Below are 53,188 nucleotides of genomic sequence, written 5' to 3' on the forward strand. Positions count from 1 at the left end.
GCCCGGTCGGATAACAGCGCTCGCGTGGGGCCGTAAGGATGCACGAAAGCGAACACCTTGGTGGAGGCGTGTATTGCGAAGGCACGGCTTGCGGGCTTGTGGTTGAGCTCATGAAGCGGCCATCCGTTGCCCACCGCCGCTCCAAAGTCGCCCGGATGTTCCGAGAGGGACACGGCCGCGCCGCCATCGCCCAAGCCCTGGGCGTTCCGTCGCCCGTGGTGAGCGCCGACCTCGCTCACCTGGGGTTGCGTCAAAAGCCCCGGCGCCCACTGGCTGACCAACACGCCCTGGTGGTGGGCCTTCTGGAGCAGGGGAGCAACGGCCCTGCAATTGCCAAGCGCCTCGGCGTGACCCGACAGGCAGTCCACGCTTACCTGCAGGCCCATGGCCTGCTCCCAACCCAGAGGAGGATCCCATGACCGTTATTCTGGTGGTCGTGCTGTTTGAGCTCGCCATGTTTGCGATCACCTTCGGAATCGCGTGGCTGTGCGCCTCCAAAGCCCGCAGCGCACGCAGGGGCTGGGAGGCGTTTCAGGTCGGCCGAGAAGACGCCCCATCCGTGGCTGCGTTGCTGTGGCGGTTGGCCCTGTTCTACGCGTGCTTGGCATTGCTGGCCTACCAACTTCAGCACCTAGTGGCCGTGGTCTGGTTGGATCCTTCCAACCCATACCTGTCATCTTCGCTGGCTCTTGTCGTCTATTCGATCACGTGCGGGATGCTTCACGGCAGCGGACTGGCACGGAGGCGAGCATGAATACCAGCCACGGGCGGTTACGCCAAGACCCCGTCGACGCCCGCCCTCGCCACGACAGGCTGTTCCAGGGCGAAGGCACGGGCGAAGAGGTTCACCAAGCGCGCGACCCGTTGCTTCAGGCGCTTTACACCGAATCGCTCCATGCCCGCGGGGACGTGGACGCCATTGATCGCATGCTGGATGCCCACCGGGAGGCGTTTGGGGAGCCCGAGCAAGTCGCCTATGCCCGTCAACAAGACGAACGCCATGATCGGGCGTTGCCTTTGCCGAGCGGTGGCTTGCCGTTGAAGCCGTCCATGGGGCGCTACCTTGAGGAGCATCGGTCGTGGAACCCTCCGACCGCCAAAGAGGCCGCCATCGCACGTTCCAGAGGTCCCACCATGGTGCTCGAAGGGAGGGCATGGCGTGCTGCAGACGACGTTGTCGAGGTTTCCCTGGAGGCGCCCAAGGACGCCCCATGGCAGCGGATGCGCTGAGTTAAGGACGGCGGACTTTGTGTCCCAAGTAGCGGCAAAGCACCCCTGACAAGCCCACGATCAGTTCGGCCTCTTCCAACGACGGATCACCGCCCTCCTTAAGGTGGCGCCCGTTGTTAGACGCGAATCCATAGACTTTGGAAACTGCTTCTCCAAGAGGCGAGGGGAACAGGCTGGGGTTGTTTTTCACCAACGCCCCCAGCGTCTCCTTGTCACCACCCGTTAAATCCTTTGCCAAGCATTCCAACGCAGCCATTCCGTGTTGAATGGCGCCGGTGAGCTCGGGGTTGGGGCGACGAGACAGGTCGCGCAAAGCCTCGTGCAGTTCATTTGCCGTCGTGTTTTTCCCAGCGCTTCGCAACTCGCTGGTGCCCTTCCTGATAGCAATTTCAAACGCTTCTGAACCGCGAAACTCAATGCGGTTGCCCAACAGCTGCCAACCGATTCCGTTCTTCCGAAAGACCTTGTTGATTCCGTCCGAGAAGACGTCCGAAGGTGCTTTGGGCTGCCCATAGGCAGGTGGGCGACCTTGAAGGGACGCTGCTATGCTTTCGATGACGTCATACACCTCAAACCATTCGCACTCTTCCAGGTGATGCTGCACCTCCGCGATCACGTTGGGTTCGCTCCAGTTGCCCCGGGTGTCTGGTGCCACGCCAAGCGCACCGCAGACTTCCTTGCGCAGGGTTTCGTATCCAATCCCCGCTTTGCCAGCGATGGCAACAACGGCTCCGCGCAACACCTCGGGCGCATCTTCACGAATGGTGATGTCTGCATCGGGCGAGCTGTAGTTGTGGCGTTCTGAGAACGTGCTCATGTGCTTTCCTTGCTGTATGTAGGGTCCAAAGTAGGCGCGGGCGTTGCCGTCTACTTGCCGGTTGGGAACAGTTTTGCGTAGCGAAGGGCGGGCTCGTCCGAATGGTTGTCCACGATTGGCTCAGGTTCGCCGCCCAGAACCTCTTGGGCCACGTTCTGCGAAGCGGGGTTGTTCACGCTCACCACCGCTTCGATGTAGAAGGGCGGATGCCCGCGAAAGCCGTTTTGGAGCTCTGCAATGCCCGTCGCAAGGATGGCTTTGGCGCGCCCCTGGTTTCGATAACGCTCGGGAACCGCGTAGCCAACCGCTAGGTTCGCATGGCCTTCAAAGGTTCCATTGGGAACGAAATTGGCAAAAGCCGTGACGGTCTTCCCGTCCATCTGAACGTAAGGGAATCGCGGCTTGCCTTGGAGGTGATCCACGTGCAGGTAGACCGTTGGATCGATGCGGCCCCGCTCCAGCCGAAGGCCGCCCGCAGCCAGGGCTTCTTGGAAAGAGATTAGGGCTTGATTGGGATCGGCCATGTTGGACATAGGGGCCTTCGTGAGAGGACAGGTCGTCCCATCGTCGCTGTTCCGACCGAAGCTCTCAAGTTCCCGATGGCTGGCCCACTTGGGAGCAAAGGCCAGTGCCGGAAGCCGCCGCCGGCCGCTGCGCGCCGGCATCTGAAAAAGCATCCGCATGGATGGCAAGCACCAACGCCTTCGGCGCGATAAGTGATGTTAGGAAAAACTGCGGCCTAGCTCCGCAGTTTTTACTTTTAGTCAAAGTTTTGTCCGCTACAGACGTGGACAAATTTTCAGCGCGATCTACCTTGGATTCAGGGGTAGGCACTGCCGCCGACCAAGACAAGAGGTGGCAAATGAGCGGAACCTTCACAGTCCACGAAACCAAGATGATCGCGTTGGGATTGAATCCCGGCTTGTTTGAAGATTATGCAGCGGTCTCGTTGGAGCCCGTCAGCTTTGAAGAAGAGGACAGCCTGGGCTGGGCGACCACTTGGAGTGCGGTTCATGCCGTCGAGCTCCACAACGGCGGGAAGGTCTACGTTAACGGCCGATCCTTCCACGTCACCCAAGCCAAGTCCGGTTACAAACACTTGCTCAAGTGCTGGCGAGAAGAGCAGGGGCGGCGAGCGGAACTGGCTAATGATGGGTGACGTCACCCCTCGAATGAACGGTCATTGGGGAGACGGCGAGCTCGGAAAGAGTGAGAGGGCGACCGTGCTTCACGGCATCCATTTCATCAGTCCCTCGGTGGGTTGCCCGCTATTCAACACGGTGTGGCTTCCCACGCTGGCCGACTTGCGGGCGCTGCTCACTGACGCCGAGCTCTGCAAGGCAGCCGAAACCGAGGTGGGCGCGTTCATTGACACGCGCGTTGATCCGTTGCCTCCTGAGATCGATGAGGTCATTTACAAGCCATCGATAAGGCAGATTTCCAGCCTGCCGGATAACTATGGGATCGGCGTGGGCGTTTTTGTGACTGACGCTTTTGCGTTTGTCCTCCAGCGCATGATTAAGGAGGCAATGGCTCAGCACCGGGCGCGTGAGCTGGATCGGGTATGGGAACAGTCAGCCACCGCAGGTGGCAAACGACCCAGGCTCTGACCGCTGGCTCAATGGCCCCCTTGCGCGTTTTCAGATTCGAGGTATCGGTAAGGGGATGGCCCTTTTGGGGGCTACTCATCCCCACTCAATCCCTCTCAAGGAGACGATACCCATGACACGCAAGACCTTCCTTCGCGCCCTTCTGCCCATCGCCTTGGCTTCGCTGGCAGTGCCCGCGTTCGCCGCCGACACCACCGCGGATCTGACGATTCAGGGCACCTTGACCAACACCTGCCAGCTGTCCGTGACCTCCATCGAAGGGATGGACTGGTCGGGCATCTCTGAAGCTGCCGCCCGCACCTCCGGGCTGAGCATCGTGTGCAACGCGGGCACGACTTACTCCATTTCGCCGGGCCAGGGGCAGAACTTCGGCCTGCTGTCCGGGTATGAGACCTACCGGGCTGTGACCAACGGCGCCGGAGCTTACATCCCCTACGGCTTCTTCAAGGACCCGCAGGGAAGCCAAGTATGGGGGGATGACGCCGACGCGTTCACCGGCGTTGGCGACGGCACTGTCCAAAGTTACAACTACGCGGTGCGCTTCTTGGCCCTCAAGCAGGCCGTGGGCGGCAACTACACCGACACGGTCACCGTCACCGCCACTTACAACTGATCCCCTCGGTTGTCCCGAAGCCCCCGGCTTGCCCCCGGGGGCTTTTTTGTTGTCGAAAAGGTGAGTAGGTATGGGTTGACGGAATTGCATTCCGATCTAGCTTGAATGGAGACCCCCAAAGGAGATCCCATGACCCATTCCCAACGTTTTTTGGCCGTGGCCGCCGCGTCCTTGCTGTCCTTTTCGGCGTCCGCCGGTTCCATCTCCGTGGGCCCCACCACCCTGATGGCCGATACCTCGGCCAAGCACGTCGCCGTGACGCTGCACAACAGCGGGGACGCCTCGGTGCGTTACCAGGTGAAAGCGGTGGGGTGGGATCAGGCCACGGGGCAGAAAGTGTTTTCACCCACCACGGAGATCGTGGGGGCGCCGACCTTCGTGGACGTCCCGCCCCAATCCAAGCGCACCGCCCGGTTGATGAGGGTGGGCGCGCTGGGCGAGCGGCGCTACTACCGCGTGCTGCTGATGCAGCTCAAAGACCCCAACGCCCAAGGCGTCCAGTTGTTGGTCAACCAGGACTTGCCCGTGGCCTTTGAAGCCACCAACGCACCCATCCCCCAGGTGACCGTCCAAGCGGTGGCCAAGGGCTACCGTCTGACCAACCACGGCCAAACCGCGGCCCGCGTTTCGTCCATCGGCCCGGCCGGTGGGAAGCCGTGGCGCGACGGTGCATTGGGTTGGACGCTACCGGGGGCCTCGATGACTTACGAGACCCAGCCTGGCCAGCGTGCCGAAGTGCTTTCGATCACCGTCAACGGCCAGTCCGTCACCGTCCCCGTGGGGCGGTGATCCATGCGTGGCCGGGCCCTGGCCTTGGTGTTGCTGGCTGCTTCGTCGGCCAGCGCAGCGGTGCCCGACGGCGTGGCACCCGCGCTCCTGGTGCCGGTTATCGGCGGCAAGGCCAAGGCGGATCCGCTCACGTTCTGGCAGCAAGGCGGTCAGTGGTTCGCCGACCCGGTCACCTGGCGCGAGGTCGGGCTCCAACTTCCCGCCGGTCAAACGGAGCCGATGAGCGCCCAGGCGCTGGGCGTGGGGTTTGCCGTGGACGAGGCCACCGCCACGGTCGCCCTGGATCTGCCGGGCGATCGGCTCAAGGCCCAACGCGTGGCCCGTGATCGCACCGAGCGCGGGCCCATCGCGCCGCCCGCTCCCGGAATGCTGGTGAACTACAGCGTGGCCGGCATGGTGTCCGAGCAACAGCAGGCGCTCTCGTTGGGCCACGAGGTCCGCAAGGCGGGGCGCTGGGGCGTTGTCAGCACCAGCGGGCAGGTCAACACCGACGCGTCCGGCACCGGCTACGTTCGCGGCGTGACGCGCTGGCAGAAAGACGATCCCAACCGCTTGGTGACCTACCAGGCCGGCGATGTGTTCGCTGGTCCGTGGTCCTCGCCGGTCAACTTGGGCGGGGTGCGCGTGGCCAAGGACCCGCGGGCTTTGGACCCGCTGACGCCCACGTATCCGGTCCCGGTGCTCGGCGGCGTGGCGCTCGATCCGGCGACGGTCGAAGTCCTGGCCAACCGCGCCCGCGTGCTGCAAGGCCGGGTGGGGAAAGGGCCGTTCACCGCCGATGGCGGCGCCTTGGGCACCGGAGCACAGCAAACCCAAGTGGTCGTGCGAGACCCTTACGGCCGCGAAACGGTGGTGAGCGATCAGCGCTTCTACGTCGCCCCCACGTTGCTCCGCAAAGGGCTCACCACCTGGGAGGTCGCGGCAGGCCGGGTGCGCCAAGGAGAGAGCGATTACGGGACGTTGGGCGCGACCGGGTCGGCGGCTTGGGGCCTCAACGACCGGTGGACCCTGCGCAGCACCGCCCAAACCTCAACGGATGGGAAGGCCAACGTGGCTTTGGGGGCCACCACGGTGCTTGGCACCTACGGCACGTTCGATCTGGAATTGGGCACTTCCACGCAAGGCGGCCAACGGCAGGCCGTGGCCTACGACTACCGCGGCCCGAGGTTTGGCGTGCGCCTGGAGCACCAGCGCCAACAGGACTACTGGCGCCTGCGCGCCCCCAGTGCGGTGGAGGTGGAGCAGCGCACCCGAGGTTCGGTGTTCTGGCGGCCCACGCCCCAGTGGTCCCTTCGGGCCAGCTATTCGGACGTGCGCACGCCACGCTTTCGCACCGCTTACGCCGACGCCGGGCTGACTTGGCGTGGCAACGGGCACACCGTGGCCGTCTCCGCCTTGCGGGACCTTGAGCTCAAGGAAACCCGGGTGGAGGTGGGCTACAGCTACGATTTCGGTCGGGGCAAGGGCGTGAGCGTTCGGGCCCGGCAAGCCCCGGATGCCACCGCCTGGGCCGTCCAAGGACGCGCCCGCCCCACGGTGTTGGGAACCCCGGTCGGCTTGTCCGCTTCGGTGGACGAGGGAGCGGCTGGCCAGACGGCCAGGGCCAACGCCAACTGGACCACCCGGGCAGGGTGGGCCCAGATCAACGCCGAGCACGGGCCCAGCGGCACCTGGGCTTCCGGTTCGATGGCCGGTGCCGTTCACCTGGACCGCCAGGGCGTGACGTTCCTAGGTCCGGCCGAATCCTTCGCCGTGGTGGACGTGCCCGGCCAAGCCGGGGTGCCGGTGAGGGTGGGCGGCAGATTGGTAGGGAAGACCAACGCCCAGGGCCGCCTGGTGGTGGGCGAGGTGACCCCAATGGTGCCCACCGAGGTCCGCGTAGACGATCGGGCGCTGCCACTGGGCACCCAGTTGGCCGAGATCGAGCAAACCGCCACCGCTGGCCGCCAAGCCGGCATGCACCTCACCTTCCCAGTCCTGACCGAGACCGCACGAACCTTCCGCCTCACTGGCCCGGCCATCGAAGCGGGCACGGTGGCCAAGACGGCGACCGAGACCACCCAGGTGGGTTACGACGGGGTGCTCTACCTGGAGCAGCCGCGACCCGGCCTGACGGTGGACGTGGAAGGGGTCTGCAAGGCCCAGCTGCCCGCGGACCTTGGGGCTGCGCAAACGGTGGCCGAGGTGGCTTGCCGCTGATGGGGAGGGCCTTTGGAAACAAAGGCTTGCTACGTCGCAGGTGCCGCGAAAGTGGCCCTCTACCATGGGGCTGAACGATACTTGGGACCTGCCTTTTGAGAGTTGCCGGATGTCATTGCTTCAACGTTACGTGGACTGCTCCCATCCTCCCTTCCGCCGTGCCTGTCACGGCGGGGCTTCGTCGTGGATCTTGGCCGTATGAACGCGGTGGAAATCGAAGAGGCCATCTACGAGCTGGCCCAGGCTCCCTTTGATTCTGCAGAGTTCCCCTTCCAGTTCTTGGCGGCGTTTGGCAACAACGAGGTCACCCTCAAGCGCCTGAGAAAAGTCGGGTCCGGCGGGACGAATCTTTCCGACGTTCCAGGGGCCATTCTTCAACGCAACCACATCCACTTGGCAGTGTGCGAACGAGGAAAGGTGCGTGAGACGTTCGAAGCGTTGAAGGCCAGCGCCAAGAACTCGACGTATCGGATCAAGCTCGTCCTTGCCACCGACGGTGAATCCCTTGAGGCGGAGTATCTGGCCACAGGGGAGCCTTTGGCATGCCCCTATGCCGAGCTGGCCGAGCACTTTGGCTATTTCCTGCCCTTCGCTGGCATCACCACCGTTCAGGAGATCAAGGAAAACCCGATCGATGTCCGGGCGACGGGCCGTCTGAACAAGCTTTACGTGGAGCTGCTGACCCACAACCCGGACTGGGACACCGACGAGCGGCGATCGGACATGAATCACTTCATGGCCCGACTGATCTTCTGCTTCTTCGCCGAGGACACGGACATTTTCCACGGAGATAGCTTGTTCACGCGCACCGTGGACCGGATGTCGGCTCCTGACGGATCGAACACGGACGCCGTGCTCGGAACGCTGTTCACGGCGATGAACTTGAAATCCGATGATCGTCCCAGCGCGGGCCTTCACGGTTGGGCGCTGGCATTTCCCTATGTCAATGGCGGGTTGTTCTCAGGCAGCACAGAAGTTCCGCGGTTCACCCGGGCTGCACGCTCGTATCTGCTCCGGATCGGTGAACTGAACTGGCGCCAGATCAACCCAGACATCTTTGGGTCCATGATTCAGGCGGTGGCCGACAAGGAGGAGCGCGGATCGTTGGGCATGCACTACACCAGCGTGCCGAACATTCTGAAGGTGCTGAACCCGCTCTTCTTGGATGACCTGAGATCGCATCTGGAATCCGCGGAGGACAACAAGGCCAAGCTGCTCAACCTGCGCAAGCGGATGGCGCACATCCGTGTGTTCGATCCGGCGTGCGGGTCCGGCAATTTCCTGGTTATCGCCTACAAGGAAATGCGCAAGATTGAGGCGGAGATCAACCGGCGGCGCGGCGAGGAGGATCGGAAGTCCGACATCCCGATCAACAATTTCCGTGGCATTGAACTCAACGACTTCCCCGCCGAGATTGCCCGGCTGGCGCTCATCATCGCCGAGTTTCAGTGCGACGTGCTTTACCGCGGGCAGCAGCAGGCGTTGGCTACCGTCCTTCCGCTCGACAGCAAGAACTGGATCACCTGCGGCAACGCCTTGCGCATCGATTGGCTCTCCGTTTGCCCGCCGACAGGAACCGAGGTCAACCTCCAGGGCGACGACTTGTTCACTGCTCCCGCCGATCAGTCCGAAATCGACTTTGAAAACGAGGGGGGAGAAACCTACATTTGCGGAAATCCACCGTATGTGGGAGATAAGTTCCAGACAGACTCTCAAAAGGCTGATTTGAAATCTGTGCTAGGGCCTAGGAGCAAACACAAAGCAATGGACTACATTGCCGGATGGTTCTGGAAGGCATCTCAATATATCGAAAGGGGCGGGGCATTTGCGTTCGTATCAACGAATTCAATTTGCCAGGGGGTTCAGGTTCCCATCATTTGGCCTCAAATTTTTGCTAGGGGTCAGGAAATATTTTTCGCCCATAAGGACTTTTATTGGTCCAATAATGCAAGCAACAACGCGAACGTAATTTGTGTGGTTGTTGGGGTTTCGAGTGGGCGGGTTGGTGACAAATGCATTTACAGGGATTCTCAGCGGCAGGTCGTTGGGAATATCAATGCTTATTTGGTGAATGGCCCAAATGTCATCGTGGAAAAGCACTCGCAGTCTATTTCAGGCCTGCCTGAGATGGTTGCGGGAAATATTCCTCGGGATCTTGGTAACTTCATGCTTAGTTCTAATGAAAAGGAAGAGTTGCTCCAAGGTCATCCGGAGGCTGCGGTTCTCGTAAGGAAAATTCTTGGCTCCATGGAGTTCATCAATGGGATTGAGCGTTATTGCCTTTGGATCGATGACGATAAGGCGGCTTTGGCGAACTCGATCCCATTCATCAAGAAACGGTTGGACGCGATTGCTGCCTATAGAGAGGGTGGTAGCGAGCGGGGCAAATTAGGGGTTGATACGCCACATCGCTTTGAGCGCACGATCACGGCTAAGGCCACTTCGATAATTGTTCCGCGCGTTTCATCGGAAAAGCGGCCGCACATTCCGGTTGGCCTGCTGGGTAATGATGTTGTGATATCCGACGCTGCCCAAGCTATCTATGATGCGCCGCTGTATGTGTTGTCGCTGATTTGTTCTCGAATGCATCTTGCTTGGGTGTCGTTGACTGCGGGGCGAATGAAATCAGATCTTCGCTACTCATCGGGCGTCTGCTACAACAGCTTTCCTGTTCCGCTGTTAACGGATCAGAATCGAATAGATCTAATGACCTGTGCCCAAGAGATTTTGCTGGCGAGAGAGGCGCACTATCCATCCACCATCGCGGATTTGTATGTCGCTGATCAAATGCCGGAGGATCTGCGCCAAGCTCATGAACGGAACGATGATGTGATCGATCGAATCTACATCGGTCGCAGATTCCGAAACGACACTGAGCGGCTGGAAAAGTTGTTCGATCTCTACACCAAGATGACGGCCAGGCCGGCCAAGCCCAAGAAGGGGGGAAGGGCGAAATGACCATGGAAACCAATCCGACCAATCGGCACACCGTGCCGTCCGTCTCCATCACGGCCGCTCGCACCGGTGAGTCGAACAAGGTCAATGCGCTGGGCATGCGGCCCATGCAGGAACGAGCTTACGCCTCGCGGGGTGAGCAGTTTTTGCTCATCAAGTCGCCTCCGGCCTCGGGCAAGTCACGAGCCCTGATGTTCATTGCGTTGGACAAGCTGGAGAACCAAGGGCTCAAGCAGGCCCTCATCGTGGTGCCCGAACGTTCGATCGGGGGCAGCTTTGCCGACGAAGAGCTGAGCAAGCACGGGTTCTGGAGCGATTGGGTGGTTCGGCCACAGTGGAATTTGTGCAACGCACCGGGCGAAGACAACGGGAAGGTCGCCAAGTCCAAGATCAAGGCCGTTGGCGAGTTTTTGTCCAGCGATGATCGGGTGCTGGTGTGCACCCATGCGACCTTCCGCTTCGCGGTGGACGAGTTCGGTATCGAGGCCTTCGACAACCGTTTGATCGCCATCGATGAGTTCCATCACGTCAGCAGCAACCCGGACAACAAGCTGGGCAGTCAGCTGGGTCAGCTCATCGCGCATGGACAGGTCCACGTGGTGGCGATGACCGGTTCCTACTTCCGTGGAGACACCGTGGCGGTGCTCTCGCCCTCGGACGAGGCACGCTTTGAAACGGTGACCTACACCTACTACGAACAGCTCAACGGCTACACCTACCTCAAGTCCCTGGACATCGGCTATTTCTTCTACACGGGCCGCTACCTGGACGCGATCATGAAGGTGCTGGATCCTGGCCTGAAAACCATCGTCCACATCCCCAACGTCAATGCCCGGGAGAGCCTCAAGGACAAGCACCGCGAGGTCGAGGAAATCATGTCCCGCTTAGGCACTTGGAAGGGATTGGACCCGGCCACGGGGTTCCATCAGGTCGAGCTGGCCGACGGACGCGTGCTTAAGGTTGCCGACCTGGTGGACGACACCGACGCTGCACAGCGCACCAAGGTCCTGTCGGCGCTGAAGGATCCGGCGCACAAGGACGACCGAGACCACGTCGACATCATCATTGCCTTAGGGATGGCCAAGGAAGGGTTCGACTGGATTTGGTGCGAACACGCGCTGACCATCGGCTACCGCAGCAGTTTGACCGAAATCGTTCAGATCATCGGCCGCGCCACCCGCGATGCACCCGGCAAGGAGCGTTCCCGCTTCACCAACCTCATCGCCGAACCCGCTGCCGACGAGGCCGCGGTCGTGGACGCCGTCAACGACACCCTGAAGGCCATCGCGGCCAGCTTGCTCATGGAGCAGGTCCTGGCCCCGCGGTTCGAGTTCACGCCCAAGAACGCCGGCAAGATGGACGGCTTTGACTACGGCGAGGACGGCTACCAAGAGGACGGTCCCAACGTGGGTGTCAATCCGACCACCGGCCAAGTTCACGTGGAGATTGGGGGGCTGGCCATGCCGACCTCGCCCGAAGCGGCACGGATCTGCCGCGAGGATTTGAACGAGGTGATCACCACCTTCATTCAAGACAAGACGGCGGTGGAACGTGGGCTGTTCGACAAGGAAAACACCCTGCCCGAAGACCTGACCCAGGTTCAGCTCGGCAAGATCGTGCGTGACCGATACCCTGACCTGACCGCGGAAGATCAAGAGGCTATCCGTCAGCACGCCATCGCCGCGCTCAACGTGACCCAACAGGCCAAGCAGCGGCTGGCAGAAGACGATGCCCAAGGGGAGCAGGGCAACACCTCGCTCATCGACGGGGTGCGAAAGTTCGTCAACGTGCGGGACTTGAACATTGACCTCATCGACCGGATCAACCCGTTCGATGCCGCCTACGCGGTGTTGGCCAAGGCCATGGATGAGAAGATTCTCCGTCAGGTCCAGGCCAGCATTTCAGCCAAGCGCGTGGCCATTCCTTACGACGAGGCCAAGGCGTTGGCCCTGCGAGCCCGCGCGTTCAAGGCAGAAAAGCAGCGCGCCCCCGACATCAACTCGCCAGACCCGTGGGAGCGAAAAATGGCCGAAGGCGTGGTGGCCTTGGCCAAGCACGTCCAGCAACGCAAGGCGGCCGAGGCCCGAGGTAGCGATCATGGCTGATTGGGACCAAGACGAGGCCTTGTTGGCCGAACTGGGGCAAGATCTGGCCCCGATCAAGGCCGCTGCGCGAACGCCCCAGGAAGAACGGCTGATCGCCGGTTTCGAAGAAATCCTCCGGTTCGTGGACGAGCATGGGCGTTCTCCGCAGCATGGAGAGGAACGCGACATCTTTGAACGCCTGTTCGCCGTGCGCCTGGACCGCCTGCGGTCGCTTGCCGATGCGCATCCGTTGCTCATGCCCTTGGATACGCACGGACTGCTCCAAGAAGCCCCCACCCTTGCTGCCACCGGGCGAGGTGAATCGGTAGACGATGACGCCCTGCTGGCCGACTTGGGTGTGAGCGAAGGAGGATCCGAGGACGACATCACCCAGTTGCGTCACGTTCGGTCCTATGAAGAACGCAAGGCGTTGGAAGACATTGCCAGCCGCACGCCTTGCGCAGACTTTGAACGCTTTGTGCCGCTCTTTGAGCGCGTGGAAGGGGATCTCAAGTCGGGGCTCCGGAAAACCTTGCGGTTTGGCCGCGACGCCAGCGTGGAGAAGGGCAACTTCTTCATTCTCGGCGGGCAGATGGCTTACGTCGCCGAGGTGGGCGAGCCGGTGCGCACACCCAATGGAGAATCCAACGCCAGGCTGCGGGTGATCTATTCCAACGGCACCGAGAGCGATTTGCTCGAGCGCTCCTTGCAGCGGGCGCTCTACAAGGACGATACCGGCCGACGCATCACCGACGATGATCATGGCCCTTTGTTTGGAGACACCCTAGAGCCCAATGACATCGTCAATGGGACCATTTACGTCCTGCGTAGCCTGTCCAACAATTCCTACGTGGTCGAGCACCGCGAGCTGATTCACAAGATCGGCATTACCGGCGGCAGGGTCGAGGCCCGCGTCGGCAACGCCGAGAAGGATCCCACATACATGCTGGCCAAGGTCGAGGTGGTGGCGACCTACAAGCTGTCCAACCTCAATCGTGCACGCCTGGAGAACCTGTTCCACCGAATTTTCCAAGACGTGAGGTTGGATCTGACGATCGAGGATCGTTTCGGCAACCCCGTGAAACCTCGCGAGTGGTTCTTGGTTCCTCTTCCTGTGATTGACGAGGCCGTCAAGCGCATCCAAGACGGGAGCATCACCGACTACGTCTACGACCCTGCCCAAGCGATGCTGGTTCGCCGGAGCTGATAGTGCTGACGAGCCCTCTCGATGATCAGGTGTTGGAGCGGTGCTTGGGCGCCGCTTACGTGCTGCTCCAAGAGAGCGGGCACACCGACGCGGCAGATCTTCTTCGCACCGCGACCGCAGTGATCCAGCACGATACCTCTGACAACTGGAACGGGGGAACGAACTACTGGAACGTCCTGCTGGAGGTGCCAGCGCCGGAGTTTGCGCGCTTGCGGCCCAAGCTCAAGGACGTTTGCGAACAGATCACCGAGGCATTGACGGAAGCCATTCCCCCGAATGGCCACGACTTGTTCGCCGCCCGGTTGATTCCCATCGTGGGCCAGAACGAAGACTGGCGCTCCTCCTCTCCAGTTGTCATTCCCCGTGCCGTTCGTCGGAACATTTTTGATGGGCTCCGATTGGAGCAGGTGAACGTGTTCGGCGCGTTGGACGACACCGAGTTTCTAAGCCGCATCTACGAGCTGCGGCGGTTGCCATCCACCGATTCGCGCTACAAGGACGCCGCGGGGGACATCTACCAGCACCGGGTCAACAATTTTGACTGGGACGATTACTGGATCTTCGACGACGACCGATTTCCGTTGCTGGATGGTCCGGCCGATACCTTCCTACGGTTCCTGGCGGAAATGGTCCACCCGGTGGTGAGGCCTGACCGGGAGGAGGCCGCCACCATCGTTGAGCACCTCAACGACCAATTGCGGCAAGCGGGTTGGCACTTGGTCGAAGTCGAGCGGATCGCAGGAAGGGCCCGGTATGAACCCCGCCCATTGACCTCCAATGGTCACCGATCCTTTGAGAGGGGAAGGTCTGCCGCCGATTCCTTGGACGCGGGCGCCATCGCCAAGCAGATACAGCGCATGGAATACGCGGTCGAGAAAGATCCCGAGCTGGCCATCGGCAGCGCGAAGGAGCTGGTGGAATCGTGCTGCAAGACCATCCTGGGCAAGATGGGGGTGGAGATAGGCAAGAGCGATGACATGAACGACCTGGCTAAGAAACTGGCCAAGAGCTTGGACCTGGTGCCCGAAGGGATCGATGACCAAGCCAAGGGTGCCGAGTGCATCAAGCGCATCCTGAGCAACCTGAACCAAATCGCCGGTAACTTGGCCAACCTTCGCAGCCTCTACGGCACCGGCCATGGCAAGGACGGCAAGCACCGTGGGCTTCAGCCCCGGCATGCGCGCTTGGCGGTGGCGTCTGCCGTGGCGTTTGTGGACTTCGTCACCGAGACCTACCGGGACCGCACGCAAGCACGGCCGCCCAAATCGGAGGTGGATAAGTGACACCTCGATCGGCAAGGAAGCCGAAGTCGGCGCAGCCTTCGGGTAAGAAGGGTCCTGTTGGGCGTTCCCCCAAAAAGCGGGTGTCTAAGAAGGGGCAGCCCAACGGGCCGATTGTTCTGACCCCAGCGCAAGAGAGGTTCTTGGAAACGATCATCGTCGAGGGAATGACACGCATGGGGTGGTCGCGTGCCTATGCGGAGCGCCGTGCGCGCATTTTTCTCCGCAAGGCCAATTCACCTTCGAAACTGCGCATGGTGGCTGCCAAGCTTGGCATGCTCGACGAAGCGCCGCCTGCACCGAAACCGAGGCCGCTTGAGAAGAAAGTGACGGGGAAGACAGAGCTTCCCAAGAATCGGTTCAAGCCCTCGACCAAAATGACCAAGGCTGAGATAGCCAAGCTACCGTCCATTGATGCCAGGCCAGCGCCCAAGACAGCGCTGCAGCGTCTAGAGCGTGCGCTGGGTCCGGACGATGGGAGGCGGCGGCGAGGTGGCAGCCCCGTGGTGCAAGGTGGCAGTCCGGGGCTGGGGAGGCGCCGATGAACGCTACTTTCAACCAAATTCTCATCGTGGATTCCCTCCCGGAAGGCCAACTCAACACCGCAGCCCGCCTGTTCGCGGATGCCCAAGACTGGGCGCGGGTGATCGGCGACGTTCCTCACATCGCCAGCGTTCGTGTTCCTTCCAGCGGGGCTTTTCTCGATCTGTTGGCCCAGCTTGCTCAGCAAGCATCCAGGGAGCCCTACGTGCCGTTGCTTCACATCGAGTGCCACGGTGGAGAGGACGGGCTGGAGTTCGCTGACGGGTCTTGGTTGACGTGGGATGACATGAAGCCGGCGTTCGTAAACCTCAACGTGGCCACGCGCTTGAACCTCATCACGGTGGTGGCCGCATGCCATGGGGGCGCCATCGCCAATTTTGTTCGTGCTGAGCATCGGGCGCCGTTCTGGGCATTCTTGGCCCCCAAACGGCAGATATCGGCTGGGGATCTGGAGACGGCGCTGTCTGCGTTCTATCAAGCCCTGCTGATGACCCGGTCCTCGGAGCGGGCCATGAGTGCCCTTCGGGCAACGCAAGCTGGCCACGAGTTCTGGCAGTTGAGCGTGCAGACCATCTACCGATTGATCGTGGAAGGCTACGCGGAACACCACCTGACGGACGAGGCCGTGGGACAGCAGGCTGAACGTCTCCAGGCCCGCGCTGCGGAACATGGCGCTGTTTGGACGCACGCGCAAATCGAGGCCATGATCCGTGACCCAGGAATCTTTGAAGGGTTCCGCCGGGAGTTCTTCATGATCGACCTGTATCCGGAACACGAAGAGCGTTTCCCGCCCGTCGCGCTCTAGTCATCCCCTCGATTCTCCAGTGCCTACGTCCGTCCCCCGGAGGCGTCATATCCCTTCACGGGGCCAATCCCGATCTGAGCGTTCCATGGTTCAGCAGGTGAAGCAGGCACTCGGCCACGTCCAGTGCGGCGGCGGCCCACTCGTCATCATCGCCCAAATGCGGCTCTTCCTTGCCCCCGTGGAAGAGGTTGTTGCGCACCCGGCGTGCCGCTTCGACCAAAGCACCGGCATTGGATTGCTGAAGGGGCAGGCGCTGGAAGACAGTGCGGTTGAGACCGTTGACCACCGCCACCTCCTGGACCATCGGGCGATCACGTGGAGGTGTGAGGATTTGCTCGTGCGTGCTGTCCGACACCCGATCGAAGAAGAGTGAATCGTCCAGCCGTGACACCGCCTCATCCACCGCGGGCCAGTTCACCTGGGCCATTCGGTAAGGACCGGCGCGAAGAAAGCCTGGATCGTTCTTGAGGCGAAACTCCAGCTGCGCGAACGCCCGCAGCAGGTCGAACGCGAGGGGATCAGAGACGGGCATGGGCGCCTTCAAGGTCCGTGAAGGACGTGGGCTTTTGAATCTGTCGGCCAGAGGCCGCAGATTCTGAGTTTAGCCGTCCCGAAGCACTGGACACCGCGCCGCTCTCTGTTTGCATGGGGGGGAAGGAATACAAACGTATTCCATGGGAGACGGGTATGGGATTCGAAGGAAGCGGGCTTCTTTCTCGAAAGGGCGTTCTCCTCTACACCCTAACGGCCCCTATCTGGTTTTCTCGAAATTGGGTTGTGGGCAAGGTCCGGCGATGGCGGGACGACTTGCGGACGCCACCGATCATTAGGTTGCTTGAAAGCTGGGAACGCGAACCTGCTCTGGATGCCTTGAGGCATTTGATCGCAGAAGGCGCCGACGTGAACGCTCGGCGCGAGGAAGATCAGGAGACTCCGCTGCTCATGGCTGCCAGGCGTGGATGGGTCGAGGCCTGCCGCGTGCTGTGTGCAGCGGGGGCTGATCCGAATTCTCAACGGCACGATGGGTGGGTGGCTCTCTACTCGGCTGATCTCTACAGACATGTTCCATTGCTCACTGTGTTGCTCGAAGCTGGGGCGGACCCGGATGCCTTGGCAAGCACTGGGTCGCCAGAGATCAGAAATGGCATCGACGAATGGAAAGCGAAGCGGGCCGCCGCACATTTGAAAGTATCCCTCCCTGGCACTGATGAGCCCGTTCGGACGAGCAAGCCGCGGCTATGAGGCTGATCTCATGAACCTGCAACTCACATGCATCTGCCGGGAGGACGTGTGTCGTGCAACCCCAGCATTTTTTCGCTTTAGTCAGTAAAGCCCTCTGGACAGGATGTCCCTTTCTGCTTGCATGGATCTGAAGGGATACAAATGTATTCCATGGGGGCTGACATGAATTTCGTGGCAAGTATCAAAAAGGGTGTGCGGGGATGGTTAAAGGATTTGCGTGACCCGCCAAATCTATTTCAAGAGCCGATCTGGAAGGTTCGCGTGGAGTTCCTTGTATTGACGCTGCTGTCTCCAATCCTGATCCCCCGCTATGTCATTGAGAAACGCATGGGTAAATGGAGGAGACATCGCCGGATGCCACCCATCTTTCAGCTATTCGACCGCGAAGGAGGGTTCCAGCTGAGGGAGCTTGAGCAGTTGATTGCAGATGGCGCTGATGTGAACGCTCGGGAGCGAAAAGATGGAAAAACGCCACATATTTTTGCTGTTATGCAGGACAGTCCATGGGAAGAAAATGGGCGAAGGTGGCTCGAGGTTTGTCGCGTGCTGCTCGAAGCTGGCGCAGATCCGGACGCGGAATACGACTGTGGCGAGATAAGGCGGTCACCTATCTATTTCGCCTATCTGGCGGGCAACGTGGAGCTGCTCGACCTGTTGTTGCAGGCAGGGGCCAATCCGCGTTCGAAGGCTTGGTTGCAGCTTGTCAATGCAGAGCCACGTCCCGATGCGTGGCTCGAACAGCAACGTCCGGAAACACGCGATCGCCTATGCAGATGGGAAACGGAACAAGAGGCCCTGCGTTTGGATGCGACTCTCCCTGGCGCAACGAAAGCCGTTCCGAATAGTAGGGCACGGCTGTGAGGGTGATCCCATGAACCTGCAACTCACCTGCATCTGCCGGGAGGACGTGTTCGCCGATGGGTTTTCCTTCGCAGAACTGCTGGACGCGCCCTTGGCCGCGTTGCGCTGGGGTGGTGCGTGGTTGACCCAGTTGAAGCCCGGTGGGCCGGTGACCGAGGACGCCATGCGGCGCTTTGCTATGGGCCAGGAGCTCGATGGGCAACAGCGGTTGTGGGAAGGCGAAGACCACCACACCTGTGCGGCGGGCTACCGAGTCTCGTTGCGCCTGCCCAAAGGGTTCGCGGCGTTACTGGACACCGACGGCGAGGAGAGGGCACGGCTACAGGCTGCCCACCGCCATGCGGTTGACCATGCGCTGTCGTCCCTGCCGTTCCAGCGTGATCACCGGGTGCTCTTCGTTGCATCCGATTGGTTGGAGGATGACTGGACGCACCACTGGTTGTTCGCCATCGCATGCGCACCCAACGGAAAGTGGGAACGGCTTGCGCTGAGCTTGCGGTTGGGGGCCAGCGAGGACGCTTATACCCACGCCATGGGGGCCTTCATGGAAGCGCTGCTGGAGACCAAACGATTGGAGCGCTTCTTCCGCCCAGCCCCCGTCGGCCGACTGAGGCAGAGGCTGTGACGCTGACGTCCAAGCCTCCCTTGACGGCCGTGCTGCCGAAAGTGTCCCTTTCTTCAACCTTGCGCCAGGCATTGGCCGCACGCGCTAGAGCAGCCGGGGTGAGCGAGAGCGAAGCCGTGCGCCAATGGCTCACCGCCTACCTTGCGCGCCCCCAGCTGCTGCGCTCTCCCGTTGCCGGCCGCAGGGACGGCCGCTTGCCGCCTATCCGGGCTTCCCGAGACCTGGCCGACCGCGCCCGCCACGAGGCGCAGCGGCAGCACGTGAGCGTGGCGGAACTCATCCGTCGGGTGGTTGCGTTCCACACGTTCTGAGGCGCAACTTGGCCACGCTCGGCGGGTGCCACTTCCCCTTCGCCAGGCGATTCTGCACGAAGGCGCGGTAAGCCTCGGGGGAGGGCGGCGATTTGCGTTTGTGCCGGCGTGTGTTGCAGAGCCAGCAGGCGGCAGCAATGTTGCCGGCCACGTCCTTTCCGCCCTCTTGCTGGGCCACCAGGTGCTCGGCGGTGCAGCGAAGCGGCGTGGCCGTTTTGGCGCGCAGGCCGAACGGCTTTAGTTCATCGGGAGAGGCGTTCCACATCGGCACGCTGCAATAGCAGCACCGGCCCTTCTGGGCGAGGAAAGCCTCGGTTCTCAACCGTTGGAGTTTGGGCATGCTTAGATCTCAAAAGACAGGAAAAACCATCCCGTCGTCGCTTGTGCGATCGAATCGGGAACCTGTTGCCTTGAGCTAAGCAGGCAATACGCCGGGGGCATTTCCCCTCGCGGCAAGGGAGTTATCGCGCCCCAGGCTGGTGGGTGTCAAGATGGGGCCCATTCGGGTGGCCATGCCAGGAGCGATGGGCTATAACCGTTGGATTCCCGACCGGAGTGCTCCTTTGGCCCTGACTACCCTGAAATCCCTTAACGCCGAAATCAAACAGCTCGAAGCCCAGAAGAAGCTGGTGGAGAAGCGCGACGGCGAGGTGCCCAAAGCCCTGGCGGTCCTGCAGAAGTATGCGAAGGTCCTCAGTCCGGCCCAGCGGCGGCAGGTGGCCAAGCTCATCGGGGAAACGATCGACGCCAAGCCGGCGCGTGCCGCCAAGGCTGCCCCGGGACCCCGAAAGGGCCGCAAGCTTGGCAAGGTGGCGCCGAAGTATCGCCTCCCAACCGGTGAGACGTGGGCCGGTCGGGGTTTGGCCCCCAAGGTCTTCACCGCGTGGGCCAAGTCCACCGAGGGCAAGGCGTGGGCTCAGGCCAACCCCGGAGCGAAGTTCCCGTCGGCTGATGGGGCGGTGAAGAAAGCTCCCGCCAGGGTGGCCCAGAAGGCCGTCAAGAAACTTGCGAAGAATGCCGTCGCCAAGAAGGCCAGCAAGAAGGCCTGATCATGCGCGGCCTGTTCCCCGAGAAGAAGAGCCGGCTCTCGCCCCAAGGCAAGGCCATTGCGGCCGCCCACGTGCTGCTGGACAGTGCCGAGGGCCGATTGGACGAGAAGGCCGCCGGCAGGCGCTTGCGCGAGGAAGTGGGCCTTCAATGGTCCTACCTGACCTGCATCCAGTGCCTGTCAGGGCAAGAAGCCTTGGCGGCCCTTGAATCGCTGCCCAAAGGGTGGCAGGACAACGGGCGCACCCAGGTGCACCTGTTGGGGGCTGCCGTCATGGCTGCGCACACGGGAGCCAACCTGCGTTCGGACGGCAGCTCGCTATGCGCCAGCTACTTGCGATCGCCACACGATTTTCACGCCACTGTCACGCGGTTGTGGTGATCTCACCCCAAGCGAACAGGAGATTGCTGAGCGCCAATGGCCCGGGCGCCTTGACTTGCTGCCAACCCGCGGGCCTGTAGGATCCTTCATGGAGCTACTTTTGCCTCTTGCTATGGTTATCTTGGCCTGCGCAACTGGTCTGGCGCTGCTCCAACTTGTAATCGCGCTCTTCAAGGCGCTGTCCTGCCGGGAATGGTTGCGCCGCAGGAGAGCGAAATGATACGTTCGTTTCACCACGCCTGCCACAGGACTCGCGCTTGGCACAGCCCGACAGCGACATCGATTTGGGCCGGAGTCCGCTATTCGTTGACGGGCGACACCGGCTATTTCAGGTGGCACGTGGATGGCGTTTGTCTCGCGTGCACCGGGGGGGGATGAATCGGCGGAGCAATGAGCGCTTCGGCTGAGCCTGGCGGGCGGCCAAAGGATTTAAGCCCTACACAGCCCGCTCGGTTTGTTTCGCTTACAGATCGGCCGTTTGTGGTGCGGTGAGCCCATCTACCCGGACGGCCGAAATGACGGGCGGCGCGCAGGCGTTGCCCTCACCTCTGCCGCTGTCGGATACTGATCCTGTCCATCGTTCGTAGCTCGCAATTCGCGCCGCCCACGGAGCCACAAGAGGGGCGAATCGATCAATCAGGCCAACAACGAGCAGCCCGATGATACGTAGCAAGCTTGCTCACAGACGCGTTCTCGCCGAGGGCGGACCGATTCTGGTGTGGTTGACCTCGTTTAAAAATCATTACGTATTTACCGCCAGTGGCATCGGATTGTCTGGAAAATACGGTGTGGAGCTATGGCAGGACACGAAAGCAACTCGGAGAGCCCTCCAAGCGCGCTTTGCGGGGTCGAAGTTTCACGAAGTGTTCGTGAGCGATGTGCCAGCTTCGGTGAGCAGTGTCAACCGGTCTCTGACGTCGGCTGGGCCGCGAGACGGGATATTCTTCCTCTGCAACACAGAGGTCGTCCAAGCCGCGGTTCTCGCGCACCTCGGGGCCGTGATCCCTAGCGAGGTCATCGCTCTTGCAGCCAACTTGAGTCGGGGACGGGGCTAGCCATGGTGCACTCTTAAAGGTTCAGGAATAGCGCAACTGAAAACTGAAATTCAAGCTGGCCTGCGTTTTGTACACAGCTGATCCACGTTGGCCGGCTTGCACTGGTGCCGAGTGAAAGGTAGCCCGTAATGTCTAAGTGTGCGGTGGTGTTCGTAAGCGCGGCTGTGGAAGAGATCGGTGAGGAGCGCTTGCCCGAAGTCATGCGTGCAGGCCGAGAGTTCAATGCCAAGTGCGGCTCGCGTGCAGTTGTATGCTTCGACGGCAGCAGGTTTTTAACGTATTTGGAAGGCACAGCGAGTGCGGTGGCTGCGAGCTCCGTTTACACCCAGTCCTTCACCCTGCATACCGAAATCGTTGAGCTGGCGCGGGGATCCATCCAGCAGTTGCGGTTCCCTGCGCATGCATTGCTCTTCCTGCGGATTTCAGAAGCCGAGCTCAAAGCACTGATGAGGTCGAACTGGGTGAATTTCTCTCAACGCTTCGGAGGGAAATTCATCCCAGAAACGGGGATGGAGCGGCTTGCCGCATTGGTCGGCAATCGTCTCGATGACGTTCCGCAGTGATGGGTAACGGATTTCCTCTGTAGGCCGCCCGATTCACGTTGCACAGTGGAAGCAGGGGAGTCATGAATTTGAGGCATTCGACAGGGGCATGCCATGCGGTTGGAATTTACTCACAGCCACATCTACCCAGGGGCCACCGCGTCCCTGACAGGCGAGCAGGCTGAACTGGGCGAGAGAACCACCTGCTTGGTCGAGCTCAGTGACGGCGTGGTCCTCTCGACCAGCTGTCTGATTCAAGGGGGGGAGATCATGCTATTCATGCCGGACTACCTGACCGCCCGTGGGGCAAAGATTCCGGCGAAGGACTGGGTGCTGCGGAAGGATCTGGAAACAGGCGCCTGGAAGGCAAAATCAAAGGTTGCCGTGTAGCACTTGTTGCTCTTCCCGACCCGTCAGGTTGTTGGGTCTGAAGCAATCTTAGGAGCGTGTCATGCCAAACCGTGCGGTGGTTTTTGTGAGTGAGGCCAGCCCCTACCTTAGCCTTGGGCGGCTGGCTGAGTTGATAGCCGACGCGGAGCGGTTCAACAGACAGGCCGGCGTGACCGGGGTGACCTTGTACGACGGGGCCCGGTTCCTGTCCTACCTGGAGGGTCCACCGGATGGCCTTCGCGTTGCCTACGCCAGGGCATCCGAAGCGCGCAGCCACCTGAACTTCATCGAGTTGGCACGCGGGCGTGTCTCGCAACGTCGGCTGCCGCGGTGGCCTATGCGGCTGTTTTTGGCCAAGGAGGGCCAGCTGCAGAGCATCGCGATGGCAGACTGGGCCAGCTTCTCTCAGCGGGGCGATGCGGACGCAATGAATGCAACGGCGATGGATCTCCTTGTGCGCTTCACGGGAGGGCCGTCTGCCTCCGTCTACGTGGGGCCCCTCTCGAAACCACTCAGCGAAGGGGAGGCGAAATGAACATCGTGGCGACTGGTCTGTCACCCGGCGGAAGGATGCTGGGAGCTCCTCTCGCGCTCCCGATGAAGCGTTGGCAAAGCTGAGCAGATTCCGTCTGCCGAAAGCAGAAGTCGTCCCAACTAGCTTGAACCAGCTGCTGACCGTGTGGAAAATTTGACCCGACCTTGTGGAACGGCAATCCACATGAACGTTCTCTTCGTGGACATTGAAACCTCCATCTGTGAGGTGGTTGGAGTCGAACTAAGAGAGCTCGGCTATGACGTCGAATGCTTGGAATTCAGCTCAGGAGCCTTGCGCGCAGCGCAAGCGGGGCACGTCGACGTCGTCATTCTGGATGTGCCCGCCAGCCCTGACGCCCGGCGCAGTGCATACAAGTTGGCAGACGAACTTCGGCGCGATGGCATCGCTTTCTTCTTTACCTCCACGCTTCATCCGAACGATGTGATCAGCCGGCACCGGGATCGGGGTGTTTTGTCCAAGCCCTACGGCGTCAAACAGATCGCTTCCTGGATCGAGGCGCTTGGCAAAGATTGCAGAGGCGAACCGGCAGGCGCGCACGTGCGCTAGCTGACTGGCAACATGCATCCGCCCTTTGGAGTGCATTGGACCGCAAGCCTTCCTCTTTACAGTGGATACGCTGGAAGCGAACGTCGCTGCTGCCCATCAATGCGCGCTACTTGCATCATCAGTAGCACTGTCGTTCAGCACCGTCACTTTCAAGACGGCGACCAGATCGTTGTCCTGCAGACAGCGTTCAAGAACTGGCTCCTGAAGACGTCGTTCGCCATTGGATTTCCCGACTCCAGCAATCGGCCGCTTTCTGATCGAGCGGAGCAGGCCAAGCGCGCTGTTGGCCACGGCGAGCGAGATCAAAGGCCACAGTTACCAGGAGGCCTTCGTCAGGTCTCCTTTCGCCGCGCTTATCTCCATTCATAGCGCGTTGAGTGCTTCAAGCCACGGCGACGCCGTGTTCTTCCTGTGCGCCGAAGAAGCCACGTCGGAAGCATCTCCAAAAGACTGATGCTGGCATTCGCCATAACGACCAGCATGACCTTGGCGTTGGGCATCTTCACTATTGTCCGCGCGTCACATTCGAAGCAGGAGTTGTCCAGGATTGAGTCCGTCTGGGCGCCTGGCAGCTATGCCATCGGAGAGATGCGTGCGCAGTTCGGCGATCTCCGCATCTACGAAACCTCCCAGGTCAGCGAAGCCACTTCCGCTGAGGCCGTCAAGCAATACGAACAGCGGATCGTGGCGGGCAAGGCCAAGATCAACGAGCTGGTGAAGCAATACCTGCGGTCCTTCGCCGATGGCGAAGATGCCGCGTTGTTCAAGCCGGTCAGCGCTGCGTTGAGCGATTACTTTGTCATCCACGATCAGCTTCACGCTGCGCTCCTCGCTGGCGATGCCGAGGCCGCGCAGACGATCTCGGTGACAGAATCCAGGGCAAAGCGCGTGGCGCTGTTCGACGCCATGGAGAAAGTCAGCGAATACAACCTTCGCGGCATGAAGGCTGAACTCGCAACCAACGCAGCAAGCCTCAACAACCTGATGTCGATCACAGGCTTGGTCTTGGCGGTGCTGTACTTGGTCGCAAGCGTGCTGGGGTGGGCGATCAGCCGTTCGGTCACCCGGCCCATTGGTGAGGCGTTGCCCGCTATCCGCAGCGTGGCCAATGGCGACCTCAACGTGCGAACCGACTACCAGAGCCGCGATGAGGCGCGCCAGATGCTGCTCTCCCTCCGTCAAATGGTTGCCACCTTGGAGCGTTTTTCGAACGACACCAAGGTCATGGTCAAGCTTCACGAGGCCGAAGACATCTCGCACCGGATTCCGGAGGACCTGCCCGGTGTCTACGGCGAGCTGGCCAAGGGCATGAACACAATGGTGTTCGAGCACCTTGAGGCCATCCTGGATGCCATCCAAGTGCTCAACGAGTATGCGGCCGGTGACCTGCGGCGTGACGCGCGACGCCTGCCCGGCTCCCGGGCGTGCTCCACGAATCGATGGACGCTGCCAAAGCAAGTCTGCTGGCGATCAACACGGAGATCAAGCGGTTGGCAGTGTCGGCTGCCGACGGCGACTTCTCCGCCCGCGGTAACACGTCTGCGTTCCAGCACGACTTTGAATTGATGGTTTCGGACCTCAACCGTCTGATGGAGACAGCTGACCACAGCCTCAGCGCCGTCTCCACCTTGCTTCAGGCCATGCCTCTGGCGACTTGACCCACCGCATGGAAGGCGACTTCCGCGGCGTCTTTGCGACGATGAGCGAAGACGCTAACGCGACCGTGGCTCAGCTGACCGATATCGTCTCCCGCATCCAGCAGGCATCCACGGCAATCAATACCGCGTCGACGGAAATTGCCGCGGGCAATGGCGACTTGTCGCGACGCACCGAACAACAAGCGGCCAACTTGGAAGAGACGGCGGCGTCCATGGAGGAGCTTACCTCCACCGTGCGCCAAAACGCCGAGCATGCACGCCAGGCCAGCGAGTTGGCCAGAGTGGGGCCTCGCGCGTGGCCGGGCAGGGCGGTGGAGTGGTCGGGAAAGTAGTGGAGACGATGGGGGGTATCGAAGCCTCGTCGCGCCGCATCGGGGACATCATCTCCGTGATCGATGGCATTGCTTTCCAGACCAACATCCTCGCACTCAATGCGGCCGTGGAGGCGGCTCGAGCCGGGGACCAGGGTCGAGGGTTCGCCGTGGTGGCCTCCGAGGTGCGCACGTTGGCACAGTGCTCTGCCTCTGCAGCCAAGGAGATCAAGGGGCTAATCGAGGACTCTGTGGCCAAGGTCGCTCAAGGATCGGCGCTGGTTGACCAGGCTGGCCAGACGATGTCTGAGATTGTCAGCTCGGTTGAGCGCGTGTCCAACGTCATTGGTGAGATATCTGCCGCCTCTCAGGAGCAGGCGTCGGGCATCGAGCAAGTGAACCAGGCTGTTTCTCAGATGGACGAAACGACCCAGCAGAACGCCGCGTTGGTGGAAGAAGCGACCGCCGCTGCCCGATCCATGGAAGACCAGTCGGTACAGCTGGCAACCGCCGTCGCGGTCTTCAAGGTGAATGAACGCGCGCAGGGAAAGACGCCAGCCACGGCCAGTGCAAGCTTGACCAAGCCAGGTGCTGTGGACGGCTCCCGCCTTTCTCAAACCGCCTACGCGGGCAAGCCAACCCCGCCGAAGGCATTGCCAGCTCGTCCCGCACGGCAGGTATCTGCGGACGCAGCGCACTGGCAGGAGTTCTAACCGCCCTTCCAAGGCCAGTGCGAACGCATGGTCGCTCGCAGGGCATGGTTGACCGAAGTTGCCGCTGAAGTCACCGTGGGTGAGGCCGCCTGGATGGCGGCCTCAGACCCGCAAGCGCGCCGAAAGCTCGGCGCCTTGCGCCGTGAGGCGGCGAGGCGGCAATGGCATTGGCCGAGGTTACGGCCGCCCGATGGCCGCTCCGCTTTGGCAGTTCAGCGGCTCGGAGACGGGGGAATGCCAGCCAATGGTTCCCTCAGGATGCCCAGCCATGGCTCGACGATCTCCTCGAACGCGAAGACATGGTCCCGGTGCTGGTCCATCCCTTGGAGGTAGTGCCGAATGCTGCGCTCAAACTCGTCTGCGACGTTGGCGTTGCCGGCGTTCGTGCGAAGCAGGAGCACTGTGGCCGCTTCCAGCGCCGCAACACGTATATGCATGCGATTCATTGCTTCTTGAAGACGCAAAAATGCGTCCCTGACCTCGTCGTTCACCAAGCCCTCCGCGAGCAGGCACATCAACACAGAAGAGGATCAGTGGCTGCTGCTTGAGCCCGGGATCGTCAGGCGAGCACGGTTGGCGGCGATCAAAAGGGCATTGCCAGTTCGCTCCGCTTGCGTCGGAGTCATCGTCGAGCCGCACATGGTCGAGTCACCGGCCGCGTTGCGAACTTGGTAAAGCCCGAGTGCAACCACTGCTGTTTCGGCGTCAATGCCGACTTCAAACCTGTCCAGTGGGAACCACGTTGCTCCGTCGAATTTCTCCATCGAGCGCCTCATGCACGGAATCGCGGTGTCAGCCAGAGATTACCGCAAAGCGTGGAACTTGGAACGCGCGCGAATCGGTTGCAACTGAAAGCGGCAGCACCGTGCAGCATTGGGCAATCAACCTGAATCGATCTCCAGCCGTTGCTGAATGGATAGGGCACGACGAGGGTCAATGACGGCGACGCGTTTGCCGTTTCCCAGCTGCACGCCCTGCGGGCAGAGCTCAGCGAATCGGTCGCTGTGAGCGGCAGGCTCGGCACGCCAGGCAGACAGGCTCTCGATGACCAAGACTTCGTCCACTGCAAGGGCGAACAGCTGAACCGCGGATTGAACCAACAGCATTGCTGGACAACCCGTCCCGACTGCATCGCCTCCGGTGATCAAGCCCAGATCAACCACAGGGACGTCTTGCCCTCTGATCGAGACTACAAACTGGCGGTCCCGGGTTCGGGTCAGCGTCTCTGGTCCGCGTATTTCCACGGCCGACTCGACATCCACACCGAACAAATCGCAGCCCACACGCACAATCACCAGCTCCAGCAATGGCTCTGATGAGGCCTGCAGAAATGGATCATAAGGCAGGGGAACGGTCATGGTTTCTGTGGGCAAAGACCAAAGGGCGATCGCATCATGCCCTTAATGTGTCCACCGTGGCAATTCATGCCCTAAGAAATCCGAGGCGTTCAGATTGGCAGGCCAAGGGCCTCACTCTGACAAGACCTGCCCGTCGTCCGAAGACGATGGGTTAGCGGTGGCTGTAGCGTTCGTGCCGGCCATTCGCTTCATGAACTCTTCCAACCTCATCCGGCTCACCGCTTGGTGGTTCTGGCAGTGTGGGCACACCATCACACCGGCGCCTTCCAAGTCCGTCAGGCCCTCGCCCGGTGCTAGCAGCGAGGTGAGACCACAGCTGCTACAAGTGGCCTCAACAGCATGCAGACGCGCCAGAGCGCCGTCGGAGGTCAGTTCTCCATTGACAAAGCGAAGCAAAATAAAAGCCGGTATTAGCCACGGGTAGGGTCCTGAAATAGGCCAGAGGCAGTCAGCGGCCTCAGCGATCTCGCAGACTTCCTGAAAGCGATACGCACGCTGCAGGATCCTTCCGCGTGCTTCCATCCGGGACGGTTCGTCGGCTGGAAGACCGAGTATCAAACTCCCTCGGGTCAGGGTGCAAGGAGCTCGGCCAACTCAATGGCGCTGATGGGTCTGGAAAGCGCGAAACCTTGAATTTCGTCACGCCCAAGGCCTTGAAGCTTGGCGACCTGACCGTTCGTCTCGGCTCCTTCAGCGACGGTCGAGTAGCCCAGATCATGGGCCAGACCGACGATCGCTTGGACCTTGAGCAATGCGCGTTGGTCTTCGGATATCGTCTATCAGCGACTTGTCGAGCTTGAGCGTGTGAATGGGCAACTCGGTCAGGTATCCGAAATTGCTGTAGCCGCTGCCGAAGTCATCCACCGCGAGCCGAATGCCTGACGAGGCCATCCGCTTGAGTTGCTCGCCCGGCAGCGAGTTGACCCGCAGCCATTCTCCCTCGGTGATATCGACCTCCACGTCCTGGCAATCCAACCCCTGCGCGTGGATTTTGGCCACGAGTTCATCGGCCATTCCTTGCCGCGCGACATTCCGAGCGGAGAGGTTGATGGAAAGGCTCAACGCAAGGCCAGCACGCTTCCATTGCGCCAATTGTGCCAATCCTAGGCGCAAAGCGAGCGGCCCCTGGGGTGGCCGCGGCCACCCAGTCGCGTTACTCAATCTCCCCCGATTGGCAGCAGGAGCAGATTTATCGCCAAGGGGACATGGCCGAGCTCAAGGCCACTGGGGGCAACTGGCGTCAACAGCTGATGCACGCCGAGGACAGGCCCGCGGTGGAATTGGCCATTGCTCATGCCCCGGAGTTGGCGTCGCCGTTGGAGGTAGAACACCGCGCCTTGTTGCCAGACGGCTCCGTCCGCTGGATCCAGGTGCGGGCAGTCCCGTTGATGGACAGCGAAGGCAACGTCAGCGAGTGGTTCGGTGCAGCCTCCGGCATCACCGATCGCCGCGTGGCTCAAGAGCGTTTGCAGCAGTTGACCGCAACGCTTGAAGAGCGGGTGCAGGCCGGGACTGACGAACTGATGGCGATGGAGGAACGGCTGAGACAGGGCCAGAAGATGGAGTCCCCCGGCCAACTGGCCAGCGGCATTGCCCACGACTTCAACAACATGCTCACCGGGGTCTCCATGGGCTTGGAGCTGTTGGAGATGCGCGTTGGCCAAGGCCGTTTGGAGGACCTGGGTCGCTACGTGGAGATGGCTCGAACGGGGGCCGACCGAGCTGCAGCGTTAACCCAACGACTGTTGGCGTTCTTTCGCCGGCAGACGTTGGCACCGTCGGCCATCCACGTGTCGGCCATGGTGAACAGGACGCTCCACATCCTGGCCCGCTCCATCGGGCCCTCCATTGAGATCGAGACGCGGTCGGATCAAGTGGAGGACGTCGTGCGGGTGGATGCTCCGCAGCTGGAAAACGCCCTTCTCAACCTTTGCGTCAACGAGCGCGATGCGACGCCGGATGGAGGGCGCATCTCGATTGAGGCCGAGCTCTCACACGTCGATGGCGGACTGGCGGAGCGTTTGGTGCTGACGCCTGGACCCTATGTTCGCTTGTCGGTCCGAGACACGGGAACCGGCATGGACGCGAGCGTTGTTGAAAAGGTGTTCGAGCCCTTCTTCACGACCAAGCCGATCGGGTAGGGCACGGGGTGGGGCTTGCCGATCTACGTATTCACGCGCCAATCCGGCGGTCAGGTGGCGGTTGACTCCATCCCTGGGGTGGGAACCACGATGCACCTTTATTTGCCGCAAAGCACGGCTGATACCGATGACCGAATCCAAGAAACGCCCGCGCTTCCCCCAGCCACGTCGCCTGGTCGCTCGGTCCTTCTGGTAGAAGACGAGACCGCCATGCGCACGCTGGTGAAAGAGGTGCTGAGCAGTTTGGGCCACCGCGTGAAGGCGGCTGCAAACGGCAGCGACGCCCTCACTGTGCATGCCAGCGAAAAGCACTTTGATTTGCTGATTACGGACGTGGGCCTGACGGGCTCGCTCAATGGGCGGCAGGTGGCGGACGCGGGCCGGCAGCGCCGTCCGACACGCCGGTGTTATTCATCACCGGCTATGCAGCAAGCGTCGCGGTAGGAGCCGGCCAGCTTGAGTCTGGCATGGAGATACTCACCAAGCCGTTCGCCGCGGGGGAGTTGGAAAGAAGAGTGACCGAGTTGTTGCTGGAAGCCGTCAAAGCGTCGAACGAACCGTTCCCAGCAACTCCAGCAGCGTGAAAGCTTCTTGAGCAGCATAACGTCGTTTTCGAGGAAGTGTGGGTCTGCGCCGGAAACGCCCCCGTGACCGGTGACCAGCAGGACCGTCACGGAAGGGTGGCGTGCCATGGCGTGCTTGGCGAGATCGTGCCCGTTCATCCCCGGCAGGCCCACGTCGGAGATGAGGAGATCGAAGGCGGGTTGCTGCGCCAAGCGCTCCACAGCCGCTTCAGCGTCTCCGACCGCAGTGATGTCATAGCCGCTGTCTTTGAGAACGTCCTGCATCGATTCGCGGATGGCGACGTCGTGCTCTACAAGAAGGATGCGAGGGTACGAGAGGCAGTCATAGCAAACCTGGTTGATCAAAAATTCGAGGAATCATGCAGGACTGGGAGTAAAGCGCTGGTGCATCCCTGTGATGACGGCAATCACGGGAAGGCGAGGGCGCCGTCGCGCCTTGACGCGGTTTTGCCGCGAGGGCTGGATACTCAATCCCCACCCCTCCCGCCTGGACACTCCCACTATGGCCCGATCCGCCCCCGATTTGCCGGCAGCGTCGCCCCACGCCCTTCGCGTCGAAATCATGCCGCTGGAGTGCGGTGATACCGCGGTGATCGTCGAATTTGAATCCGAACCGCCCGCGTCGTGGCGAGCTCTTCTGACGAAGAAGTTGGCAGACGTGGAGGGGCTTGAGCTGGCATCCGCCCAGTTTGAGGGGCGGGTTCTCTACGTGCTGGGTGCGGAGGGGGGTAGGGGAGGAAGCGTCCACAGGGTGAGTCAATTGTTGCGGTCTCTTCCCGGACGTCCTGGGGGCTCAAACCTGCTGGATGAGCCTGTGAGCCGGGGCGTCCCGGGGCCGGAGCAGGCTCTAGCGACGCACGCCTGAGCGCGTTGTTCAAAAGACGAGTTAAACGCCCGGCCGGAAGATAGGCCGAGCTCGGTTCGATGGCGCTAGCATCGCAGATTGATCACGCAAGGCAGCTATGTACGTTGAGGTATACCACCGGGTGGGATTTTGGGCCCGGATCACCGGGGCGGAAGGTTGGCGCTGGCGGCTGGTGGCGCCACGCGGGCATGTTTTGATGGCTCCCCGGGAGACGTTCGCCAGTCGGCAGGCGTGCTTGGCGGCCTTGGCTCTGCTGCAGATCGGGCCCATTTCAGCGGTGGAGTCGGCCGGAGATGCCCCGAACGCGGTGGGCGCGGCCCCCTCACTATGTCCCGCCCTTTCAACGCCATGACGGCCACCCCAGGTTGGGCCGGTCACGGTCACATCGCCGGCATCCAATGAGGACTGGGTCTGATCCATCGGGGGGCATTTCGCTTGAGTGTGACTCCCCGCGTCGCAGGAAGGCGATCAGTTGAGGCCAGCGGCGTTCGCGTGCACACTGCTTTTGAACAGTCAGGGTTCGAGGGCCATGGGTACTTCCAAGCCGGGCAAAGATTTCGAACGGGTCACCTTGTCGGTGGGAGAGCACGTTTACACCTCCGAGATCTGGCGGCTCAGTGAAAGCCGTTGGGTTCTTCTCGCTGTCGAGGTCCACGGCGTGGGAGGGCGCTCGGATTTGGGCATCAAAGCGTCGTCGTGCCTCCATGCGTTGGACGCGGGAGAGCGGATTGCGTCTGAGATTCTCAACAACCCCTATGGCTGAATTGGCGTTGGAAGGTTCAATCGACTGAATGGATCCCAAGGACGGCAGATGAGCATTTTGAACGTGTTGCTGAGTGCCGATCACTTGGCTGTGACCGTCGATACCCTTGCGCAAGATGCTCAAACCGGGGCGCACTCAGAGGGCGCCAAGTTGCTTCTGCTGCCTCAGCACAACGCCGTCTTGGCCACGCGTGGGTCGGCCCAGTTCTTCCTAAGAATCTACGAGCTCTGTCTCCAAGCCAGTTTTCGAGCAGACTTCACGATAGAGCGGCTGTCCGGCGAGCTTGGCGGCGTGATTGATCGCCTCTGGCCAAACTACGTGAGCGCGGCGGCAGCCGCTGGCATACCCATCAGCGCTATGCACACCGAGTTGGTTTTGGGCGGCTGGTCGGCGCACGCCCAGCGCATGGTTGCCACCGCTTATGCAAAGTCCGAAGATGGCCGTCCCGCCGTGGTCCAAGCGCTGGTGGGAGGCTTGGCGTCGCCAGGAGAGCCCTTGCGGAATCAGCCAGCAGGCATGGGACGGGCGGAGTTGATGGCAGCAGGACGCTTGCAAGCCGCTTACCTCAACGGCGACAGCGAGCGGCCATTAGCGGGCGGTCGTCTGTTGGCAGCAATTCTCTCAAAGGGCCAAGCAACCGTTCTCGATCTGGGAGGTCTCTAGGGGGCAGGGCAAAGCGTCGATTTGCTCGGCCACGGACCTCAGTCCATGACGCAAGCCAAGCAGAAAGTCCGCATTGGAGCGTTGGCTGGGGAGGCACATGGATGTCGACGATCATGGGCATCAGGTGGGCCCATGCAAGGCGCACCGCGGTGGGATTGGCAGAACTGGCCACCAAAGCCCTGACCGCATACTCCAAGGCATTGGTTTCGCCCTCAGCGTTGGGCAGGCGCCTCTCGCACTCGCTCAGGCGGAGCTCCAACTTGACCAACGCCTCCGTCTCAGCCTTGTGCATACCCCTCCTCCATTGGCTGGCCACCGAATCGCGGTCTGGCAGCAGGGTGGCCCCAAGCTCAAGCGTTGGAAACCGGTGAGCGTTCCGCTTGACTGCACCGTCAATCGGCCCTTTCGGGCCAGCACACAGCGGTCCACTCTTCAATCAAGACTCGCCATGCGCGGGTGGTTAGGTTGGGGGCAAAGCTTTTCCAACCTCGCGCGTGCCACCGCCTAGCGGTTGTCACAGAGCGGGCAAGTGAGCACGGCGGCGCCGTCCAAGTCCAGCAGGCCATGCCCTGGAACCAATCGCAGTTGGCGGCCGCATTCCAGACAAGCGCAACTGATCCGCGTGACCTGCAAGAGCGAGCCGTCGGCCCGCCGCACACCCTCAACCTGATCGATGAAGAAACGTCCAATGTTGGGCATGAAGATGAACAAAAAGCTGAACAGAGCGGAATGCATATGATGCACCGCGACAACCCCACCGGAACCAGATGAGACAATTGGATTCTGAAGAATTCATCTACGGGGTCGTCCGCGCAGTCCGCACGCCAGATACCGCTGTCCGATCCCTCTATTGCCGTCGCAGGAGCATGATAAAGAGGCGGGCTGCACGGCGACAGCCTTAGGCACAGGGAAGTAACCGAGCGGCGCTGTTGGAAAGCGCTGAGCCAGTTCGTTAACCAGCAAAAGGTCAGACCGGCGGCCAGTCGGTTGCGACCACTGCTGAGGGTGTGTGTCGCGCGTTGCCCTAAAGAGGCCGCCTGCTAGGGGGGCCGATCACGACGATGCCCTGAACTGCCGGGGCGTCACCTAGGGGAGGGGGAGTCACCCCGTTGGGTTCGGCGGCGCCAACTGGGGTCAGCGCCATAGCGGAGATTTTCACGATTGTCGCGTCCATCGGACGCACGGACATCTTGCTAGGGCGAACGTCAAGCGCCAGTGAACGCGCTCGGGTCGACCCGTGCGCGAGGGCTACCCAACTTGGATGGCGGCAAGCGCGTCTTTGGTTGAGAGAGGGCAGCCATAGTGCCACCCTTGGCCAATAGCCTCTGGAGCAATCCGGTAGAGCAGCAAATCTTGCGCCTCTGATTCGACGCCTTCTGCGATGACATCCAGCCCAAGCTCACGTGCGATGCGATACATCCCTGGCAAAACGGGCCGCAGGGGGGAGTCCTCGTTGATAGCGGCCACGAACATGCGATCGATCTTGATTCCTCGAAACGGCGATTGGGCGAGGCGGGAGAAGTTGGCGCTGCCGGTCCCGAAGTCGTCGATCAAGAACCGGTATCCCAGAACTGAGAGGGCCTGCATGTTGCTCTTTGCGGCAGCGGACACGAGTTCTTCCCGCTCGGTGATCTCGATGCGAATTTGCTCTGGCAACACGCCAAAATCGTTGGTGACGCTGCCGATGTAGCGAACGACGCACTCTTGGGCCATGTCCACGGGCTCGGCATTGATGCTTACGTAGAGGTTCCTATGCTCCCTCAGCGCGGGGGCGAGATCATTCATGGCACGGGCCAGCACGTATCGAAAAAGATCAGGACTCAGGCCGAATCGGTGGGCGATGGGCACGAAGATGGCCGGCGGGATTTCATCGTCTCCCGGCGGGCGCCAGCGGCTGAGCGCTTCAAATCCCACGAGCTCCCGCGTGCCAATTCGACGCAGTGGCTGGTAGGCCAGTTCGATCTCGCTGCGCTTCAGTGCAAGCACCAACCGTTGCTGGATGGTTTGCCGAGCCGTGATTTGGTGTTTGATCAGCAAGAACGCGAGCAAAAGCCCTACCGAGGCACCCGCTGACAGGATGGTGGTGAGCAACGCCGAGGGCAGGTCGGACACCACGTGCCTAGGGCTGGTAACGAACGCGCAAACGTCGGCCACCCGGCTGCAATGTTGAGCTTGGACGAGAGACGGGGTGCCGACGCGGCTGGTCGGGGACAAGGTGCGGAATGTAAACGATCGGTCCTTCGTTTCGATGCTGATGGAGCTGCTGCGCGCAGGGTCCAAGCTCTCGAAGGCAGACGGGGAGGACACGGTGAATGTGTCGCCTTGGGCGATCAGATTGGACCCGGTGTAGGGGGAGCCAACGAGATCCGATGCGTGCCAAAGCCGGACAGCGCCGCTGGAGAAGCGTGGGGCGGGGAGGGTGTAGGGGCGCGAGCGCCCCCAGAGAGCGCTGCAGACAAGGCGTCCGTCTCGGATGCGACCGATGTCGTTCATGTAGCTGGAGCGGAACGCGATCTCTTTCAGTGAGTCAATGTCGGTGGCGGAGCAAGGCGGCTGTCCAATGCGAGAGGCTTGTTCGGCCGCGACGCGCCTTGCAAGGGATAAAGCCTCCGAGCGCGTCACCGCGGCTTCCGCCACTGCCTCCGCCCCTTCCTTGTCACGCACGTAGAGGATGGCTTGGGCGACCGCGAGCATCGCCAAGACGCACACCGCCGTGGCTCCTATTACGGTCAAGACGTAGCGAAGCCGATTTTCTCGAACGCTCAAAGCAACCCCCGATCTGAAACGCGCCATCGCTTCGCTTGGCTTCTCGCCTCATTTACCTTGTTACAGGTTTATCGGCAAGCTTTCCATGAACTTCAGCCCCAGCTCCACTGGCTTGCAAGCCTTGATCGAACAACCATGCATCTGCGTGTGAACTGTACAGCAGCAGGCCGTGAGCCCGGCGATCGCCAGCATGGCCACCCAGGACCTGCTGGTGGCAGCGCAGCTCCAGGCTCGATACCTCAACGCCAGCATGGGGCGGACCGTCGCCGGCGGACGGTTGCTATTGGGCTTTTTGAAGCCTGGCCAGGCGGTGGTCAAAGACTTGGGCCCGATTTAGCCCTGCCAATTTGGTCACTCGGACCGTTCAACGCAATGCCCCAGTCGAGCGCCGGCTGACGGGCAAGTGCAGCCGCGCCTGCAGCGTGATTGGGCTTTTCTCCCAATTTTTAGCTTTAGTCAAAATAACCCCCTTGTGGGTTTCGCGTGCCGGTGTATCCCAAACGTATGGCGTTCGCGATGCGTGCGTCTGACACCGACCAACGAAACGAAAGGGGGGAAGATGTTCATTGGATTCAGACTGACGACGCGGCTTGTCGTCAACGCCGTGGTTGTCCTGGTGCTGGCGCGATTGCTGTTTATGGGCATGGACGGCTTGGACCGGTTTTCCGACACGTGGAACCGCACCTTTGGGGCGAGCATGCCCAACGCCAGCGGGTTGCGCGGCGCCGTCAACGGCGCACGCCAGGTTGTCCCGTCTGGGTTGGACGAGTATGCGCGCCAGGCCGAACGGGACGCGGCCCAAAGCACCTCGCTGATGGACGTGTTTGCCAGCGTGTTCGGACGCGTGAAAAACGAGGAGGTCATGTTGCCCTCCACCATCAATTCCGCTGGAGGGGAGGGCTCGATCTATGACCGCTATGACCATTGATTTTGAGTGGCTGTCCATCCTCTCCGGGTGGTCCTTGCTCAACGACAGCGCGGCGCTGCTGCGCACCCCCGGCCAACGCTGGGCGGGCTTGGAGGGATTGCTCATCGGCTACGGCCTCATCGCTGGACAGTGGTTCGTCCTGGCCACCATGGCAGGGGCGCTGGCATGACCACCGTGGGCGCGGTGTTGGCCGCCGTCCTGGCTGCAGCGTTCCTGGCCACCGTGTTGGGCCTGGCTGGCATCTTCTGGGTCAATGCACGGCACGCCAGCGGGGCGCTTCGTGTGCGTTACCGCTTGCGTGCCCAAATCCTGGCTGGGCTAGTGCTGGCGTGGGTGCTCACCCTGGCGAGGCTGTCCACGTGAGCCGGCCACCTTACGTGCAGATGGCCGTTCGCGTGCCACAGGAGCTGAAAGACCGGCTGGAACAGGCGGCAGCCCGGGAGGGGCTGCATGTCAGCGAGATGGTTCGCTTGTTGCTTTGTGAGGGATTGGCGCGCCGTGCGGCGATCAACGGGCAGGGGTCTTCACGATCCGGTGGTTTCGCAGCGGCCGAATAAAGTTGGCCGGTGTGGACTTGTCCAACGGTTGGGCGCGCACTTGGTATTGCCCGCTCTCGCACAAGCGCAACAGCTCAGCTTCGTCGTGGATCTCGCGCTGGCCATCCTTGGTGTTGCCCATTTTGGCCACCCGGAACGCCACGTTTCCCGTGTCTCGGTCCCTCATCCGCACCGGGACGATCACCCTTCCATCGTGGCGAACCAGGTGGAAGGCTCGGGCAAAACGGTCGCCGTTGGACGCCCTAGCTGGTGAAATCGGGTCAGGCGGCGTGGCACGCTGGATCGGTGCCGGTGCCGGTGCCGGTGCCGGTGCCGGGCGAGGCGGAGCTGAGAGGGGCTGCGCTGGGGCCTTGTGACCCAACGCTTGGCGCGCCAGCTGCTTCTTGCGGCCCGGTTCGGTGGCGGTGTCACCGTCGATCCAGGCTTGAAAGGTCCCGTTGGCCGGGCTGGGGTGCGACGCAAACACCCATGTCCGGCGTTGGGCGCTGAAGGCTACCTCGTTGATTTCTCGGAAGTCGTTGAATTGCTGGCGCATGAGCGCCTTGACCCCCTTCATGTAGGCATCGGTGGTCCCCAACAAGACCACGCGCTCCACACTGTCAGGCAACGGGTCCAGGTGGCGTGCCACGCATGTTTTCATGGCTTCCAAAGGCAACGACGAACGAATGGCCTTGGGCATGATGGTGCCACTGCTGACCAGCTTGCCGTTGTCCATCACCGACAACCCGCAGCGCACCAAGGAGGCGGCGCCCATGTGGCGGCTTTCGGCGGTCAGGGCGTCGTTGATCGTTTGCCCACCCAGATCGATCCCAAGCTCGTGCAACACGGCTGCGAGGCGAGGGCGCATAGCACCCGCGAATGCGACCCCATCGAAGCTCCCGTGTTGGGCGGCGGCAATTTGGGTGGCCCCCTTGGAAAACCCCAGGACCAAGGTTTTAGGGACGCTGGTTCCCCAGTAGCCGGGATTGGCACGGAGGTGCCAGCCTCCCTCTACACGCACATCAAGTCCTGGTGCATGGCATGCGCGGCACGCCTGCCAGCCGTGGTGAGTTGTCATGGGGCCTCCGCATGATCCTTGAAGGCCCATACAGTTAAAGCACGTGCGAGCGGTATGCAAGAGCTTTCTGTCGGCTAAATGTGGCGGAAAAATGGGATGGCATGGGATGGCGTGCAATAGCTGCATGGCAGCACGGTGTGGAGTAGCCTGACACCATCATACGAAGGTCAATGGCATGGATGATCCGGCTGAGTTGAACATGGAAGCGTGGCCGGCTGAGGTGGCCTTCGTGCCCTACGTCGGCCGCGGCTACTGGAAGGGAGTTGAAGGGCGCCGCGTCTTGCTACTGGGCGAGTCCCACTACCGGGAGGCTGGGTGGACCGACGATCCCGTCGTCACTCGTCCTTTCACCCGTGAAACGTTTGGCGACATGCAGACTTGCAACAGGAAAGGCGGTGGCAAGTTCTTTGATGAGCTGGATCGCCTGCTGACTGATCAAAGCAGCCCAAATGTTGTGGATGCCGCCCACGCCTGGCAGCACGTTGCATTTTGCAACTTGTCCCAGCGCTTTGCCGGCACGAGAGCTGGACACCGCCCGTCAGGAACCGACTTCAGTCAAGGCGGGAAGTGGTTGGTAGAGGTGATCCTCCCTCTGCTCCGGCCAGAGGTGATCCTGGTGCTCGGCCGCACCGCTTGGCGAATGTTCGATCACGGGAAGCGGTCGGACCAGCCTACCTTCCATGCTCGCCATGCGAACTCAGAGGGCAGGAGGCGGCGCTATCTGGAGGAGCGCCACGTATGGTCTCTCGATTATGGCAACGGGGGGCGTGGATGACTTGGGTCTACCATCCATCTTGGAACGTAGATTGCTGGGAAGATCGTGCCGCAGCTCTGAGGCATCTTTTGAAATACGCGAATGAAGGGCAAAGGATATGACGCACAATTCGTTGAAGGATGCGATCCGCGATGCGCTGGAGCCGCGTGCTGCCACGCGGCAGCCCACGGCGTTGGACATCGCACAGGAGGCCAGAGAGGCCAAGGCCAGCCTGGAATCGAACATGTCCTGCATGGCCCGCATCACTGTTCCCGCCGGCAGCGAGCGTCACCGGGTGGCTTTCCAACTGTTGAGGGCCTCGATGGACTACGGGCGTGCGTTGCTGTTCCTGTTGGAAACCCATCCCATCGATCTTCCAGCGGTGGCCTTGGCAATGCACCGCTCCCAGATTGAGCAATTCCTGCGCGCGGTGTTTGTCCAGTTCCTTGCCGACGACGAACAGCTGGCGGACTTTCTCCAGGAAGATCGGGGCCCTCGAAGGAAAAACGAGAAAGGAAAGTGGGTGGCTATTGCCCTCAAAGACCTGGCCGCGGACGTGGAGCAGGCCATTGCACGCATCGGGCAGGACGATGAGCCTCAGAAGCTGGCTCGGACGGTGACCAATTCGTGGGACCCTCTTTGCGGGCTGGTCCATGGCGGGAAGGCCATTCGCGTGATGTATCAAGATCCCAATGGACAGATCGGAGCGCACGTGCCGGCGGCCATTCTGTTTCAGACCACCGTCAACGCGGTGGCCACCACCAACTTGTGCGTCATTGCAGCACTGACGGCGGTTGGGGTTGGGGCCTTTGAGGAAAGCCCCGTTGTTGAGCAGTGCGCCAGCGGGATGTTGCACTACATGCAACGGAGGAAAGCCCGCATGGAAGAGCTGGCCTGGCCGCCTTAAAGGACCGGACGCGTATTGTCGCGCCGCTCTGTATCCCCACCAACGATCGCTGGCAGGGAGAGTTGCAATCGGAGGTCTGCGAATCCTCGGTTTAGGCGGCGTGCCTTCTGTCCAAGGGATTCCCAGGTTGAGTCTGCGGCGTCGAATGGAGGCTTTTCGTTGAGGATCAGCTGGGCCGATGCCTTGAATCTCTCAAGAAGTGCTGCTTCATGCCCCGGTGGGTCCAGTTCAACGCGGTTGCGGGCCTCCGCTGCGTTGAGCTCCAGCATGTTCAGTTCGATCAGCGCGGCCATGGCAATGGCGGACCGGGTGGGCTCCGTCCTATTGCGGCGGCAGAGGTGGGTGATCCATGTCCACATGGGGTCGATTCGTCCTTGTTCGCCGATGTCCTAGTCCTTGGTGGGCGACAACACTTGTTCGATGAGTGCGTTGCGCTTCTTCGACGGCAGCTCACCCAAAGCGCCCAGCAGTTCGGCAAAACGTTCCTGCTGAGCCGCGCTCTGCTCCCCCAAAGCCAAGATCGCATCGGCCATCGCCGGGCTGGTCGCCAAGAGATAGGCCGGGGGCACTTCCAAGGCCTGGGCCAGCTCGAAGAGGGCTTCCAGGCTGATCGACATGCCCTCGGATTCATACCGAGAGATGCGGGCCGACGCTGCGTCCTTGTCCATCCCCATCCGCACTCCGACCTCGCGTTGGCTAAGGCCCCGCAGGACGCGGGCTTGGCGCAAACGCGCGGCCACCACGGCTCGGGGAGCGGGCGGGGCAGAGGTCACTGGCTGAACGGATGCAATGCAGGCATGCGGACAGGATGACCCAGAGGCTACGCCCCGGGTAGACTCTACGTGGCACGTAAGTTGGCTGCAAGGTCCCAAATCAATCGGTGGGAACAGGGGGTTCCATGAAGGGAGTTAGAAGGGCCGTGCTGACCGGGGCGTTTGCCCTGACTGCGGCGGCTGGAGCGCAGGCGCAATCGGGGGCCGGATCGGATCTGCTTCGCCAGATCGGCCGAGCCATCCAAGGCTCGCCCAAGGTGGTCGGCGATAGGACGCGGAGCCCTTACCTCGAGCCGGCCGGGACTTACTGGGATCTGGACCAGGATGGCTTGGAAGGGATTCAGCACCTGCGGGCCGGGGTGACGGCTGTCGGGGGTGGGGGCGTGGACACCTGCGACATGCAGTTGCTCGCCATGGCCCATTCGACCTATCGCATCGACGCCGACAAACGCCAATGGTGCCTGAGGCAGTGGTGGCTGATGGACACGAAGGCCCAGGGCGCCAACGGCGTCTCGGGCAATGATCCGGCCGCCATCGAGCGCCGTTATGGGCCGGCTTTCGACGCGCGCCTGCAGCGCTTCAAGGGCATCCGGCGGTTCGCCCTTCGTCCCACGTTCCAAGCCCTGGGCGATGTCACCTATCGGGCCGACCGTGGCGTGCTGGAAGGGTTCATCCCGATGCCTCAGGTGTCCGCGGCGGGACAAAGCGTCACCGGCAAGGGCTTTGTGCCGTGGGTTCACCGCACCTCCACGGGGGGGGGCAGCCCACCCAACGCCGGCCGCTTCCACCTGCTGGTCCGAATGGACACCCAAGAGGCCGCCAATCTCGCACGACAAGGTCGCAGCTACCGAGACGATCTGGTGGTGTTCTCCGTCAACCGGGTCTGGGTGGAGGGCACGGTGCCAAAAATGGACGTGACGATAGAGAGGGTTCGGCTCGGATACCGCGACGAAACCATCGACGTTGATTTAACCCATACGCAAGGAGCTCCGGCATGAAAGCAACCCTCGTTTCCCTCGCCCTGATCACCGCAGGGTTGGCCGCCTGCAGCAGCAAGGCGGATTTGCCCACCATCGAACAAGTCGCCCACGCTTACGAGGCGCATGTCAACGCCAACCTTTCCAGCGAAATGGGCCAACGAATCGAGGTTCGGGGTTGGAAAGACCTCACCGCGGATTGCACCTCCAGTAGTCCCCAGCGGGCCACGTGCGTGACCGGTGGAACGCTGGACGTGGTCGGGTTCCAGGGCGGGCAGCAGTTGAAGCCCGATCCCGTTCCCGTGCCGTCGGCTTACGACTTCGTCTTTGAGAAGCAGCCCACCGGCTGGGTGCCGGTCGGAGCCCAGAAGAAGGGCTGACCTTGCCAAGGCGCGGAATCGCGCTATGCATTGAGGGAACACCACTTCAAGGAGGTCCCATGTCTTACAACGCTCACCACACCCCCGGCGGTCACATGCAGTGGGGCTTGCTGGCACCGGCCACCGTCATCCTCGGTGGTGCAGGCCTGCTGTTTCTTGCCGGGGCCCAAGAGATCGGCCAGAACGTGGGCTACGGCTGGCAGGCCGGCCTGGCAGTCGCTGGTGGGACAGCCGTGCTGCTCTTGCTGCTCCTGCTCTACGTGTTGAACTGGCGCGCGGCCCGCGTGCGCGCGGCAAGGGCCAGCGGGCTCCCGGTTTCGCCGGGTAAAGGTGGCTTTGGAAAGGGAGCCCTGGTGGGCTTGCTCTTCGTCGTTGCCCTGCAGCTGGCCAGCGTTGCCGTGGGCCTGCTCTACCCGGGGTTGGAGGAGGGTGAGCGAAACTTCTTCACCTGTGTGCCCCCGATGGTTCTGACGGCGCTTATGCCCGTGGCGCTGATCGTGGGTGGCATCGCAGGCAAGCTCTGGCGCTCCACCAGCCTGTAAGATCAGTCCATGTTCTTTGGGGCCCCCGCGAGGGGGCCTTTTTTTTCAAAGAACAAAGCCCAGAGCCACCGCCGGTCGCTTCGCGCCGGCTTCTGTAAAAGCGGCGATGGAAGAATGGCGTGTGACGCCTTCGGCGCGAGAAACGTTGTTTGGAATGTTTGCTTCCGAAAATCGCATTTTTTAACTTTAGTCAAGAAAAGATCCGTTAATCGCATGGACAAAATCGCATGGCGATCTATCTTGAAGTCATGGGAGGGCATTGCTGCCAGCCGATACTCAAGGGCCTGGACATGAATCATCAAATCGAAAAATCAGAAGAAGAGTGGACACTTGAGGAGAACTTCAGGGCAGACTTGATGGATGGATGGGATCCAATGGAGCTCGATGGGCTAGGACGGAATTCCCTTCAACAATGGCTCAGCACTGACTTTATCGATGCGACTCCGGAGGAAGTGGTAAGGGCCTGTAAGGTGCTAATGGAACACGGCATAAACCCAGACACCAACAGCGGAGCGAAAGATACCAACAGCGGAGCGAAATACTGCTTTTCTTGGCCAACCCCTTTGTATATGGCAGTCGAGCAGGGGAACCTGGGGTGCGTAAGGTTGTTCCTGGAATATGGCGCAGATCCAAATCGTTATGACGCAAGCCGCACTTGCGAGGGCACACCCTTGATGAAGGCGGCATTGGCGGGGAATGAAGCCATGTGCCTAATTCTACTTGAGTATGGGGCTGACCCTTTGCGCTCCGGCTTCTTTGAGTTCTATGGGCCCAATCCGGCCACTGAGGCCCGCGAAAGCGTTGGGTATACGGGAGACGATGTTGGCTACGTAGGGAGACTGGAGGCAAGGGAGGCAACCCCGTTGTTTTGTGCCGCGATTAGCGGAAAAACTGCTGTTTGCAATCTGCTACTTGAGCACGGCGCTGATGCAACGACGTCAGTAGAAGTGAACATTGTTCCCGTTTATCACCGGGGTAGTGAGGTGGATAGTGGCAGCGAAGGTTATTACGGTCGCTGGAATGAAACTCCGGCCCAGGCCGCTGAACGCTCTAGGCACTCGGTGGCTGCTAGGGCTGTCCGCTCCTTTCTTCGGCAAAAAGACCTCGAGAAGATCTTGCCCCAAGGGCCATTGTTCTCACAACAAACGCGAGCTGCGGAAGGAGCCAAGGCTGACGGGCTTCGAATGGTCATTGGTGGCCAGATGTGGAGCCCGGGGCAAGAGATGTCCAATGAGGCACCGGTCGCGGCGATGGAAGCTCCCAGGCAGCGCCTGCGTTTGTAATCGACCCTAGGAACTGCTCATGCTTTCTCTTCGCAACCCCTGCCTAGACAACCCCATGGGACGCCTGCCGACGTCCTTCGTCAACGCGCGCGATGCCGACGAAATCCGCCGGTTGGCCAGCCATCACGGAATCCCATTCAATGAGGCCGTGCGGCAAATCCTAGCGCTCTACCTTCGCCAGCCCTTTCCGCTGTCCAGCAAGCGAATGGGCGACAGCAAGACGGATCGGCTGCCCGAGATGGTGGCTCCGCTCCACGTCGTCGAAGGCGTTAGTGTTCTGGCGTTGTCGTTGGGTCATACCCGCGGCGAAGTGTTGCGTCAGATCATCCGTGGCACGTTGAGGAAGCACCATGGTCGTCATTGATCGCACCCCGCCACCGCCCGGCAGTCCTAGTGCGGAACTGATCCGCGCCTGTATCGAGGGAAACCTGGTGGGCGTGCTGCAGGCCCTACGGGAGGGTGCCAATCCCAATGCTTGGCGGGAGAACGAAGGTCCGGCCATCCACTCAGCGCTGGCATGGCCGCGCATCGTTGAGGCCTTGATCGAAGCCGGAGCGGAGCCGCACGCGTGCAACTACTGGAGCGAGAGGCCGCTGGAAAAGCTCGCGTCGGACTGCCAGTCCAGCAAGGTTTCGCTGGAGCGGGGGGCGCATGGAACAGACGGCGCGGCTGCTGATGAGGCTTGGAGGCAACGCACACCGCGCCAGCCCGTTCTGGCGGACGGGCACATTGCGCGATGCAATGCCAGAGGTGGTGGCGAAAGTGGAAGCCGAACTGCGGCAGGACCTGTTGCAGGACAGGCTGGAGACCGTGGCCGACACGCCGGCGATAATCCGACCGCGTCTTTAAGCAAGAGCAACTGCACAACAGCGCCACCGGCCGCTTCGCGCCCGGCGATCTGAAAAGCACTCGATGGAAGAAAAGCAGCAACGCCTCCGGCGCGGATTCGGTGTTAGGAATATTTGCGTGAAAATGCGCATTATTTGATTTTAGTCTTGAAAAGATCCATTGCAGCAATGGACATTTTCATGAGGCGATCTACCTTGAATGTATGGGAGGCGCAGTGCTTTCCACCGACTGGAACCGCCGACATGACCCTTTCTCTTCTCGCCATCGCTGCCCCCATCGCCCTTCCGTTTAGCGTCTGGTTGGCCCAGCGCCTCGAAAGCTGCATCGACTGCGCCCTCTGGGCGCACTGAGGGAAACGCCATGAGTCCGCGTGCCGCCCGCCACCGCTATTACGCATACGAGCGCCGCGATGGCTCTTTGTGTTACCTGCCAAAGCTGTTGCACGAGGGGATTCAGCGCTACCCGCGAACGATCGCGCACTACCACCTGGTGCAGTGGACGGGGGTGTCCAAGTTGCTCAGCAAAGACGAATACAAGCAAATGGCGTGGCTGGGTTCACAGCGGGGCACGCTCCGAAACACCCATGATTCAACGCGTGCTGGTCTCACCGGCTGACACCCTGGCAGGGCAAAATGGTTTCATGACCCACGCTGCCGCTCCATCCACCCTTCAAGCCCCGGCCTACGGCCTGCTGTTCGGCCACACCGAGTGCTATTTCTGCCACGCGCCGACGCCCACCGCCGCGATCTGGGTGCCCTCGTTCGAGGAGCACGACGACGAGGGCCTGGTGGATCAGGGGGAGGGTGCCGTGTCGCGCTACATCGAGCGTTTGGACGAGGACACTGCCGCTTTCGTGGCGGGCCACGCGCCCTGGCTTCGTTTCGCCACTACTCGAACGTCAGGGCAAACCTACCTGGCCCATCACTGCGCCACCTGTGGGGCCCTTCAAGGGGACCACTTCGTGTTCTCGCCGGATGGTCCTTACTGGCCCCAGAGCGACGTCGAGCTTGCACGCCTGACGTTTGTCCAGGGCCTTGGCCCGCTCACCGCCCAAGCATCGGCAGGACAGAGCGCCTGGATGGACCGGGTCCCTCTGGCCTGCGCCCAGGCCTGACGGCCTTCCCAAGTTCAACGCCGAATCGGTGCGCCGCCCGCGGCACCTCATTCAAGCCCTGTGCGCTGCGCGCGGCCCCAACGCCCGGCTTCTCCGGTCAAGGGCCATTCCAGGGCCCGTGTCCTCGCTTCGCTGCGGGCCGCGCCAGCCCTTCCATTTCCTCCCTTGACCGCGCCGAGCGGTGGGGCGGTGGGTTTTCCATTCCAGGACGTCCGGACCGGATGCCCTGGACCGGGCCATTACTCATCAGCGAGGTGCGCTCCATGTTTGACGAATTCGACCTTATCCATTCCTACACCCGCGCCCAGGCGATCGAGGACGGCGTCTTGGTGGACGTGTCCGACGTGGCTAAGGAAGCCGGCTTCAAGTTGCCCGTGGCCATCACCCGTGCTGCGTGGAAGCGCTACGTCGAAGTGCCCAGAGGGTTGGAACTGCGCGGCCAGTCGGTGGACGGCCGGCTCTGGGATGTGCTTTTCATGCTCCACGTCGCCATCAAGCGGCAACAGGGCAACGGTTCGGAGCTCCAGTTCCAACTCCACGTGGCTCTGCCCGATGCTGGCGACTGGTTGTCGAACGAAGCCCACCCGGAGGCCGGGTCTGGCCTGACGCGGTCGACCCATCGCCTTGTCACGTTGAAGGCCCTGTGCGGGCCCGGGGACGCCCTGGAGCCGGTGGTCACCATCATGCTGCCCGACGAGGATTGAGAAGGGGGCCGGGACACCGGTCCTCATCGTTTTCCCGTGCTGGTCCCGCCGCTACCATGGCGGGACGACAAGGGAGGAGTAGGGGATGGAAAAGTTCGATTGGTCGAAGGTGGAGTTTGCACGCACACCTTGGCGGAGCCGGGTTATCCCGGACGCGCTGCCCATCCTCATCCGGTGGGCGCAGGAGGGCGAAGCTCATTCCTACAGCGACCTGGCCCAAGAGCTGCACGACACCTTCGGACACGAGATCAAACCCCGCAAAGACCTCTACGGCACCGTCGCCGGGGGAGTGGCCCAGGCCCTGCAGTGGCTCAGCGAGCAGTGGAAGGAACCCATCCCGCCCCTCCACGCAATCGTCGTCAACAAGAACACGAAACACCCTGGCGAGGGGGCGATCACCATCTCGCCAGCTTACTTTGCGGGGAAGAAGCTGGACACCGAGGAAGAGCGCCGCGCGCACTTGCGAGAGGCGATGGAAGACGTTTTTACCTATCCCAATTGGGACCGGGTCGCCCGCGCTCTGGGAGCCACCATGCTGACCCCGTCCGCCGGGGCGGTTGAAGAGGTGGCAGCGGATGCGCCTCTTCCCCTTCCTAAAGTCCAGGAGGGTGGCAGGCCAGAAAGCGATGAGCACAAAGCGTTGAAGGCGTGGGTGGCCAGCCATCCCGAAGAGTTCGTGGACTTTGGGAGCTTCCCCACAGGGAGCAACGAGAAGTTGTTGAGCTCGGGTGACCGACTGGACGCGCATTTCGATAACGGAAGACATCGCCTGGCGGTGGAAGTTAAAACCAGCAAGTGCTCGGAGGACGAGCTCCAGCGAGGCGTCTACCAAGCGGTGAAATACCGCGCCGTTCTCCGGGCCGAGCAGAAGGCGATCCGCCACGTGCCCAACGGGGAGGCGGTGCTGGTGTGCACGCGTGCGCCCAACAAGGAAACCCGAGCGCTCATCAAGCGGCTGCAGGTGAGGTTTCAGCAGGTGCCGCTGGAGGCGGAGCAAGAATGAAGCCTGAGGAACTGGAACAACGTATTCGCCAAATCGATGGATTCGTTCGGGTGCTCACGCAGGAGTGCCACATCCTCGACGAGCGCCGGCACATTCTGTCCCCACTCATTCAAGACCCCAAGATTCAAGCGGGGCTTAAAGCCAAGCTGGACAAGACCCCGGGCGCCAATGCCTGGAACCACCTGGCGCCGCTTCTTGGACAAGACCTGGTGCGCGATCAGTCACGGCTTTTCCTCGACAACCATTGGCGGTCCGGAAGCCTGACGAACCTTTGGCGCAAGCTCCAGGCAGATCCCGCGATCAAGAGGCACTACCGAGAAGCCTACGGTCGAATGTTCGACCACTTCGACGACGAGCCTATCAGTGATCTGCCGCCGGAACAGTCTGCCTTTTTCCTACAACAGTTCAGGCAGAGTGATCGGGACGAGAATTACTCGCGCTTCGATAGTGGCTGGGAAAAGGTCTCCAATGAAATGGTGATCCTTTCGGCTGATCCCGTGGGAGCGAAAATCAAGACCCTACGGGACAAGCACCACGCCCACCTGGAAATGCGCAAGCTGGACGAGGAGCCGGGCGCGTTTGACATCAACACGCTTGGGTTGACCTTCAATGAGGTCTTGGCTTTTGGCGATCGCTGTCAGGCCATCGTGGCAGAGCTGGGGCTGCTGCTGACCGGGACCAGCTGGGATCCACAGCAATACGCATCGGTTCACGAAGCCCAGGGCAAGGCGATGTGGAAAACCTTGGCTGGGGTTTGATTTCGAGGCACAACAGCGAAGAGCCCAGAAGCCGCCGCAGGTGGCCAAGCCACCTGCCTTCTGAAAAGCACGCTTGGTGCGAGGGCATTGCCTCCGGTCGGTTTTGGAGATCCGAAGCTTTGCTACTTCGAACGTGAGGGATGCCCCCCGCCTTCTTTGCCGTCAGGGGCATTTGAATTCAAAGCCCACCCAGTCGCTCGCTCCCAGGTCTTGCCAGTAGAACCGTGCGCCTGGACCCACGACGCTGCACGAGCAAGCCGCCGGCCAAACCGCGGTGCCTGGGTGGTTGACGAAGCCGTAACCTGGCATCGGAGTTAAGTTGGCGCGTAGCGCGTAGACACAGGCTTCCAAAGCCGGTGTTGGGCGGGTCACGCCAGGTGGCTCTGGCGTAAACGTGGGGGTGTCGTTCGTTTCGTATTGCCAAGTGCATGCCAACGAGGTGGCTTGAAGCTCGGCCAGCGTCCGGGGAGCGTTGCAGAAGATCGCCCAGCCGTAGTGCCCTCCGTCTCCCCACGAATGCCAAGATCGCCCGGTGTATTCGGGAAACGTCGGAGGTGGTGCGTTGGGGGTGCATGTATTGGCCTCGTTGCGACGAACCCCAGTCTCCGCCCAATTTGTCCAAGTGGTGAACGTTGGCGTCGGCAGCGACCACGTGGTGGCCGGGCAGTTGTAAGAGCCGATCCTCGTCCGCCGCTGCTCGGCCTGCCACGTGTGCGATCCACTCTGGCCCGCCGGGCAAGCGGCCGCCGTGGTGACCCACTGGGTTTCCGCTTGTGGGAAAGTCGCCGGGCAAGCCGCGCAGGTGGTATTGGTTTGCGTCCAGGCGTTCCACGAACCGGTGCCCGTGCACGTGAAGGTGCGCTGCTGCCCAATCGCGCCGAACTGACCGGCAGGGCATCCCACGTTGCGCGTCTCGGGAGCCGGGCACGGCGTGCAGGTGCTGCTGGTCTTGGTCCAACTGCCGGCCGTCGTGGACCCAGCCCACGCCTCGTAAACACTCGGGTCGGGTCCACAGTGGTGACGGCGGTTCTGGAACACCTGGCCCACCTGACCCGTTGGGCAGTTGATCGTTCGGTTCTCGCTCCACTCCTGGCACGGCGTCGTGGTGCTGATCGGCGGCGGCGTGACCGGCGGTGAAGTGGGCGGAGCCGGAGGCGTCACGCTCACCGGGGGAGCGGGTGGCGTGACCAGTGGGGGCGTCGTGGGAGGCACGCTTGGTGGCGGCGCGGTTGGGGGCGACACCGGCGTGGAAGGCGCGACTGGTCCTACGGGCCCCACCGGGGTTCCCACCGGCGGAGAAACGGGCGGGGTGACCGAGGGCGTGGCGGGTGGCAACACCAGCGGCGCCCCGGTCCACTCGCCTCCCAACAATCCGCTGTGGTAAACGAACACGACGCGTGATTTGTCCGCACACGTGCGGCTCAGCAATCCGACGTCGAGCTGGCCGCCGGTGTTTCGAATCACCGACACGTCCGACACCTGCGCGTCCCACACCCCGCCCGCGTTGGCCGCGACCAGGTCCACGCACGCTTGGCGAGGAAGGCCGGCGTAGCTGACGGAGAACGAATCCCCGAAGCGTTCGACGGTGTAGGGCTGGACGTTCACCGCGCCGCCCCACGCGTTGGTCAAGATGCTTTCCCCGACGCCGAGCTGGGAATCAGGGGCCAACCCATCGACCACCACGGCCGTGGTGCTCACCCCGCGGAACGTCCCCACCATCCCAAAACTGCTCTCGATACGTCGGGACAACTCACGCAGGTTGCGCGTTTCGCTGGCCAGCTTGGCCTTTGCATCGACCTGCCCGAAGAACAGGAACATCGCGCCCGTGGCGGCGGTCACAACGCCCAGCGCCAGCAAGGCCTCGGTGAGGGTGAAGCCCAACGCGCTGCGCACGCCTTTGGACAGGCGGGTGAGGGTGGGCGAGCAGCGGGGGCGGATCGTGTGCGTCATGCATTCAGCATGCGATGCACCTTGGATTCCGCAAGTCCCTGTTTTTAGTCTAAAAAAGATGGGTTTTTCAACTTGACATTGCGTAGTGGTCTGGTTGCATGGGGTTAATGGAGTGGGGTGACCTACTCACGAAAGAAATTCAAACAACCCAAGAGATCGCCGCCATGATTGAAAACCCCATCCGCGAGGCCCGCCCCATCGCTGGCCTTCCTTTCGCGCACATCCCTCCCACGGTTCCCGCGTTCCTGCCCGAAGGCAAGCTTCGCCGGCAAGCCCGCCTGGCGCGCGAGCAACGCCACTTCGAGCGCCAGCTGCGCAAGGAGCTGAAATGGAAATGACCACCGACCGGCGTGCTCAGCGGCTTCTGGATGCCATCGAGCACCGCAACACACAGGCTTTGAAGAGAACCATTGCGGCCATCCGCGAGGCACGTCTGAAGGCGTGGAGGGGCCTGACGGCTTTCCCGTCCTTGGACCACCCGGTGGGGCCCAACGGAATCACCGCTTTCCACGTCGCTTGCATGGCGTGGCACGTGAACCAGGATGACCCGGCCAAGCGGCAGTGCTACGACAAGATGGCTGGAATGCTGGCTGAAGCCGGAGCGGACGTGTTCGCGGAGTTCGGTCCGGCAAAACAACGCTGGACGATCATCGAAGCACTGCATGGCGCTGCGCCACCGTCTGTCAAAGCATGGATGGCCTCTCAGCCGTTCGATCTGCATTGCTCGGCGTCAAACACCGCCCACACGCTGCGGTGGGACTGCCGTCGTCCAGCCGCCTTGTCGGAAGGATAGAAAAGAATCCAAGGGCTGAACGGCCCGAAAGGGTTGCAAAAACATACAGTTGCGCAATGGCAGCGTCGGGTTAGATTCGACAGGAACCCCTATCTACTCACGAAAGGATGTCCTATGCGACTGTGCAACTTCTCACTCAAGGGTGGCGTCGGCCGCACGACGCTGGCCCTGAATCTAGCCGGGTGCTATGCCCGTGACCCCAGCCTGCGTGTGCTGGTCAATGACCGGGACCCCCAAGGCGGGGCCTGCGCGTTTGCCTCACTGTCGGACGAAACACCGTTCAGTGTCGGGCGATCGCGCTCCCCTGGCTTCGACGTGGAGATCACCGACACCCCGCCGCGTCTGCCGGACAACGAAGTGATCCCCGAGGCCGATCTCTACCTGGTGCCCACGTTGCTCGATGGGGCCAGCTTTCTCATCTTCCTGCGAACCGTGGATGTTCTTGAAAAGAAGGGAAAGCGTTACCTGCCCATCGCCAACCGGGCCAACGAGAAGCGGGCAGCCCATCGACGCCGCCTGGAGCACCCTAAGATGTCGGGTGCCGTCCTGGTGCGGGACCGAGCGTTGTTTGCGGACTGCTACGAGGAGGGAAAGACCGTGTTCGATGCCAACGGCCGCTGGGCCCGGGTTGCCCAGGAGGAGATCCACGCCCTGGCGGTCCGCGTTCGCGATACCTTGACCGCTGGTGCAGGCCGGAGGGCTGCGGCATGATTGAGCTTCCCTTGGTTTCCCTCCCAGACCTACCCATGGCCACTCGCAAAGCTCCTGCCAAGAAGGCTGCCACGAAGAAGGCCGTCAAGCGCACCTTGGATGACGTCAAGGACGTGACCCATGCCAAGGCCCGCAGGGCCAGCAAAGCGGCAAGCCTTCCGATCGCCCGCATCCCGGAGCACCTGTTGCTGGGGCCGGGCGACTACCCGGAGCGCAAGTCTTATTTTGACTACGACGACAGCCAGAAGGCGGGAAGCGTGGGAGGCAAGCGGGTTCACATGGTCATGCCCCGATCGGTCACCCTCCACGACTACCGCCGTCGGGAAGACGGGCTGCGCCACCACCGGGCCATGGTGACGATCCCGCCGAAGCTCCGCGAGAACATCGCCAAGCTGTTTGGCTTTGACGATTCGGAAGACGCCGGCAGTGAAGTTGCGTTGACCACCGCTATGGTGGCGTTGGCCGACTACGCGGCGGCGTCGCTCATCCAGGACAAGACGCTGTTGATCGTGAGCTCGCCGGTGGACGAGCACGCGGAGGACCGCAAAGCCGCCAGGGTAGCGGTGCGGAACTTGGGGATGAGCAAGAACGGAAAGATCTACTGACCCTCACAATCAGGGGGACGAAGAAAGCGGCTATGGCTGCTTTTTTGTGTCTGTGGATCATCCCGTGGGCAGAGCAAAAGCAGCTGAAAAAGCGTCCCCTGGCGGGAGCAGGCATACGCCTACGGCGCGAAGAACCGTTGATTGAACTTCCGGATCCACGCGGAGGGCGTTCCTATCATGAGCAATGGTTCGATTTGTCCGATCAGCCGGAGCTTTGGGGCGGCTCATTGGGGAAGGCTGGCAACCTCCAGTTCGGACGATTCATTGCCCGCCAGTCGCCGCCGCAGGGCCTCTTTGGACATCTTGGGCGGAGCGTCCAGCGAGAGCTCCTTTCCGTCCAACGAACGGTAGAACGGATCGTCCACCCCCGCGCTGACGTAGACGACCAGGTCCGGCCCGATCGCTAACAGGCCTGCATCGAACAACGCGTGGATGTCCTTCCGTAGCAGTAAGCCATTGCTCAAAGCATTGGTGGCTGCCCCGTTGTAGGGGACGATGTGAGCGGCGTCGATGACGCTTGCCAAGGCGGTCCCGGTGACCATGCACACGGCTCCGTAGTGGGCGACTAGGCGTTTGCGAAACTCGGCTTGGCCCTCTCGGATCACCCGAAGGACTTGTTCCACCCGCTTGCCCTCGGCCACGACGGCTTCCGCCGCCGGGGGCAATGCCTGTTCCACTGCCAACCGCCCGCTCTCTTCCAGCACTCCCAAGAGTGCTTGGATGGCGTCGTATCCAAGCAGCTCTGCTGCCGGGCGCAGCTTTGGGTCAATGCCGGATCGGTGTCGGATATGGGCCAACAGGAGGGCGGCGTCTTCGAGGTAAGTGAGCTTCTCTCGGCGCATGCTCCAAAGCTGGTTCAGTTCGTCCAAGCCCCAGGTGTTCAGCGCCAACTGGACCTCACCGCTGCTCATCCGGCGGGCGAGGTTGCCCTTGGCTAGGTTCTGCCGGACCAAGTATTCCTGAAGCTCGGGTGGATCGGTCAGCTCATCGTCATCGATGGCAAATAGGCTTCTGTAGGTCCGCTTGGCGGCT

General features: G+C 61.7%; 65 protein-coding genes and 1 pseudogene (2 of these 66 cut by a window edge). 49 read left to right on the plus strand and 17 right to left on the minus strand.

Going from position 1 to position 53,188, the window contains the following annotated elements:
• The 3 genes from N5C18_RS18865 to N5C18_RS18875 all read left to right on the plus strand — a co-directional run.
• Positions 1–36 carry the final stretch of a glycine zipper 2TM domain-containing protein gene (locus tag N5C18_RS18865; RefSeq protein ID WP_071227513.1) on the plus strand. The gene continues 576 nt to the left of window position 1, outside the view, so the window shows 36 of its 612 coding nt (coding positions 577–612); the start codon falls outside the window, past its left edge; the stop codon is at positions 34–36.
• A 379-nt stretch (positions 37–415) separates the two neighbouring features.
• Positions 416–754 carry a hypothetical protein gene (locus N5C18_RS18870; RefSeq protein ID WP_071227515.1) on the plus strand — a complete coding sequence of 113 codons (339 nt, stop codon included), beginning with the start codon at positions 416–418 and terminating at the stop codon, positions 752–754.
• Positions 751–1,230, plus strand: coding sequence for a hypothetical protein (locus N5C18_RS18875; protein ID WP_143048156.1), 480 nt, complete (start codon positions 751–753; stop codon positions 1,228–1,230). The genes N5C18_RS18870 and N5C18_RS18875 overlap by 4 nt, the downstream gene beginning before the upstream one ends.
• Before the next feature lies 1 nt (position 1,231).
• On the opposite strand, the gene N5C18_RS18880 is transcribed toward N5C18_RS18875, so the two are convergent.
• Entirely contained in the window at positions 1,232–2,047 is an 816-nt protein-coding gene (locus N5C18_RS18880; protein ID WP_071227518.1) for a hypothetical protein, read from the minus strand.
• Between the two features lie 50 nt (positions 2,048–2,097).
• On the minus strand, positions 2,098–2,580 hold the full coding sequence (locus N5C18_RS18885; protein ID WP_143048157.1) for a GNAT family N-acetyltransferase: 483 nt from the start codon (positions 2,578–2,580) through the stop codon (positions 2,098–2,100).
• A gap of 152 nt (positions 2,581–2,732) precedes the next feature.
• Between N5C18_RS18885 and N5C18_RS18890 the strand changes: the two genes are divergently transcribed.
• From N5C18_RS18890 to N5C18_RS18940, 11 genes are all read left to right on the plus strand, one after another.
• Positions 2,733–3,206, plus strand: coding sequence for a hypothetical protein (locus N5C18_RS18890; protein WP_071227519.1), 474 nt, complete (start codon positions 2,733–2,735; stop codon positions 3,204–3,206).
• On the plus strand, positions 3,199–3,657 hold the full coding sequence (locus N5C18_RS18895; RefSeq protein WP_164207857.1) for a hypothetical protein: 459 nt from the start codon (positions 3,199–3,201) through the stop codon (positions 3,655–3,657). The genes N5C18_RS18890 and N5C18_RS18895 overlap by 8 nt, the downstream gene beginning before the upstream one ends.
• A 112-nt stretch (positions 3,658–3,769) precedes the next feature.
• Entirely contained in the window at positions 3,770–4,270 is a 501-nt protein-coding gene (locus N5C18_RS18900) for a spore coat protein U domain-containing protein (protein WP_071227521.1), read from the plus strand.
• 129 nt (positions 4,271–4,399) lie between these two features.
• Positions 4,400–5,059, plus strand: a complete 660-nt coding sequence (locus N5C18_RS18905; RefSeq protein WP_071227522.1) for a fimbria/pilus periplasmic chaperone — start codon at positions 4,400–4,402, stop codon at positions 5,057–5,059.
• Positions 5,060–5,062: 3 nt separating this feature from the next.
• Positions 5,063–7,258 (plus strand): fimbria/pilus outer membrane usher protein, encoded by a 2,196-nt coding sequence (locus N5C18_RS18910; protein WP_071227523.1) that lies wholly within the window; start codon positions 5,063–5,065, stop codon positions 7,256–7,258.
• A 198-nt stretch (positions 7,259–7,456) separates the two neighbouring features.
• Positions 7,457–10,216: a DNA methyltransferase gene (locus N5C18_RS18915; RefSeq protein ID WP_071227524.1), complete on the plus strand. Its 2,760-nt coding sequence runs from the start codon at positions 7,457–7,459 to the stop codon at positions 10,214–10,216.
• On the plus strand, positions 10,213–12,318 hold the full coding sequence (locus tag N5C18_RS18920; RefSeq protein ID WP_177179482.1) for a DEAD/DEAH box helicase: 2,106 nt from the start codon (positions 10,213–10,215) through the stop codon (positions 12,316–12,318). Before N5C18_RS18915 ends, N5C18_RS18920 begins: the two co-directional genes overlap by 4 nt.
• Positions 12,311–13,504 carry a GIY-YIG nuclease family protein gene (locus tag N5C18_RS18925; RefSeq protein WP_071227526.1) on the plus strand — a complete coding sequence of 398 codons (1,194 nt, stop codon included), beginning with the start codon at positions 12,311–12,313 and terminating at the stop codon, positions 13,502–13,504. The genes N5C18_RS18920 and N5C18_RS18925 overlap by 8 nt, the downstream gene beginning before the upstream one ends.
• A 44-nt stretch (positions 13,505–13,548) precedes the next feature.
• Positions 13,549–14,787: an abortive infection family protein gene (locus N5C18_RS18930; RefSeq protein ID WP_239591830.1), complete on the plus strand. Its 1,239-nt coding sequence runs from the start codon at positions 13,549–13,551 to the stop codon at positions 14,785–14,787.
• Between the two features lie 140 nt (positions 14,788–14,927).
• Positions 14,928–15,329 carry a hypothetical protein gene (locus N5C18_RS18935; protein ID WP_143048160.1) on the plus strand — a complete coding sequence of 134 codons (402 nt, stop codon included), beginning with the start codon at positions 14,928–14,930 and terminating at the stop codon, positions 15,327–15,329.
• A complete protein-coding gene (locus N5C18_RS18940) occupies positions 15,326–16,132 on the plus strand; it encodes a hypothetical protein (protein WP_071227527.1) in 807 nt (268 codons plus the stop codon). Before N5C18_RS18935 ends, N5C18_RS18940 begins: the two co-directional genes overlap by 4 nt.
• Positions 16,133–16,187: 55 nt before the next feature.
• Here the strand turns inward: N5C18_RS18940 and N5C18_RS18945 are convergent, their stop codons facing one another.
• The gene (locus tag N5C18_RS18945) at positions 16,188–16,664 is read right to left on the minus strand and encodes a hypothetical protein (RefSeq protein ID WP_279945409.1); all 477 of its coding nucleotides are present in this window, start codon (positions 16,662–16,664) and stop codon (positions 16,188–16,190) included.
• Between the two features lie 872 nt (positions 16,665–17,536).
• On the opposite strand from N5C18_RS18945, the gene N5C18_RS18950 reads away from it, so the two are divergent.
• A complete protein-coding gene (locus N5C18_RS18950; protein WP_279945410.1) occupies positions 17,537–18,235 on the plus strand; it encodes an ankyrin repeat domain-containing protein in 699 nt (232 codons plus the stop codon).
• Between the two features lie 10 nt (positions 18,236–18,245).
• On the plus strand, positions 18,246–18,860 hold the full coding sequence (locus tag N5C18_RS18955) for a relaxase domain-containing protein (RefSeq protein ID WP_279945411.1): 615 nt from the start codon (positions 18,246–18,248) through the stop codon (positions 18,858–18,860).
• 276 nt (positions 18,861–19,136) lie between these two features.
• Here N5C18_RS18955 and N5C18_RS18960 read toward each other — a convergent pair whose 3' ends face one another.
• The gene (locus tag N5C18_RS18960; RefSeq protein WP_279945412.1) at positions 19,137–19,511 is read right to left on the minus strand and encodes an HNH endonuclease; all 375 of its coding nucleotides are present in this window, start codon (positions 19,509–19,511) and stop codon (positions 19,137–19,139) included.
• 223 nt (positions 19,512–19,734) lie between these two features.
• Here N5C18_RS18960 and N5C18_RS18965 point away from each other — a divergent pair, with 223 nt between their 5' ends.
• The 6 genes from N5C18_RS18965 to N5C18_RS18990 all read left to right on the plus strand — a co-directional run bounded on the left by N5C18_RS18965 (position 19,735) and on the right by N5C18_RS18990 (position 23,689).
• Positions 19,735–20,220, plus strand: a complete 486-nt coding sequence (locus tag N5C18_RS18965) for an H-NS family nucleoid-associated regulatory protein (RefSeq protein ID WP_279945413.1) — start codon at positions 19,735–19,737, stop codon at positions 20,218–20,220.
• A gap of 2 nt (positions 20,221–20,222) precedes the next feature.
• Complete coding sequence (locus N5C18_RS18970; RefSeq protein ID WP_279945414.1) at positions 20,223–20,600, plus strand: hypothetical protein; 378 nt, start codon at positions 20,223–20,225, stop codon at positions 20,598–20,600.
• A 1,183-nt stretch (positions 20,601–21,783) separates the two neighbouring features.
• Complete coding sequence (locus N5C18_RS18975) at positions 21,784–22,218, plus strand: BLUF domain-containing protein (protein WP_006375649.1); 435 nt, start codon at positions 21,784–21,786, stop codon at positions 22,216–22,218.
• A 93-nt stretch (positions 22,219–22,311) separates the two neighbouring features.
• A complete protein-coding gene (locus tag N5C18_RS18980; protein WP_049452609.1) occupies positions 22,312–22,587 on the plus strand; it encodes a hypothetical protein in 276 nt (91 codons plus the stop codon).
• Between the two features lie 61 nt (positions 22,588–22,648).
• Positions 22,649–23,122: a BLUF domain-containing protein gene (locus N5C18_RS18985; protein WP_279945415.1), complete on the plus strand. Its 474-nt coding sequence runs from the start codon at positions 22,649–22,651 to the stop codon at positions 23,120–23,122.
• 183 nt (positions 23,123–23,305) lie between these two features.
• Positions 23,306–23,689 (plus strand): hypothetical protein, encoded by a 384-nt coding sequence (locus N5C18_RS18990; protein ID WP_251101718.1) that lies wholly within the window; start codon positions 23,306–23,308, stop codon positions 23,687–23,689.
• 96 nt (positions 23,690–23,785) lie between these two features.
• Here the strand turns inward: N5C18_RS18990 and N5C18_RS18995 are convergent, their stop codons facing one another.
• Positions 23,786–23,995 carry a hypothetical protein gene (locus N5C18_RS18995; RefSeq protein WP_279945416.1) on the minus strand — a complete coding sequence of 70 codons (210 nt, stop codon included), beginning with the start codon at positions 23,993–23,995 and terminating at the stop codon, positions 23,786–23,788.
• Between the two features lie 105 nt (positions 23,996–24,100).
• On the opposite strand from N5C18_RS18995, the pseudogene N5C18_RS19000 reads away from it, so the two are divergent.
• A pseudogene (locus tag N5C18_RS19000) lies at positions 24,101–26,371 on the plus strand (methyl-accepting chemotaxis protein).
• A gap of 212 nt (positions 26,372–26,583) precedes the next feature.
• Here N5C18_RS19000 and N5C18_RS19005 read toward each other — a convergent pair.
• The 5 genes from N5C18_RS19005 to N5C18_RS22810 all read right to left on the minus strand — a co-directional run bounded on the left by N5C18_RS19005 (position 26,584) and on the right by N5C18_RS22810 (position 28,821).
• Positions 26,584–26,862, minus strand: coding sequence for a hypothetical protein (locus tag N5C18_RS19005; protein ID WP_125892001.1), 279 nt, complete (start codon positions 26,860–26,862; stop codon positions 26,584–26,586).
• Positions 26,863–26,901: 39 nt separating this feature from the next.
• On the minus strand, positions 26,902–27,135 hold the full coding sequence (locus tag N5C18_RS19010) for a hypothetical protein (protein WP_032971135.1): 234 nt from the start codon (positions 27,133–27,135) through the stop codon (positions 26,902–26,904).
• 117 nt (positions 27,136–27,252) lie between these two features.
• The gene (locus tag N5C18_RS19015; protein WP_279945417.1) at positions 27,253–27,729 is read right to left on the minus strand and encodes a chemotaxis protein CheW; all 477 of its coding nucleotides are present in this window, start codon (positions 27,727–27,729) and stop codon (positions 27,253–27,255) included.
• 569 nt (positions 27,730–28,298) lie between these two features.
• Positions 28,299–28,481, minus strand: a complete 183-nt coding sequence (locus N5C18_RS22805) for an EAL domain-containing protein (protein ID WP_345782069.1) — start codon at positions 28,479–28,481, stop codon at positions 28,299–28,301.
• The gene (locus N5C18_RS22810) at positions 28,444–28,821 is read right to left on the minus strand and encodes an EAL domain-containing protein (RefSeq protein ID WP_345782070.1); all 378 of its coding nucleotides are present in this window, start codon (positions 28,819–28,821) and stop codon (positions 28,444–28,446) included. Before N5C18_RS22810 ends, N5C18_RS22805 begins: the two co-directional genes overlap by 38 nt.
• Before the next feature lie 113 nt (positions 28,822–28,934).
• On the opposite strand from N5C18_RS22810, the gene N5C18_RS19025 reads away from it, so the two are divergent.
• The gene (locus N5C18_RS19025) at positions 28,935–29,870 is read left to right on the plus strand and encodes a PAS domain-containing hybrid sensor histidine kinase/response regulator (RefSeq protein WP_279945418.1); all 936 of its coding nucleotides are present in this window, start codon (positions 28,935–28,937) and stop codon (positions 29,868–29,870) included.
• A 15-nt stretch (positions 29,871–29,885) separates the two neighbouring features.
• On the plus strand, positions 29,886–30,314 hold the full coding sequence (locus tag N5C18_RS19030; protein ID WP_065427813.1) for a response regulator: 429 nt from the start codon (positions 29,886–29,888) through the stop codon (positions 30,312–30,314).
• Here N5C18_RS19030 and N5C18_RS19035 read toward each other — a convergent pair.
• On the minus strand, positions 30,278–30,799 hold the full coding sequence (locus tag N5C18_RS19035; RefSeq protein ID WP_061478936.1) for a response regulator: 522 nt from the start codon (positions 30,797–30,799) through the stop codon (positions 30,278–30,280). The genes N5C18_RS19030 and N5C18_RS19035 overlap by 37 nt on opposite strands.
• 1,049 nt (positions 30,800–31,848) lie before the next feature.
• Here N5C18_RS19035 and N5C18_RS19040 point away from each other — a divergent pair.
• The 3 genes from N5C18_RS19040 to N5C18_RS19050 all read left to right on the plus strand — a co-directional run bounded on the left by N5C18_RS19040 (position 31,849) and on the right by N5C18_RS19050 (position 33,516).
• On the plus strand, positions 31,849–32,082 hold the full coding sequence (locus N5C18_RS19040; protein WP_279945419.1) for a hypothetical protein: 234 nt from the start codon (positions 31,849–31,851) through the stop codon (positions 32,080–32,082).
• A 48-nt stretch (positions 32,083–32,130) separates the two neighbouring features.
• Positions 32,131–32,745, plus strand: coding sequence for a hypothetical protein (locus tag N5C18_RS19045; protein ID WP_032971128.1), 615 nt, complete (start codon positions 32,131–32,133; stop codon positions 32,743–32,745).
• A 564-nt stretch (positions 32,746–33,309) separates the two neighbouring features.
• Positions 33,310–33,516, plus strand: coding sequence for a hypothetical protein (locus N5C18_RS19050; protein WP_153643642.1), 207 nt, complete (start codon positions 33,310–33,312; stop codon positions 33,514–33,516).
• A 477-nt stretch (positions 33,517–33,993) separates the two neighbouring features.
• Here N5C18_RS19050 and N5C18_RS19055 read toward each other — a convergent pair whose 3' ends face one another.
• The gene (locus N5C18_RS19055) at positions 33,994–35,439 is read right to left on the minus strand and encodes an EAL domain-containing protein (RefSeq protein WP_279945480.1); all 1,446 of its coding nucleotides are present in this window, start codon (positions 35,437–35,439) and stop codon (positions 33,994–33,996) included.
• Positions 35,440–35,680: 241 nt separating this feature from the next.
• Between N5C18_RS19055 and N5C18_RS19060 the strand changes: the two genes are divergently transcribed.
• The 4 genes from N5C18_RS19060 to N5C18_RS19075 all read left to right on the plus strand — a co-directional run bounded on the left by N5C18_RS19060 (position 35,681) and on the right by N5C18_RS19075 (position 36,802).
• The gene (locus tag N5C18_RS19060) at positions 35,681–35,848 is read left to right on the plus strand and encodes a hypothetical protein (RefSeq protein ID WP_153643641.1); all 168 of its coding nucleotides are present in this window, start codon (positions 35,681–35,683) and stop codon (positions 35,846–35,848) included.
• A gap of 222 nt (positions 35,849–36,070) precedes the next feature.
• On the plus strand, positions 36,071–36,439 hold the full coding sequence (locus N5C18_RS19065; protein WP_046272124.1) for a hypothetical protein: 369 nt from the start codon (positions 36,071–36,073) through the stop codon (positions 36,437–36,439).
• A complete protein-coding gene (locus N5C18_RS19070; protein WP_046272123.1) occupies positions 36,429–36,608 on the plus strand; it encodes a hypothetical protein in 180 nt (59 codons plus the stop codon). Before N5C18_RS19065 ends, N5C18_RS19070 begins: the two co-directional genes overlap by 11 nt.
• A complete protein-coding gene (locus tag N5C18_RS19075) occupies positions 36,605–36,802 on the plus strand; it encodes a hypothetical protein (RefSeq protein WP_046272122.1) in 198 nt (65 codons plus the stop codon). Before N5C18_RS19070 ends, N5C18_RS19075 begins: the two co-directional genes overlap by 4 nt.
• Positions 36,803–36,946: 144 nt before the next feature.
• Here N5C18_RS19075 and N5C18_RS19080 read toward each other — a convergent pair whose 3' ends face one another.
• Positions 36,947–38,053: a hypothetical protein gene (locus tag N5C18_RS19080; RefSeq protein WP_139338754.1), complete on the minus strand. Its 1,107-nt coding sequence runs from the start codon at positions 38,051–38,053 to the stop codon at positions 36,947–36,949.
• A 175-nt stretch (positions 38,054–38,228) separates the two neighbouring features.
• On the opposite strand from N5C18_RS19080, the gene N5C18_RS19085 reads away from it, so the two are divergent.
• Both N5C18_RS19085 and N5C18_RS19090 read left to right on the plus strand, forming a co-directional pair.
• Positions 38,229–38,828 carry a uracil-DNA glycosylase family protein gene (locus N5C18_RS19085; RefSeq protein ID WP_223224643.1) on the plus strand — a complete coding sequence of 200 codons (600 nt, stop codon included), beginning with the start codon at positions 38,229–38,231 and terminating at the stop codon, positions 38,826–38,828.
• Between the two features lie 97 nt (positions 38,829–38,925).
• Complete coding sequence (locus N5C18_RS19090; RefSeq protein ID WP_049429066.1) at positions 38,926–39,714, plus strand: hypothetical protein; 789 nt, start codon at positions 38,926–38,928, stop codon at positions 39,712–39,714.
• On the opposite strand, the gene N5C18_RS19095 is transcribed toward N5C18_RS19090, so the two are convergent.
• Both N5C18_RS19095 and N5C18_RS19100 read right to left on the minus strand, forming a co-directional pair.
• Positions 39,711–40,007, minus strand: a complete 297-nt coding sequence (locus N5C18_RS19095) for a hypothetical protein (protein ID WP_139338755.1) — start codon at positions 40,005–40,007, stop codon at positions 39,711–39,713. The two genes, N5C18_RS19090 and N5C18_RS19095, sit on opposite strands and share 4 nt — an antisense overlap.
• A 96-nt stretch (positions 40,008–40,103) precedes the next feature.
• Positions 40,104–40,487, minus strand: coding sequence for a helix-turn-helix transcriptional regulator (locus tag N5C18_RS19100; protein WP_049402600.1), 384 nt, complete (start codon positions 40,485–40,487; stop codon positions 40,104–40,106).
• Between the two features lie 125 nt (positions 40,488–40,612).
• Between N5C18_RS19100 and N5C18_RS19105 the strand changes: the two genes are divergently transcribed.
• From N5C18_RS19105 to N5C18_RS19155, 11 genes are all read left to right on the plus strand, one after another.
• The gene (locus N5C18_RS19105; RefSeq protein WP_279945420.1) at positions 40,613–41,485 is read left to right on the plus strand and encodes a hypothetical protein; all 873 of its coding nucleotides are present in this window, start codon (positions 40,613–40,615) and stop codon (positions 41,483–41,485) included.
• Positions 41,482–41,844 (plus strand): hypothetical protein, encoded by a 363-nt coding sequence (locus tag N5C18_RS19110; RefSeq protein ID WP_279945421.1) that lies wholly within the window; start codon positions 41,482–41,484, stop codon positions 41,842–41,844. The genes N5C18_RS19105 and N5C18_RS19110 overlap by 4 nt, the downstream gene beginning before the upstream one ends.
• 59 nt (positions 41,845–41,903) lie before the next feature.
• A complete protein-coding gene (locus tag N5C18_RS19115; protein WP_279945422.1) occupies positions 41,904–42,386 on the plus strand; it encodes an ABC transporter permease in 483 nt (160 codons plus the stop codon).
• A 227-nt stretch (positions 42,387–42,613) separates the two neighbouring features.
• Complete coding sequence (locus tag N5C18_RS19120) at positions 42,614–43,669, plus strand: ankyrin repeat domain-containing protein (protein WP_279945423.1); 1,056 nt, start codon at positions 42,614–42,616, stop codon at positions 43,667–43,669.
• A 55-nt stretch (positions 43,670–43,724) separates the two neighbouring features.
• Positions 43,725–44,033 (plus strand): hypothetical protein, encoded by a 309-nt coding sequence (locus N5C18_RS19125; RefSeq protein ID WP_251101729.1) that lies wholly within the window; start codon positions 43,725–43,727, stop codon positions 44,031–44,033.
• A gap of 287 nt (positions 44,034–44,320) precedes the next feature.
• A complete protein-coding gene (locus tag N5C18_RS19130; RefSeq protein ID WP_251101730.1) occupies positions 44,321–44,518 on the plus strand; it encodes a hypothetical protein in 198 nt (65 codons plus the stop codon).
• A gap of 360 nt (positions 44,519–44,878) precedes the next feature.
• Entirely contained in the window at positions 44,879–45,133 is a 255-nt protein-coding gene (locus N5C18_RS19135; RefSeq protein WP_279945424.1) for a hypothetical protein, read from the plus strand.
• Entirely contained in the window at positions 45,102–45,632 is a 531-nt protein-coding gene (locus N5C18_RS19140; RefSeq protein WP_279945425.1) for a hypothetical protein, read from the plus strand. The genes N5C18_RS19135 and N5C18_RS19140 overlap by 32 nt, the downstream gene beginning before the upstream one ends.
• Positions 45,633–45,895: 263 nt before the next feature.
• Complete coding sequence (locus N5C18_RS19145) at positions 45,896–46,336, plus strand: DUF6573 family protein (protein WP_239508858.1); 441 nt, start codon at positions 45,896–45,898, stop codon at positions 46,334–46,336.
• 85 nt (positions 46,337–46,421) lie between these two features.
• Positions 46,422–47,339 carry a hypothetical protein gene (locus N5C18_RS19150; protein WP_164078558.1) on the plus strand — a complete coding sequence of 306 codons (918 nt, stop codon included), beginning with the start codon at positions 46,422–46,424 and terminating at the stop codon, positions 47,337–47,339.
• The gene (locus N5C18_RS19155; protein ID WP_251101734.1) at positions 47,336–48,097 is read left to right on the plus strand and encodes a hypothetical protein; all 762 of its coding nucleotides are present in this window, start codon (positions 47,336–47,338) and stop codon (positions 48,095–48,097) included. The genes N5C18_RS19150 and N5C18_RS19155 overlap by 4 nt, the downstream gene beginning before the upstream one ends.
• A 162-nt stretch (positions 48,098–48,259) precedes the next feature.
• On the opposite strand, the gene N5C18_RS19160 is transcribed toward N5C18_RS19155, so the two are convergent.
• Positions 48,260–50,047: a type 4 pilus major pilin gene (locus N5C18_RS19160; RefSeq protein WP_279945426.1), complete on the minus strand. Its 1,788-nt coding sequence runs from the start codon at positions 50,045–50,047 to the stop codon at positions 48,260–48,262.
• Positions 50,048–50,154: 107 nt separating this feature from the next.
• Here N5C18_RS19160 and N5C18_RS19165 point away from each other — a divergent pair, with 107 nt between their 5' ends.
• The 4 genes from N5C18_RS19165 (at position 50,155) to N5C18_RS19180 (ending at position 52,156) form a co-directional block, all read left to right on the plus strand.
• The gene (locus N5C18_RS19165; RefSeq protein ID WP_279945427.1) at positions 50,155–50,385 is read left to right on the plus strand and encodes a hypothetical protein; all 231 of its coding nucleotides are present in this window, start codon (positions 50,155–50,157) and stop codon (positions 50,383–50,385) included.
• Positions 50,376–50,840, plus strand: a complete 465-nt coding sequence (locus N5C18_RS19170; RefSeq protein WP_099533687.1) for a hypothetical protein — start codon at positions 50,376–50,378, stop codon at positions 50,838–50,840. The genes N5C18_RS19165 and N5C18_RS19170 overlap by 10 nt, the downstream gene beginning before the upstream one ends.
• 114 nt (positions 50,841–50,954) lie before the next feature.
• Complete coding sequence (locus N5C18_RS19175; protein ID WP_099533684.1) at positions 50,955–51,551, plus strand: ParA family protein; 597 nt, start codon at positions 50,955–50,957, stop codon at positions 51,549–51,551.
• Entirely contained in the window at positions 51,548–52,156 is a 609-nt protein-coding gene (locus N5C18_RS19180) for a hypothetical protein (RefSeq protein ID WP_099533682.1), read from the plus strand. The genes N5C18_RS19175 and N5C18_RS19180 overlap by 4 nt, the downstream gene beginning before the upstream one ends.
• A 224-nt stretch (positions 52,157–52,380) precedes the next feature.
• On the opposite strand, the gene N5C18_RS19185 is transcribed toward N5C18_RS19180, so the two are convergent.
• Positions 52,381–53,188 carry the 3' portion of an HNH endonuclease signature motif containing protein gene (locus N5C18_RS19185; RefSeq protein WP_279945429.1) on the minus strand. It continues 74 nt past the right edge of the window, so 808 of the gene's 882 nt are visible here — the last part of the coding sequence; its start codon lies beyond the right edge, outside the window; it ends in the stop codon at positions 52,381–52,383.

Source organism: Stenotrophomonas sp. GD03930 (genome assembly GCF_029839665.1).
Classification (GTDB): Bacteria; Pseudomonadota; Gammaproteobacteria; order Xanthomonadales; family Xanthomonadaceae; genus Stenotrophomonas; species Stenotrophomonas forensis.

Excerpts from the sequence above, each read along its gene's own strand:
- N5C18_RS18870 (WP_071227515.1), top strand. The coding sequence starts at position 416 with ATGACCGTTATTCTGGTGGTCGTGCTGTTTGAGCTCGCCATGTTTGCG.
- N5C18_RS18875 (WP_143048156.1), top strand. The coding sequence starts at position 751 with ATGAATACCAGCCACGGGCGGTTACGCCAAGACCCCGTCGACGCCCGC.
- N5C18_RS18880 (WP_071227518.1), bottom strand. The coding sequence starts at position 2,047 with ATGAGCACGTTCTCAGAACGCCACAACTACAGCTCGCCCGATGCAGAC.
- N5C18_RS18885 (WP_143048157.1), bottom strand. The coding sequence starts at position 2,580 with ATGTCCAACATGGCCGATCCCAATCAAGCCCTAATCTCTTTCCAAGAA.
- N5C18_RS18890 (WP_071227519.1), top strand. The coding sequence starts at position 2,733 with ATGGCAAGCACCAACGCCTTCGGCGCGATAAGTGATGTTAGGAAAAAC.
- N5C18_RS18895 (WP_164207857.1), top strand. The coding sequence starts at position 3,199 with ATGGGTGACGTCACCCCTCGAATGAACGGTCATTGGGGAGACGGCGAG.
- N5C18_RS18900 (WP_071227521.1), top strand. The coding sequence starts at position 3,770 with ATGACACGCAAGACCTTCCTTCGCGCCCTTCTGCCCATCGCCTTGGCT.
- N5C18_RS18905 (WP_071227522.1), top strand. The coding sequence starts at position 4,400 with ATGACCCATTCCCAACGTTTTTTGGCCGTGGCCGCCGCGTCCTTGCTG.
- N5C18_RS18910 (WP_071227523.1), top strand. The coding sequence starts at position 5,063 with ATGCGTGGCCGGGCCCTGGCCTTGGTGTTGCTGGCTGCTTCGTCGGCC.
- N5C18_RS18915 (WP_071227524.1), top strand. The coding sequence starts at position 7,457 with ATGAACGCGGTGGAAATCGAAGAGGCCATCTACGAGCTGGCCCAGGCT.
- N5C18_RS18920 (WP_177179482.1), top strand. The coding sequence starts at position 10,213 with ATGACCATGGAAACCAATCCGACCAATCGGCACACCGTGCCGTCCGTC.
- N5C18_RS18925 (WP_071227526.1), top strand. The coding sequence starts at position 12,311 with ATGGCTGATTGGGACCAAGACGAGGCCTTGTTGGCCGAACTGGGGCAA.
- N5C18_RS18940 (WP_071227527.1), top strand. The coding sequence starts at position 15,326 with ATGAACGCTACTTTCAACCAAATTCTCATCGTGGATTCCCTCCCGGAA.
- N5C18_RS18945 (WP_279945409.1), bottom strand. The coding sequence starts at position 16,664 with ATGCCCGTCTCTGATCCCCTCGCGTTCGACCTGCTGCGGGCGTTCGCG.
- N5C18_RS18950 (WP_279945410.1), top strand. The coding sequence starts at position 17,537 with ATGAATTTCGTGGCAAGTATCAAAAAGGGTGTGCGGGGATGGTTAAAG.
- N5C18_RS18955 (WP_279945411.1), top strand. The coding sequence starts at position 18,246 with ATGAACCTGCAACTCACCTGCATCTGCCGGGAGGACGTGTTCGCCGAT.
- N5C18_RS18960 (WP_279945412.1), bottom strand. The coding sequence starts at position 19,511 with ATGCCCAAACTCCAACGGTTGAGAACCGAGGCTTTCCTCGCCCAGAAG.
- N5C18_RS18970 (WP_279945414.1), top strand. The coding sequence starts at position 20,223 with ATGCGCGGCCTGTTCCCCGAGAAGAAGAGCCGGCTCTCGCCCCAAGGC.
- N5C18_RS18975 (WP_006375649.1), top strand. The coding sequence starts at position 21,784 with ATGTCTAAGTGTGCGGTGGTGTTCGTAAGCGCGGCTGTGGAAGAGATC.
- N5C18_RS18980 (WP_049452609.1), top strand. The coding sequence starts at position 22,312 with ATGCGGTTGGAATTTACTCACAGCCACATCTACCCAGGGGCCACCGCG.
- N5C18_RS18985 (WP_279945415.1), top strand. The coding sequence starts at position 22,649 with ATGCCAAACCGTGCGGTGGTTTTTGTGAGTGAGGCCAGCCCCTACCTT.
- N5C18_RS18990 (WP_251101718.1), top strand. The coding sequence starts at position 23,306 with ATGAACGTTCTCTTCGTGGACATTGAAACCTCCATCTGTGAGGTGGTT.
- N5C18_RS19010 (WP_032971135.1), bottom strand. The coding sequence starts at position 27,135 with ATGGAGAAATTCGACGGAGCAACGTGGTTCCCACTGGACAGGTTTGAA.
- N5C18_RS19015 (WP_279945417.1), bottom strand. The coding sequence starts at position 27,729 with ATGACCGTTCCCCTGCCTTATGATCCATTTCTGCAGGCCTCATCAGAG.
- N5C18_RS19025 (WP_279945418.1), top strand. The coding sequence starts at position 28,935 with ATGGCCGAGCTCAAGGCCACTGGGGGCAACTGGCGTCAACAGCTGATG.
- N5C18_RS19040 (WP_279945419.1), top strand. The coding sequence starts at position 31,849 with ATGGGTACTTCCAAGCCGGGCAAAGATTTCGAACGGGTCACCTTGTCG.
- N5C18_RS19045 (WP_032971128.1), top strand. The coding sequence starts at position 32,131 with ATGAGCATTTTGAACGTGTTGCTGAGTGCCGATCACTTGGCTGTGACC.
- N5C18_RS19050 (WP_153643642.1), top strand. The coding sequence starts at position 33,310 with ATGCCCTGGAACCAATCGCAGTTGGCGGCCGCATTCCAGACAAGCGCA.
- N5C18_RS19055 (WP_279945480.1), bottom strand. The coding sequence starts at position 35,439 with ATGCTCGCGGTCGCCCAAGCCATCCTCTACGTGCGTGACAAGGAAGGG.
- N5C18_RS19065 (WP_046272124.1), top strand. The coding sequence starts at position 36,071 with ATGTTCATTGGATTCAGACTGACGACGCGGCTTGTCGTCAACGCCGTG.
- N5C18_RS19070 (WP_046272123.1), top strand. The coding sequence starts at position 36,429 with ATGACCATTGATTTTGAGTGGCTGTCCATCCTCTCCGGGTGGTCCTTG.
- N5C18_RS19075 (WP_046272122.1), top strand. The coding sequence starts at position 36,605 with ATGACCACCGTGGGCGCGGTGTTGGCCGCCGTCCTGGCTGCAGCGTTC.
- N5C18_RS19080 (WP_139338754.1), bottom strand. The coding sequence starts at position 38,053 with ATGACAACTCACCACGGCTGGCAGGCGTGCCGCGCATGCCATGCACCA.
- N5C18_RS19085 (WP_223224643.1), top strand. The coding sequence starts at position 38,229 with ATGGATGATCCGGCTGAGTTGAACATGGAAGCGTGGCCGGCTGAGGTG.
- N5C18_RS19090 (WP_049429066.1), top strand. The coding sequence starts at position 38,926 with ATGACGCACAATTCGTTGAAGGATGCGATCCGCGATGCGCTGGAGCCG.
- N5C18_RS19095 (WP_139338755.1), bottom strand. The coding sequence starts at position 40,007 with ATGGCCGCGCTGATCGAACTGAACATGCTGGAGCTCAACGCAGCGGAG.
- N5C18_RS19105 (WP_279945420.1), top strand. The coding sequence starts at position 40,613 with ATGAAGGGAGTTAGAAGGGCCGTGCTGACCGGGGCGTTTGCCCTGACT.
- N5C18_RS19110 (WP_279945421.1), top strand. The coding sequence starts at position 41,482 with ATGAAAGCAACCCTCGTTTCCCTCGCCCTGATCACCGCAGGGTTGGCC.
- N5C18_RS19115 (WP_279945422.1), top strand. The coding sequence starts at position 41,904 with ATGTCTTACAACGCTCACCACACCCCCGGCGGTCACATGCAGTGGGGC.
- N5C18_RS19120 (WP_279945423.1), top strand. The coding sequence starts at position 42,614 with ATGGCGATCTATCTTGAAGTCATGGGAGGGCATTGCTGCCAGCCGATA.
- N5C18_RS19125 (WP_251101729.1), top strand. The coding sequence starts at position 43,725 with ATGGGACGCCTGCCGACGTCCTTCGTCAACGCGCGCGATGCCGACGAA.
- N5C18_RS19130 (WP_251101730.1), top strand. The coding sequence starts at position 44,321 with ATGGAACAGACGGCGCGGCTGCTGATGAGGCTTGGAGGCAACGCACAC.
- N5C18_RS19135 (WP_279945424.1), top strand. The coding sequence starts at position 44,879 with ATGAGTCCGCGTGCCGCCCGCCACCGCTATTACGCATACGAGCGCCGC.
- N5C18_RS19140 (WP_279945425.1), top strand. The coding sequence starts at position 45,102 with ATGATTCAACGCGTGCTGGTCTCACCGGCTGACACCCTGGCAGGGCAA.
- N5C18_RS19145 (WP_239508858.1), top strand. The coding sequence starts at position 45,896 with ATGTTTGACGAATTCGACCTTATCCATTCCTACACCCGCGCCCAGGCG.
- N5C18_RS19150 (WP_164078558.1), top strand. The coding sequence starts at position 46,422 with ATGGAAAAGTTCGATTGGTCGAAGGTGGAGTTTGCACGCACACCTTGG.
- N5C18_RS19155 (WP_251101734.1), top strand. The coding sequence starts at position 47,336 with ATGAAGCCTGAGGAACTGGAACAACGTATTCGCCAAATCGATGGATTC.
- N5C18_RS19160 (WP_279945426.1), bottom strand. The coding sequence starts at position 50,047 with ATGACGCACACGATCCGCCCCCGCTGCTCGCCCACCCTCACCCGCCTG.
- N5C18_RS19165 (WP_279945427.1), top strand. The coding sequence starts at position 50,155 with ATGGAGTGGGGTGACCTACTCACGAAAGAAATTCAAACAACCCAAGAG.
- N5C18_RS19170 (WP_099533687.1), top strand. The coding sequence starts at position 50,376 with ATGGAAATGACCACCGACCGGCGTGCTCAGCGGCTTCTGGATGCCATC.
- N5C18_RS19175 (WP_099533684.1), top strand. The coding sequence starts at position 50,955 with ATGCGACTGTGCAACTTCTCACTCAAGGGTGGCGTCGGCCGCACGACG.
- N5C18_RS19180 (WP_099533682.1), top strand. The coding sequence starts at position 51,548 with ATGATTGAGCTTCCCTTGGTTTCCCTCCCAGACCTACCCATGGCCACT.